Raw genomic sequence first — 57,065 nt, forward strand, 5'->3', positions numbered from 1 at the left:
GTCTAACCGCGATCCGTTATCCGGGTCCGGGACAGCGCATGGTAGGCAGTTTGACTGGGGCGGTCGCCTCCCAAAGAGTAACGGAGGCGCGCGAAGGTGGGCTCAGAGCGGTCGGAAATCGCTCGCTGAGTGCAATGGCATAAGCCCGCTTGACTGCGAGACTGACACGTCGAGCAGAGTCGAAAGACGGCCATAGTGATCCGGTGGTCCCGCGTGGGTGGGCCATCGCTCAACGGATAAAAGGTACGCCGGGGATAACAGGCTGATCTCCCCCAAGAGTCCATATCGACGGGGAGGTTTGGCACCTCGATGTCGGCTCATCACATCCTGGGGCTGGAGAAGGTCCCAAGGGTTCGGCTGTTCGCCGATTAAAGTGGTACGTGAGCTGGGTTCAGAACGTCGTGAGACAGTTCGGTCCCTATCTGCCGTGGGTGTAGGAGTATTGAGAGGATCTGTCCCTAGTACGAGAGGACCGGGATGGACGTACCTCTGGTGGAGCTGTTGTGGCGCCAGCCGCAGTGCAGCATAGCTATGTACGGACGGGATAACCGCTGAAGGCATCTAAGCGGGAAACCCACCTCGAAACGAGTGCTCCCTATCAGAGCCGTGGAAGACGACCACGTTGATAGGCCAGATGTGTAAGCGCGGTGACGCGTTGAGCTGACTGGTACTAATCGCTCGATTGGCTTGATTGCTCTCATGATCCATGTTCGCTGAAAGCGAATGGATCATGATCTTTAAGTTGGCCTCAGACGCCGGCGGGAACGTCCGTTCCCTTGGCTGTTCCATGCACGAGCATGGGCGGCCGGTCGGCCTTGCGGACCCTGACGGGTCCGGGGCGCCAACTTTGACGAGAAAGACTTTGACCTTGGAGCTGCGAAGTTCGAAGGTGGAGCCCTGAGGCTCCCTTGCCTGCTGTTTGTCCTTCGCCGGTCCGGTGATTTGAGCGAGGAGCTAAAGAACCCGATCCCATCTCGAACTCGGCCGTTAAACTCCTCAGCGCCGATGGTACTGTGTCTCAAGACCCGGGAGAGTAGGTCATTGCCGGGCCTGCCAAGGACAAACACAACGCCTCTTTACAGTCTCTGACAACACAAGCGCGGTCGTTCCAGCAGAACGCCGCGCTTTTGCGTATCTCCCCTTCGCCTTCAAAGCCCTGCTTTGAAGGCCATGAGTGGCGCGGGGTGGAGCAGCCCGGTAGCTCGTCAGGCTCATAACCTGAAGGTCACAGGTTCAAATCCTGTCCCCGCAACCAACACACAAGCCCTCGTGCGCAAAACGCCACGGGGGCTTTTTGCCGTTCAGAGCACAGAGACAGCATGCCACGACGCAAAACCACCAGCGCAGGGCCCAAGGCCGGCGGGACTGCTATCGTCTAAAGCGCCGCTTCAGCTCCGGCCAAATCGCTGAAAAAGTCCAGGGACGGCCAAACCAGATACCGCCGCAGAATATAAATAGCCCTGCGCGTAGTGACAGCCCAGGCGCTGTAGGCGTTGCTCCTGGTCGTGCGTTTCAACGCCTTCCGCCGTGATCTTCACATTCAGGCTTCTGCCGAGGCCTGTGATGGCCGCAACGATCGCTTCATCGTCCGTATCCTGATCGAGATCTTCGATGAACGTCCGGTCGATCTTCACGTGATCGACTGGAAAGTGCTTGAGATGCATGAGAGACGCATAGCCGGTGCCGAAGTCGTCCAAGGCTATGCTGACGCCGGCTTCGCGAAATTGCCTGAGGATGGCCGATATGCACTCGGAGCTTCTGCCCAGCAGGACGGTCTCGGTAATTTCGATCTCGAACGTCTCGGGCTGGACCCTCTCACTCTGGAGGGCCTCAAGGATTTCCCCTACCAGCCGCGGCTGGTTGAAGTCCGCCGAGGACAAGTTCACCGCGACGCGGCCGAAGGGCAGGTTGTCATCGCGCCAGTGACCCATGTCTGCTGCGACCTTTGCAACCAGCTGTCGCCGGATTGCCGGCGCGAGATCCGCATCGTCGAACGCGGCTCCGAAGAAGGCTGGGTTCAGAATGCCCTTCGTCGGGTGTTCCCAGCGTGCCAGCGCCTCAAAGCCCACGAGTTGTCCAGACGCAAGGCAGATCTTGGGTTGGTAGTAGGGAGTGATCTGGTTCCGCGCCAATCCCTCGCGCAGTTCGGCTCCAAGGGAGACACGCTTTTCAATCTCGCGCCGCATGGCAGGCGAGTATGTCAGAACCCGGTTCCGGCCCTGTGCCTTGGCGCGATAGAGGGCAATGTCAGCGCTTTTCATCAGTCCCGCGGGGTCGGAATCGTGCTCCGGAAACGCCGCGACGCCAATGCTGGCCCGGCTGGAGACGATGCGCCGCTTGTAGGTGAACGGCTCTCGCAAGGCCCCGATGATGCGGTCCGCGAATGTGGCGGCCTCGTCCAACGTGCTCGGCTCCGCCAGAAGCACAGCGAACTCGTCCCCACCGAGCCTCGCGACCGTATCGGACGGGCGCACAAGGCCGGCGAGGCGGCGGGCTGCCTCCTGCAGCAGGGCATCCCCGGCGTCATGGCCCAAGGTGTCGTTCACGTCCTTGAAGTCGTCCAGGTCGATCAGGAGAAGGTTGACGGTTGTTCCGTTGATCCTGGCATCGGACAGAGCCCGCTCGAGGCAGCGGTGAAACAGGCCTCTGTTGGGCAGCTCGGTGAGCGAGTCATGATTGGCGGCTCGCCAGATCTCTTCTTCCGCAGCCTTGCGCTCCGTGATGTCAAAGGTGACGCCTACGACGCGGTCGGGTGCGGCGAGTTCGGCTCGGGAGCCGAACCAGAGCACCTTGCCGCTCGGCAGAATGTACCGGAACTCGGACGTATAGGACCCCTGGCTCTTCACCGCCTGGGCAAAGTGCACCCGCAGAGCCCGATCCTCAGGATGCACCTTGTCGAGAAAATCCGCCAGCGGACCGGACCCGATCCCAAGAAGCGATACGGCATTCTGGGAGCGGGTGATGTAGTCTGTCCGGAGATCCTGCTCCCATGCGAACATGCGTCCTGCATGGAGGGCCAGCCGCAGCCGTTCCTCGCTCTCCCGCAGTTTCTCCTCGACCTGCTTGCGGTCATGAATGTCCGCGACGCTGCCCACCCATTCCCGGATGGTCCCATCCGGACTCCGCAGGGCCACCGCATTTGCGAGCATCCAGCGGTACCCGCCACTGGCAAGCTTGATCCGAAACTCGTTCTGGTACGGGATTCCCGAGGAGACTGCCCACAGCCAGGCAGCCTTGACCCTGGCCAGATCATCGCGGTGAACGAAGTCGAGCCATCCCTGACCCGAATAGACATCACCAACGAGGCCGCCAATCTCAAGAGTGCCCTCGAGATGCGTCAGCGTCCCATCGGGGGCGGCGAGCCACAGCACGACGGCGCTCGCCTCGAGGAGGGCCTTGTACTGCTCCTGCCTTTCGGCTGCGGCACGTTCGGTCGATTTCCAGTCGTGAATATCCGTATAGGTGCCGAACCAGCGCTCGACCCGACCCTGTGCGTCATAGGAGGGCAGCGCCCGCGCCAGGATCCACCGATACTCACCTGAATGGTGGCGCAGGCGACAGGTGGCCTCATAGGGCTCGCCAGTTCGGGCCGAGTGCTGCCACCGGGCCCAGGTCTGGTCGCGGTCATCCGGATGGAGCATCTCGATCCAGCCCAGGCCCGTGGAAGTGCCGTCAGGTGCGCCCGTAAACTGATACCAGTGCCTGTTGGAGTATTCATCGTACCCGTCGCTGCGAGCCGACCAGATCATGTGCGGCAGCGCGTCAGCTAGGGCTGCGAATGATCGCGGTTCCTGCGCAATGGTCCGCTGCTCTGCTTGTCTGAGCTTGAGCAGGTTCATCACGGAGGCGGCGAGAGCCAGGAGGATCTCTGATTGCGCCTGCGCCAGACCATGGGGTCTAGGTTCGGAATCGAGAACGCAGAGAGCTCCGAGAGGAAGGCCTTTGTCAGTCCTGATGACGGCCCCGGCATAGAAGCGGAACTCAGGCTCTTCCTGCACGAAAGGATTGCAGGCGAAGCGCGGATCCTTGAGGGCATCCGGCACGATGAAGAGTTCGTCCTGAAGGATGGCTTGGGTGCAGAAGGCCGCGTTCAGGGAGGTCTCTCGCAGGTCGATCCCAACGGCAGCCTTGAACCATAGCCGCTGCTCATCCGCGAAGGTGATCAGGGCGATCCGTGTTCCGCAGACGTGAGCCGCAATCCTTGCGAGATCGTCGAAAGCCTTCTCAGGCTCCGTTCCCACAATCCCAAAGCTCCGCAGAGCCGCCAGGCGATCAGCGTCTGACCAGCAAGGCAAGGGAGCTTCGACGACAGGTTTGGTCATTCCCATCCGGATCCTAACAACCGGTCTCTGCCGGAGAGGAAATGACGGGGTGCCAAGCAACGCGATGATTTAAATAAAGTATCATTTTAGATGATTTCAGGAGATCCGTCAGGACAGTACATGAGATTGTTTCCTAAATGCTGAATTTCAGATGTGACCTATTTTCTATTTGAAGCTGCGGCTCGACCTTGAGAGGAGGTTGGGATCCAATTCTCCGTAAGGTTGTTGTGACCTTAGGGTTGAAATTCATCACGATCTAAAAAGCCGGTCCTCCATGGAGATTGCATCCGCCTTCCGGATCATTCCATCCGACGATGACGAGACGCCGGGCGCCTATGTGGTCTTTCCCTACGACCGGGATCTGGTGCGGCGCTTTCGTGAGACCTTTCCGCGAGCCCGGTGGCGCGGAGCCGAGCAGCATTGGTTCGTGCCCGGCACCACGGCCGTCCAGCGGCTCGACAGCTGGACCGCGCAGGAACTGCAGAACCTGGATCGGCATGCGGATGAGAAGGGGCGGGATGCTTTTGTCTTTGAGCCCCTGGAGAGCCCTTATCTGACGATTGCGGACGACCTGAGAGTGCGAACGCCTTACTCCCGCACCATCGTGGAGGCGCTTCGCTCCATCCCCTGGGCCGCTTGGGACCCGGAGGAGCGGATCTGGCGGGTGCCGTTCCGATCCTATGAGGAGCTGAAGGCGCGCTGGCCCGACATCGAGGAGGCGGCGCGGCGCAATGAGCCCGCCGCCCGCCAGAAGCGGCGCGAGGAGCAGAAGGCGCAAGTGTCCGAGGAGCCGAGCCGGGTTCAGGCGGAGCGCCGCCGCAGACGCTATCCCGTGCCCGGAGACGACCTGCCGCCGTCGGGCTTCCCGGTATCGACCCATCGATGGGGCGTCGTGGTCTTCGAGGATATCGAGAGCGACCCTATTCAGGACCCCGGAATGGCTGACCTGTATCCTCATATGCGGAGTGATCCGTCCCGCTACGTCTGGGCCCGCTGGCGGATGCCGACCCTGCAGGAGGTCTACCGCACCAAGCCATCCCGCACGGACGAGGATCCCGAGCTTCGCACGAGCCGTGGCTGGTGGTGGTCAAGCCAGGACGAGTTGCGGGAGAGGGCGCGCAAGCTGCGCGAGGTGGAGCGAATGCAACGCGCGCGCCACGAGGCGAGGAAAGCCTCAGCCGATGTTTGAGGCCTCCACCAGGATATAAAAAATCCGGGCGTGGAGCCCGGATTTCGAAACCGTCACTGGTGCGTTTGTCAGAACGGAATGTCGTCGTCGAAGTCGCTGTGGCGGGAAGCGCCCGCCGGTTCGGGCCTGCGCTCCATCGGTGAGGATCGTCCGACGTCACCGCCGCGGGAGACCTGACCGGGCTCCTCGTCGCTGCCGAACTCGGACCCGCCGCCGCCGCGGCTGTCCAGGATCGTCAGCTCACCGCGGAAGCGCTGCAGCACCACCTCGGTGGAGTACTTCTCCACCCCCTGCTGGTCGGTCCACTTGCGGGTCTGCAGCTGACCCTCCAGGTACACCTTCGAGCCCTTCTTCAGGTACTGCTCGGCCACCCGCGCCAGGTTCTCGTTGAAGATCACCACCGAGTGCCACTCGGTCTTCTCCTTGCGCTCGCCAGAAGCCTTGTCCTTCCAGGTCTCGGAGGTCGCAATCCGCAGGTTCACCACCGGATCGCCGCTGCCCAGACGGCGGACCTCAGGGTCACGCCCCAGATTGCCCACCAGAATTACCTTGTTCACAGATCCAGCCATAACGGCCTCTCCATTTCATCTCTCCTGAACGGCTGGGGCATCACAGATGCCGCACGTTTTCAGGTCGGTTGCACATTCCTGCCCCAAGGTGGGCATCACCTATTGTTCTATATTTGTTCCACGTGAAACACAAGAGACGAGTCGGATTCCGTTCAGTTTTGGCATCAGGGCAGTATGAGCTAAATACGAGCGGCCAAGCTACATCTCGGGAACCTGCCATGACCGATGAGACCTTGAACGATGCGGCTGTCGCGGCTGCGTGGGATCGCAATGCTGCCCTTTGGACCGAGGAGGTACAGGCCGGGTTCGACTTCTACCGCGAGCTTTATACGTTGCCGGCCTTTCTGGACTTCATGCCGTCTGTCGCGGGGCAGCGGGTCATCGACCTAGGCTGCGGCGAAGGCTCCAATACACGCCGCTTCGCCCAGCGGGGCGGGATCATGACCGGGATCGATCTCTCTCCTGAGATGATCAAACGCGCCCGCCAGAAGGAGGCGGAAGAGCCTCTCGGCATTGTTTATGAAATTGGTTCCTTCAGCAAACTCTCGCCTTTCGCCGACGAACAATTCGACTGCGCCGTGTCCACCATGGCGCTCATGGACGGCCCGGACTTTCCGTCTGCCATGCGTGAGGCCTGCCGGGTTCTGAAGCCCGGCGGGAGCCTATGCTTCAGCGTTCTGCACCCATGCTTCATCACTCCCGCCCTCCAGTGGCTGACGAATGACCATGGTTCTCACGTTGGCCTGCGTGTCGGACGCTACTTCGACAAAACACCTTTCGTCGAACGCTGGCGGTTCGGCAGGCGCCCTCAGACGGCCAAGCTCGTTGCCTATGACGAACCCTTTGAAGTGCCGCGCTTCCCGCGCACACTCTCCGACTACGTCAATGCCATCACTGAAGCGGGATTTCGGATCGTGAAGATGGAGGAGCCGCGGCCAAGCGAGGAGTTGGCGCGCGAGCACGCATGGCTGAACCGCTGGTACCAGCATGCGCCTCTCGTGCTGTTCATCAGTGCTGTCAAAGCCTAACGGCGAGCGGCTCAGAGCGCCGGCAGATATGAAAATAGCGGTAATGGGGATCACCGCTATTCAAAGACAATGCAGGATTTATTCAGCCGCCTGGAGATAAACCACCTTCGACTGCTCGTCCTTCACCTCGCGCAGGGTGCGCGCCATGTAGGTGAGCTGCTCGATGGCCTTTTCCAAATCGTCCTTGGTGCCCACCTCGAGATCGTAAGCCCTGCGTCCCCGGTACAGCCGGTTGACCTGGCTTTCCATCTCCGCGGCGGCTTCGCGGATGCGGTGAACGAGATTATCTGCGATGACATTGGCGTTGCCGTCGACAACGCAGAAGCCGACATCGCTTGCGCGAACCTTAGCCATGGGTTGATACCTCTTCTTGTTGTTCGTCTCAGGCAACGGCCCGTTCCGCATGCTCGGTATGGACACCGAGCCGGCGGGCCAGGGAGTGTTTCGTCACGGGGCCGATCCAGGGCAGCGTTGCTAGAAAGCGCAGCTTGTCCGGACTTGCCGTGTATTCGCCAAACAGCCGCTCACGCTCGCGCCAGATCATGTCGATCGCTTCGGCCTTCGCCGGGTGGCGAAAGCCCACGCGAGACGTGGAGCCAAAGCTCAGCGCGCGCATGCAGCGCTCGAACGTGCGCCGACCGATAGCCGGCGTGACGCTGGCATGGCAGATCGTCTCGATCACATGCTGCGCGAATTCGTCCGCCGTTTCAGGCGCCGGCGTCTCCGCACCGGAGATGTCGCCCTGAAAAGCGCTTGCGCCGTTGCGCATGATCTCCTCAAGCCCAAAGTTCGGCATTGATCTCACCGTATGTTCCAAGCTGCCTGCAGCAGCCGAACGAGCTTCGTTCCGGTCTTTCGAATCCGGCGCGGCGCCTGCCAGGAGGGGCTGCTTTCACGGGCCGGGTTCAGGCGTTCGGAACGTTGACGCGGGTTCTTCAGAACGAGGCGCGCACCCAATTCGGTGCGAATGCGCCAGGCTTCAGCCGAGCTCTGAAAACCTTGACCATTCAGGGGTTTATGCGAGGAGCGCGGCTTCACTAAAATGGGGTTTGAGCCCTCGGAATGCAAGGTGCGCGGGACCGCCGGAACGGAGCCGGCATAGGCCCGCGCAACCTTCGGCCACGGCGAGACTTCGCAGCGCGCCACCTTCAGGCTCTGCGCCAGCTCCACGCCTGTGCCAATGCCGAAGACGGAGAGGGCGCAGGTGAAGGCTTCCGAGAACGGCTGCATGCCGCACCAGGTCTTTTCCGCCATGTGCAGCGGCCACGACCACAGCCCGTCCTCACGCCGCTGGCCGAGGCTCTCGCGATCGATGAAATAGCCCGTCGTCTTGTGCTCGAGGCCGCTCTCGCTCAGGAGCCATTCCTCGTTCTCGAAGATCGGCCGCTCTTCCGTCATGACGCTCATCACGAGATCCTTATGCGAAGGGCCGTGCAGCACTGCCCTAATGAGGTCACATCCGCGACGCATACAGATGATGTGAACAAACCAAGAACATAACCTCGGCGGGCGCTGTGTCAAGCAAAGTCCGCTGTTTGAGACTGTAATCTTGGAGTAACGGATACTATGTGGAGGGTCGGGTGCCAGGATTGAAGACATCGTCCCCGATCCAGACCAAAAAGAGGCAAAGTCGTTGCGACGAAATAGCGCTGACGATAACTGAAGCTCGACCATTCCTATGCAGCGGAGCCGCGATTCCATGACCAGCCTGTCACGCTTTGAGACCGACCAGCTTCGCCGCCTGGAGGAGATGCGCAAGACCTTCGACAAGCTGCGGGCGGAGCGGATCCGGGCAGAGGGCGAGGTCGAGCGTTTGACGCGTGAACTCGATGAGGCGCGCTCCCTCGCCAAGGCGGAACTCGGCACTGACGACGAGGTGCAGATCCAAAGCCTGATCGAGGAATCGCAGGCACGAAACGCCAAGCTTGCGGAGGAGTTCGGCGTAGCCTTGCGTGAGGTCGAGACCCGCCTCAGGCAGCTTGGAGACGAGCGTTGATTCTGCCGTCCGCCACGCATGATGTCACTCGCGCGGAAGCGCTGCTCGCGCGCCTTGAAGGCCGGCGCGATTCCATCCGCACGCGGGTCGATGAGCTCACGCGGGAGATCGAGTTCGCCAAGGGCCGCCTTGCGGTCAAGGACGAGGTTGAGGCCTTCATCGAGGCCGTTCACGGCTCGGCGAGCCGCCGGAGCCTGTCTGCCTTCGAGACGCTGCTGACGGCGCTCGTGCAGGAGGTGCTGCCGGGCGAGAAGCCCGTGGCGCTGGAGCTGTCGACGGAGCGGGGGCTCGCATCCCTCGACATCTGCGTGCGGCGTCCGGACGGCTCGCTGGAAGACGTGCTGGAGGACAATGGCGGTGCGCTCACCAACGTCATCGGCATGGCCCTGCGCCTGATCGCCGTGGTCAAGGCCGATGTGGCCCGCTTCCTCGCGCTCGACGAAGCGGATTGCTGGATCGCGCCGGAGCGCGTGTCGTCCTTCTACACGGTGCTGGAAGACGGCGCCGCGCGGCTCGGCGTCCAGTGCCTTGCGGTCTCGCACCATGACCTGTCGCAGTTCTCCGGCAAGTTTCACATCGCGCGCATCGCCGGCGAGCCCGCGACCGGCGTCGAGGTTCTTTCCTCCGACACCGGTCAGCTTTGGGATGATGCTCAGCCCGGCCTGCGCTTCATCCGTCTCGTCAATGTGCAGGCCTACACGGATGCGACGCTGCATCTCGGCCCCGGCGTCAACGCGCTCATCGGACCCAACAACCGCGGCAAGTCCACCTTCATCCGCGCCCTGCGAGCGGTGTTCTACGGCGAGGCGCGCGACAGCCTCGTGCGCGCTGGCGCAAAGTCCGCCATCGTGGAGATCGGCGTTGCCGGCAAGCGTCTTTTACGCTTCACGCGCCAGCCGCGCCGCTCGCCCGTCAACATCTGGTCGCTGCACGAACCCGATGGCTCCGTCGTCGAGGCACAGGGCATGCGCTACGAGACCGGCGGGCGCAATGTGCCGGACTGGGTGGCCGATCTCATCCGCATCCGCAAGGTCGAGGATCTCGACGTCCATATCGCGCACCAGAAGTTCCCCGTGTTCCTGCTCGGCGAGACGCCGTCGCGCCGCTCGGCCGTGCTCTCCATCGGGCAGGAGGCGGGCTATATCCGCGACATGCTCGTCATCCACCGGGAGCGCTGCCGCCGCGACAACGATCTCGTGCGCAATGGCGAGCGGGAACTGATCGCGCTGAGCGAGACGCTCGACGGGCTCACCGAACTCGAAGAATTGAAGGGAAGGCTTTCCGCTGCGCGCAAGCAAGCGGAGCGTATCGCCATGGAAGCGGCAGGGCTGGAGCGGCTGCAGAAGCATGCGACGCAGCTTGCCGCGACCCGTCGGAGGCTCAGATCAGCCGAGGCGCGCGCCCGCATCACCGAAATGCTTCCTCCCGCCGAGCGGCTCGCCGATCTCACCCGTGCTGTCGAGCGCGCCCGCGAACGCGAGCGCATCGGCCGTCAGGTGCTGCAGCTCGGTCGTGATCTGAAGCGCGCCCAAGCACGGCTGAATGCGCTGCATGGATTGCCCGAAGCCGTGCCGACCCTTGAAAACACCGCTTCGGCACAAAATATTCTGAAGCGGATGAACGATCTTCATGCGGCCTCCCGGATCGCCGAAAGCCGTATGCTTCAGGTCGATGAGGGGCTGAAATCCCTGCAGGCCGAGATGGCGCGCCTCGTCGAGGAGACCGGCGGACTGTGCCCCACCTGCGGGTCGCCCGTGAAGCCTGAGACCCTGCTGGACCACCACACCCATTCGCCGACGGAGCGGCTCACCGCATGATCCTGACCGGAGATCGTCTTCCCGCTGTTGCCTGCAACGGCATTCTCGTGATCGGGGATCCGCATGTGGGCTCGCGGCGGCCCGGGCGGCGCAAGGATGCGGTCTGGCCGCAGGCCGTGCTGGGCAAGCTGGAGCGTTGCGTGTCCATCGCCAACGAGCGACAGCTCGCCGTGGTCATCCTTGGCGATCTCTTTGACCGGCCGGTCGAGACCGATATGGCGCTCAAGAACCAGCTCGTCCGAATCCTGAAGAGCTTCCGCCACCGGCCCATCGTGAACGTGGGCAACCACGACATCCAGCACACGACCCTTACCGACAGCGACTCGCTGGCGCTGCTCGGTCTCTGCGATGTGGTCGACGTGGTGGCGACATCCGCTCCCGTGACCGAGTTCCAGATCGGGACCCGCCGGATTGGTGTGGGCATGACGCCCTACGGCCAGAGTATTCCGACCGATGCGCGCGGCTCCTTTTCAGGCACTGATGTCCAGGCCTGGTTCACGCATCACGACATCGCCTTCGACGGCGGCTATCCCGGCGCCGTTCTGCCCTTCGCGGTCGATGGCTGCGATGTGCTGATCAACGGGCACATTCACAAGACGCAGAAGTCAATTCTTGCGGGCCGCACACGCTGGCTCAACCCCGGCAACATCACGCGCCAATCCGTCGATCTCGTGGATCACGTGCCCCGCGCTTGGATCCTTGACGGCAGCGGCGAATTGGAAGCGCAGGCGCTGCCATTCGAGAGCAACGTCTTCGATCTCACGGGACGGGTGGTCGATGCGGCCGATGAGGCCCTGGTGGCGCGCGAGGTGGAGAGCGCCTTCGTGACCCTGCTTCAGGCGGAATCCTCAACCGAGCTGAAGCGCAGCGGCGACGGCTCGATCATTCGCGACGAGATCGAGGCGAAGTTTACGGCCGACAGCACCTCGGACGCCGTGCGTGCTATCGTGCGGTCGCTGTTGGGCGAGGCCGTGGAGCGGCACGCCGCACAAGGCTAGAAGGCAAACGGATCGGCGAAGGGCAGGCGGCGCCGGCGCACCTGGGTCTCGGGCAGGATCGGGCGGCTGATGTCGACCGCAACCAGACCCTCACAGGCCAGCGCCAGAACGGCCGCAACCCCATCCTGCGTGTTCATGACGGCGCTGGCGCAATCGACGAGCCGCATGGCGCCGAGTTCGTCGAGCTGGTGCAGAATGCGCACCCGGTCGCCCGCCGTCACAGGGGTGCGCTTGCAGGCCATGATCAGGCGCATGGTGGTAAAGCGTGGCTCGGCCCGGATGCTGGCAGCCGTCTCGATGAGGAAGGGGCGACCATCGGCGGCGGTGATGCCATGGATCGAAGCGGCGCGCAGGGGATGGGTCAGAAGGTCGTCGTCCGTCACCACGTCGACCAGATAAGCCGCGCCGTCGCGGACAATCTCGAAATCGGCCGCGTGCTCCACATTCTCGTCGCCAATGGCGAAGACTGCCGGATAGGCCGGTGCACACAGGGACTCCACGTCCGCATCAAGCTCGCAGAGAGACAGGAAGTCCGCGATCAGAGCATTTCGCGTGAGGGGCGTCGCCGGGCGCTTGACAGCCCGGCGGGCGCCGCCACGGCGGGCGGGGCGTCGATCCGAAAGGTCGAGGATCGCTTGCGCGGACATCCGGTCCTCCAGGGTGGCGGGTGTAACGGGCAGTCAGGCCGCCTCGGCAGACACGGCATAGGCGTACATCCTGACTCATGAGAACATATATAGAACATGGGGGTTATGGTCAAATCATGACGCTGGGTCTCAGCCCACGCTTGAAGCACGTAATTGGGGAGATGGCATCTGACCGTTGAGACAAAATGGCACACCAGCTAAGTATATGTCTATAAAAGGCTAAATCGACCTGCCTGGTGTCTCAGGATTGGACCTGAGAGCCCAAATTTGGTATAGAACAAAAAACGAACACGCCTGCCGCAAAAGACGATTCGACAAGAGCGTGAGCCGATGTGCGGGCCCTGATAGAAGTTAGGATCGAGGATGAATACGACCGATAAGAAAATCTCCGAGGTGCTGGCCAAGTTCGGTGAACCGATGGCCGGCAATGTCTGGCGGGTCCAGGGAACGGCCGTGGTCTACCACAAGACGCTTGAGCGCATCGCAGCCCAGGCCAATGTGGTCTTCGACGAGCCCAAGATCATCCGCGCCGAGCGCGATGAGGCGGTGATCCAGGTCACCGGCCGCATGGGCGAGCGCGTCGAGTGGTCGATCGGCGAGGCGCTGATCGGCGTGAACTACCGTGTCTCGGGCAAGCAGGCGGCCTATGTCTACGCCATGGCCGAGAAGCGCGCGAAGGACCGGGTGATCCTCAAGCTCATCGAGCTGCACGGCTACGTCTATTCCGAGGAAGAGGCGGACGAGTTCAAGCAGGGCCGTCCAGGCTTTGCCGATCCGCATGTGGAACTCGACAAGACCGAGACTCCGCCGCAGAAGGATAGGGTCGAGGCGGCTGCCCCCGACGGCAAGGTCGAGGACGATCTGAAGGCGAAGATCAAGAAGGCCAAGACCATCAATGCGGTCACGGACCTGATGCTCCATGCCGACACGCAGAAGGTTCTCGCCGAATTGCCGGAGGGCATTCGCGACGAGATCCGCGACTACGCCAAGGCACGGCTCGTCGAACTCGGTTGGCCGACCAAGAAGGCAGCCTAAATTCCGCTGCGATCATGGGCGAGATGGCATTGCCCCGTCTCGCCCTTTTCACTTCTCCAGTGGCGTCCCGGCGCTCGTGGTCCCGCTGATCGATGCCGAAACCCTCCGCCATGGCTGCCTCCGATCAGGAGGCCCTGTCCCTCTCCGAACATCTCGTCGGCTCCATCGAGCGGGTGACGTTCCACAACGATGAAACCGGCTTCTGCGTGCTGCGCGTCAAAGCGCGCGGGCACCGCAAGCCGGTTGTCGTCGTGGGACATGCACCGTCGGTCGCCATCGGCGAAGTTGTCGAGGCGAACGGCGGCTGGCTGCACGACCGCAATCACGGGGTTCAGTTCCGCGCGAGCGAGCTGATGACCTCGGCGCCGACCACGGCGGAGGACTTGCAGCGCTTTCTCGGATCCGGTCTTCTGAAAGGCGTCGGGCCCTCCCTGGCCCAGAGGCTCATCGCATCGTTCGGCGCGCGCATTCTCGATGTAATCGAGACGAAGCCGCATGAGCTGACGCGCGTGCATGGCATTGCGATGGCCAAGGCGCTCAGCATCGGCGAGGCCTGGGCCGAGCACCGGGCCTTGAAGGACATTGCCGCGTTCCTCAACGCTCATGGCATCGGCGGCTTTCTGCTCACGCGCATCTACCGCGCCTATGGCGTCGGGGCCATCGACATCGTCAAGGCCAATCCCTACCGGCTCGTCCTCGACATTCCAGGCTTCGAGTTCGCGCTCGCCGATCAGGTGGCGCTGCAGCTCGATGTGGAGCCCACCGCCGCCATCAGGTTGCAGGCCGGTTTGTCCCAGGTCCTCTCCGAGGCCGTGAGAGAGGGTCATTCCGGTTTGCCGGCGGATGAGCTGTTGCGGCAGGCAAGTCGACTGCTCGAAATAAAAGAAGCCGAACTGAAGTCGGTGCTCGATGCGCAATGTGTGGCAGGTCAGCTCGTTGCCGACGAGCTCGATGGCCGGCGCAGCATCTTCCTGAAAGGACTGTACGGCGCCGAGCTCTTCATCGCACAGCGCCTGAAGGAGATCGCCCAGGGATTGCATCCCTGGAACGGATTCGATCCTGCACAGGTGATCGCCGAAGCAGAAACCGCCATAGGCGTATCCTACTCGCCGAGCCAGCGCGAGGCGCTGGCCAAGGCGTTCCGTTCCAAGGTGCTCGTCGTCACCGGCGGGCCCGGCGTCGGCAAGACGACGCTGATCCGAAGCCTGACGCATCTGTGCGCGCAGCATGAATTGACGATTGCCCTGTGCGCGCCGACCGGGCGCGCAGCGAAGCGGCTGTCGGAAAGCACGGGCTTTCCGGCCAAGACCGTCCACCGCCTGCTGGAAGCATCGGAAGGCGGTTTCCGGCGCAATGCCAAGATGCCGCTCGACTGCAACCTCCTCGTGGTCGACGAGACCTCAATGCTCGACATCCGCCTGATGGCCGCGCTGCTGCGCGCATTGCCGGACGAGGCTTCGCTCGTTCTCGTCGGAGACGTGGACCAGCTGCCCTCCATCGGACCGGGGCAGATCCTGTCCGACATCATCGCATCCGGCGCCGTTCCTGTCGTTCATCTCAAGGAAGTGTTCCGGCAAGAGCGGGAGAGCCGCATCATCACCGTGGCTCATGCGATCAACCGCGGGCTCATGCCGGATCTAGGACATCAGCCGGATTCGGACTTCTACTTCGTCGAAGCCGATACGCCGTCCGAGGCCATAGCCAAGATGACCATCCTGATCCGCGACCGCATCCCGCGGCGGTTTGGGCTCGATCCGGTGCGGGACGTGCAGGTGCTGTGCGCCATGAATCGCGGTCGCCTCGGCACGCATATGCTGAATGGGGAACTGCAGCAGCTCTTCAATCCGCCTGGCCTCGAGAGCCTGCACCGGGCCGGCTGGAGCTACGGGCCTGGCGACAAGGTCATGCAGGTCCGCAACGACTACGAGCGAGATGTCTATAACGGCGAGGTCGGCATCGTGCGTGAGGTGCGCCGCGATCACGGCGAGCTCACCGTCGCTTTCGACGACAGGCTGGTGGTCTATTCGCTTCAGGAGCTCGACGAGCTGGCGCTCGCCTATGCCGTGACGATCCACAAGGCGCAGGGCTCCGAATATCCGGCCGTGGTCATCCCGGTCGCCCTGCAGCACGCCTCGATGCTGCGGCGCAAGCTTCTCTATACGGGGGTGACGCGGGCAAGCCGCCTGGTGATCCTCGTGGGCAGCCGCGCCGCCTTCGTTCAGGCTGTCGGCTCCGAGGAGGAGCCGCGCCTTTCGCGGCTCAGGAACTGGCTTGAGGCCTGATCTCTTCCGCCAAAGGCCAAAGCGCTCTATATCTGCTCCTACAGAGGCACCCTCTGGAGCAGAAAATGACCACAGAGACCCAACAAACCGACCGGCAGGAGCAGCGGGCCCGCGTTGGCCTCGTCGCGGCAGCGGTCCTGTGCCTGGTGGCCTCGGGAGGTCTTTTGTGGTGGCGCTATGGCGGCGCCGTTTTCAACGATCTGGTGATCGCCGGCCTGGCCTGGTGCTTCTGAAACAGCCCGGCCCGTGACGTGCGGGCGAGACCGTGGTTCGTCTTGTTCCAGCGGAACGGCGCGATGGTCAGTTCCCATAAGCCCCTCCAGGCAGCAACGCTGACGAGACCGTAATAGAGCGGCAGCAGCAGAATCCAGGGCATGAGCCGCCAGAGCTTGCGCCGGTGCAGGGCCACACAGGCCGGGAGGAACACCGAGGCCATGCCGGACAGGAAAAGCACCGGCGCATAGGCGTTGAACGCCGCTGTCCAGCGCATATCGGGAACGTGCTCGGGCTCACCAAGCCATGATGCCAGATAGAGCCCGGTGAAGAGCGGGTAGACGAGGGCGCTGAATACGGTTCCCCAGGTCAGGGCCAGTGCGCCCGAAAGACGCCAGAACCCGAGCTGGCGCAGCATGATCCAGGGCCTGCGCGTATGGCTCACGGCGGTCTGCACGTAGCCTTTCATCCATCGGGTCCGCTGCCGCATCCAGAGCCGCAAAGGGCCCGGGGCCTCCTCGAGGGTGGAGGAGGGGAGGTCCCTGACCTCATAACCGAGCCGCGCCAGGCGAATGCCGAGATCGGCATCCTCGGTGACATTCCAGGCGTCCCAGCCATTGACCATCCGCAGCACGGTGGTGCGGAAATGGTTGGAGGTGCCGCCCAGGGCAATGGGGCTGCCGATCTCGGCCAAGCCCGGATTCAACACGTCGAACAGGGCCGCGTATTCGAGGGTGAAGAGCCGCGTGAGCCAGGTGTCGTCCGTGTTGTCGATGGTCAGCCGCGCCTGCAGGCAGGCGACGCGCGGCGGCGCTTCGGCAAAGCGCGAGATCGCCAAGCGCAGCTGCCCCGGATCGGGCACGTCCTCGGCATCGTAGATCACCGTGTAGCGGCCCCGCGCCAGCGGCAGGGCAACGTTGAGCGCGCGAGGCTTCGTGCGCGGTTCTCCCGGCGGTGCGATGAGTATCTCGACATTGCCCGGAACATCGATGCAGCGGAGAGCCTCCATGGTCTCCTCGTCGTCAGCTTCGAGCACGAGCTTGATGTCGAGCTTGGCGGTCGGGTAATCGAGCCGCGCCATGGCCTCAAGGAACCGGGCGACGATGCGCTTTTCCCGGTAGAGGGCGGCGATCACCGTATAGACCGGCAGATCCGCATCCTCGGCACGAGGCGGCGGAGCCGTGGGCTCGACCGGATTGCTGAACCTCAACGTGGCGAGCCGGAGAACGATAATTCCAAGGAACAGGGGACCCATGGCTGCTCCAAGGATCCCGAGGGTCGGTCCGAGCGCATGGAAGTGCCCGAACGAGATCAGCGTCAGAACAACGAACAGGAGGGCGATCTGCCCATAGCTGACATCGACGGCAAGGTGAGGGGCCCTGTCGGCCAGCTCATGGGCGGCGCGTCGGGCGATCAGTGGGGCCCGGGCCCGAAAGACGGCCTCTCTCAGCCGCGTGGGCGTCGTGATGGCGAGCAGTCGACGCCGAGAGCGGGTCTTGAGAAGGTCAGCCAGGGCTAGACCGCGCGGTGCCGCCACGAAACTGGCTCCCGGCCCGCTCAGGGGAGCCAGGCCTGCCAGAATGCTGTCCGGGTAGCGGGTATCCGGCGACAGGCGTGGGGCTGGAATGAACGGCAGGCCGAGCTCGGCAGCAAGAGCCCGGTAGAAATCATCCTCGGAGACCAGTCCTTCCCTGATGAGGAATTCATCGGCCGCCACACCGGCGGCCTGGGCGAAGATGGCAGCCTGCCATAGGGTTTCGGGTGCGTGCCCGTGGCGGGAGAGAAACCCGGTCTCGATCGGCAGCGCGGTTGACTGTGCGGCCCTGTCCGCTAGACCCTGCCTCATGAGCGTCGGGTGCTTTCCGAGGGCATTCCTGAGCAGCGCAAAGGCAAGAGCAAGGGAATGTCGCCTCGATGGTCCTAAATATCGTTACATTGGTCGCCCGCCTCTCCCGCAAGATCAAGCCCCTGGGGCGAGCCGGGATGTTCCTGTCCCTGACTTTTGCGCTCACGGTCAGCGCGGTTCAGGCCCAAGGGGTGAACATCCCGAATTTCTGGGATCCAAGGACGCAGCTCGAGCGCCCGGAGCTGCCGGCCACGCGGACGATCCGCTTTCTGGTTGACGACGATTTCCCACCGCTCCACTTCCCGGGCCTCGACGGCAGCCCGACCGGGCTGTCGGTGGAGCTCGCCCGGGCTGCCTGCGAACGCTTGGGCCTGACCTGCACGGTTCAAGTGCGCCGCTTCGATACGCTTCTGAATGCCCTCAACGAGAAGCAGGGTGATGTGGTGGCGGCTGCCATTCCCATCACGGCGGATCTGCGGCAGCGCTTTTCCGTCACCGGCCCCTACTTCAAGATCCCGGCCCGCTTTGCCGTGCGCAGGGACAAGAACCAGCCGGCGCCGGACGCGAAGGCACTGCAGGGCAAGACCCTGGGCGTGGTCGGCGGTACGGCCCACGAGGCCTATGCCAAGGCTTTCATGGGAGGAGCCTCCCTCAAGCCCTATCCGGAGCTGGCGGCGGCGCAGACCGCGCTGAAGGCCGGTGAGATCGATTACCTGTTTGCCGACGGTCTCGGCCTCGCCCTCTGGATCGGCGGCGAGGAGGCGGCGGGATGCTGTGACTTCTCAGGCGGTCCGTACCTCGAGAGCCGCTTCTTCGGCGAAGGCATCGGCTTCATCGCCCGCACAGAGGACGACACCCTGCGACGGGCGCTCGACTTCGCCCTCCAGCAGCTCTGGCGGGAGGGGAAATACGCCGAGCTCTACCTGCGCTTCTTCCCGACGAGCCCGTACTGACGGCTTACCTGACAGGAACTGCCGGGTTTGCCGGACTGACCCTCGCAGGTCTGATCCGCACGATGCGCCCTTTGGAAGGGCGCATCGAAGGGTCCCGAAAGTGCATTCCACTTTTGGGTTCGATGCTCTAGTGTGCCGCGCTTCTGGAAGCATTTTCCCGCAAGCACTAGGCCCATGTCTCGAACTCTGTCCCTCGATCCTGCCCTGATTGAAGCCTCCCAGACTGCCAATGCCTGGCCATTCGAGGAGGCGCGCAAGCTTGTCGAGCGGCTCAAACGGACAGGCAAGAAGGAAGCACTGTTCGAGACGGGCTACGGCCCCTCGGGCCTGCCCCATATCGGCACCTTCGGCGAGGTGGCCCGCACCAGCATGGTGCGGCACGCCTTCCGGGTGCTGACGGGTGACAGCATCCCGACCCGCCTCGTCGCCTTCTCGGACGACATGGACGGCCTGCGCAAGGTGCCGGACAACATCCCCAACAAGGAACTGGTGGCAGCCTCCCTCGGCAAGCCCCTGACCCAGGTGCCGGACCCGTTCGGGACGCACGAGAGCTTCGCGCACCACAACAATGCGCGTCTGCGGGAGTTTCTCGATACCTTCGGCTTCGATTACGAGTTCATGTCGGCGACCGAGTGCTACAAAGCCGGGAGGTTCGACAAGACGCTGCTGACGGTGCTCGAGCGCTACGATGCCGTGATGGCGATCATGCTGCCCTCGCTACGCCAGGAGCGCCAGCAATCCTATTCGCCCTTCCTGCCGATCCACCCGAAGACCGGCGTCGTGATGCAGGTGCCGATCGACGAGCGCAAGCTGGACGCCGGCACCATCGTGTGGCGCGACCCCGAGACGGGCGAGCGCTTCGAGACCCCGGTCACCGGCGGCCACGCCAAGCTGCAGTGGAAGCCCGACTGGGCCATGCGCTGGGTGGCGCTCGGCGTCGATTACGAGATGGCCGGCAAGGACCTGATCGACAGCGTGAAGCTCTCCGGCGAGATCGCCAAGGCGCTCGGCGGCCTGCCGCCGGACGGGTTCAACTATGAGCTCTTCCTCGACGACAAGGGCCAGAAGATCTCCAAGTCCAAGGGCAACGGCCTCACCATCGACGAGTGGCTCACCTACGGCACGCCGGACAGCCTGCGGCTGTTCATGTTCAACAAGCCGCGCGAGGCGAAGAAGCTTCATTTCGACGTGATCCCGCGGCAGGTGGACGATTACCTGACCTTTCTTGAGAAGTACCCGGCGCAGGATGCGAAGGCGCGCCTGATGAACCCGGTCTGGCACTTGCATGCGGGCGAGCCGCCGGCGCCCGAGCTGGTGTCTTCGGAAGGCTCCAATCAGCCCGGCACGACGATCTCCTTCTCCATGCTGCTCAACCTCGTGGCGGTGGCGAATTCCGAGGATCCGTCTGTGCTCTGGGGCTTCATCCGCCGTTATGCGCCGGGCGTGTCGCCGGAAACGCACCCGCGCCTCGACAGCCTCGCCAAGCGCGCCGTGCGCTACTTCGAGGATTTCGTGAAGCCGCAGAAGACCTATCGTCTGGCGGACGAAGTCGAGGCCGCTTCCCTGCGGCGCCTGGATGAGGTGCTCGAATCCTTCGAGTCAGGAGAGCGTCCCGCAACGGCCGAAGCGATCCAGGACGAGATCTACAATGTGGGCCGGGCCGAGCCGCGCTACCAGGACTTCAAGGCCAAGGGTGCGACGCCTGAGCGCCCGGGCGTGTCCATCGAGTGGTTCAACACGATCTATCAGGTGCTGCTCGGAGAACCGCGCGGTCCGCGCTTCGGCTCGTTCGTAGCGCTCTACGGCGTGAAGGAGAGCCGGGCGCTGATCCGGAAGGCGCTCAACGGCGATCTCGTGCGTGAGCACGAAACATTCCTGAAGCAGCGCGCAGCCTAGAGCATTTTTCGGCGAAGTGGTTCCGGTTCGCCTTTAAAAAAATGCGTAAAAACAAAGAAGAGAGACGTTTTTACTGATGTGAAAACGTCTCTAGAGCCTTACTGCCGCGCCCACATGATCCGGGCCGACCAGGCGATCTCCTCGGTGGCGATCACCTGGTCCTCCTGGTCCTTCACGAGGGACGTCATCTCCAGGGTCTTGGCCGAGCGGCGCTTGAGCTCCTTGGCCAGGATTTGCCCGCCCGTGGTGCACACCACGATCCGGTCTCCCTTGCGGGTGCTGGCGGTAGGCGAGACGATGAGCACGTCCCCGTCCCGGTAGAGCGGCGCGAGGCTGTCGCCCGTAACCTCGAGGGCGAAGACCCTCTCCTGGCCGAAGTCGGGAAACTCGAGTTCGTCCCAGCTGGCGCCTTCCGTGGGAGTGCCGTCCTCGTTGAGGATCTTTGCCGAGCCTGCTTCCTCCATGCCGATCAGCGGGATCATGGAGCGGCGCAGGGAACCGGTGGGTTCGACGAGGCGCAGGAAGTCTTCGAGAGTTGCCCCGGTCGCCTTCAGGATTTTCGAGATCGACTCCGTCGAGGGCCAGCGCTCTCGGCCCTCCGGGCTTACGCGTTTCGACCTGTTGAAGCTTGTTGCATCGAGACCGGCCTTGCGGGCGAGGCCCGATGCGGTCATGCCATGACGTGATGCTAACGCATCGATAGCAGCCCAAACGCGCTCGTGGGACAACATCGTAAAAAACCTTCGCTAGAAGCGAATAACTGAAAGCGAACCTATGATTAGGAATTAAGATTGTTCTAAGGCATAGACAATGGGATCCCGCCTCTTGAGACAATATGTCTAATCAGGATTGCTCCTGAAGCGACGCACGATTAATCGAGCTATCATGCGCATAATCTACAAAATCTGCCCGGCACTGCTCTGGCGCGAGGCCGAGGAAGCCGGTTTCTTCGCGGGAGCACCCATCGACATCCAAGATGGGTACCTCCATTTCTCAACCGACGAGCAGGTTCGCGAGACGGCCGCCAGACACTTTGCAGGCCATGGCGACCTCCTGCTGATCGCAATCGACGCCGACTCGCTTGGGGAAGCCCTGCGATACGAACCGTCCCGTGGCGGTGATCTCTTCCCCCATCTTTACGCTCACCTGCCTTTGTCGGCCGTGCGATGGGTGAAGCCGCTGCCCCTCGGCCAGGATGGCCAACACGTTTTTCCGGATCTCGACGCATGATCGGCGCACTGTTCTCTCTCGCCAAGCCCGCGCTGCATGCGCTCGATGCGGAGACCGCGCATCAGCTGACGATCAGGGGATTGTCCCTGATGCCGGTGATGCCCGTGCGTGCCGACGATCCCCGCCTCTCCATCGAGGTGTTCGGCAGAACCTTCCCCAATCCCGTTGGGCTGGCGGCAGGTTTCGATAAGCAATGCGAAGTGCCGGATCAACTCCTCGGTCTTGGGTTCGGCTTCGTCGAACTCGGCGGCGTCGTGCCGAAGCCGCAAGAGGGCAATCCGCGCCCGCGCGTTTTCAGGCTCACCCAGGACGAGGCGGTGATCAACCGCTTCGGTCTCAACAGCGACGGCCTCGATGCGGCCTGCAGGCGTCTGGCGCAGCGCCGTGGGCGACCGGGCATCGTCGGCGTCAATATCGGGGCGAACAAGGACTCCGTCGACCGCGTTTCCGATTACGTGCTGTGCATCCAGCGACTGTGCGGGCTTGCCGATTTTCTGACAGTCAACGTGTCCTCGCCCAATACGCCGGGCCTGCGCGACCTGCAGGGCGAAGCGTTCCTGGACGATCTTCTCGCCCGCAGCATCGAGGCGCGGAACAAGAGCGAACAGGGCCGGCATAAGACGATCGTGCTCCTGAAGATCGCACCCGACATCTCGCTCGATACGCTCGACGCGATCGTGTCCACCGCGCTCAAACGCGGCATCGACGGGCTCACGGTTTCCAACACGACAGTCGCGCGTCCGGAGAGCCTGAAAGAGAAGACGCTGGCATCCGAAACCGGAGGGCTCTCGGGCAGGCCCTTGTTCGTCCCCTCCACGAGGCTTCTCGCAGAGACCTTCCTGCGGGTGGAGCGCAAGATCCCGCTCATCGGTGTCGGCGGTGTCGATTCCGCAGAAGCCGCTTGGGCGAAGATCCGGGCCGGCGCCAGCCTGGTGCAGCTCTACTCGGCCATGGTCTACAAGGGCCCCGGCCTCGTCGGCAACATCAAGAGCGGTCTGGTGCAGACGCTCGCGGCCGAGAAGATCTCTCTGGCGCAAGCGCTCGGCCGTGACGCATCGGCCATTGCCCGGGGAGAGTTCTGAGGTCGAAACTCATGCGAGGCTGGCGAAGGTCTTTCTCGCCAGCCTCGGATAGAGAATGAACTGGCCCAGGCCCCGCGCGCTCAAGAAAACGAGAAGCGCGATCCAGAGCGCCGTGTTGCCGAGGCTTCCGGCGGCGAGAAGAATGCCGGCATACACCACGAAGGCGATGACCATCAGGTCGCGCATGGCCCGGGTCCAGGTTGCGCCCGTGTAGATGCCGTCGAAGGCGAAGGCGGCGGCACCCATGAGAGGTGTCAGGGCCGCAAAGACGAGATAGTCGCGTGCATAAGCCCGCACGTCCGGGTTGGTCGATACGAAGTCGATGAACGGCCCGCCGGCGATCAGGAAAAGCGCCGATACCGCCAGTCCGAAGCCCAGGCTCCATCCCAGACTCAAGCGGATGGCGCGGCGGAAGCTGCGCTCGTCGCGGGCGCCGATGCTCTGACCGCACAGGGTCTCGGCCGCGGTGGCGAAGCCGTCGAGGAAATAGCCGCCGATCAGGAACATGTTGTAGAGCACCGCATTCGCCGCCAGCGTCACGTCTCCGGATCGTGCCCCCATGGCGCTGAAGATCGAGAAGGCGAGGATCAACGCCACGTTGCGGATCATGATGTCCCGGTTCATGACGAGCGTCTGCAGCATCGCGGCCCGGTTCAGCACCTCCGCCCATGTGACGGCGAACGGGTTCGAGCCGAGTCGGCGCAGCACTACCATGCCCAGGCCTACGCCCAGCACCTCGGCCAGGGCCGTGCCGATAGCCGCGCCCGCGATGCCGAGATCGAGACCCAGCACCAGCGCCATAGTGAGCAGGATGTTGATGACGTTGATCGCCACCTGCAGGAACAGGCCGAGATCCGTGCGGCCGCGTCCTAGGGTGGAGCCCAGGATGACGTAGTTCGCCAGGGTGAAGGGGGCGGACCAGATGCGGATGAAGAAGTAGGTCGAGAGCGCCTCGGTCACCGCCTCGCTGGCGCCCGCCATGGAAAAGGCCATGGCGGCAATGGGCCACTGCAGCAGGATCAGCAGGAGACCCGTGATCGCAGCCACCAGAAACGCCCGGGCCAGCGTCACATCGACCTCGTGCCGGTTGCCGGCGCCCGTCGCCTGGGCCGTGAGGCCGGCGGTGGCCATGCGGAGCGACCCGAAGCTCCAGAACACGAAGTCGAAGATGACGGCGCCGAGTGCCACCGCGCCGAGAAGATGCGCCTCACCGAGACGCCCGATCACCGTCGCGTCGACGAGCCCCAAGAGGGGCGTCGTCACATGCGACAGGGTCATCGGCAGCGCGAGTGCCAGGATGCGGTAGTGGGAGATGTCCAGCCGCTGCGCGGTCGATGAGCCGTCCATGATAGGTCTCAGCGCCGGCTGCCGAACAAGCGGGAGATGAGCCAGAGCGGCACCACGATGACGGCGCCATAGACGATCCAGAGGCCCACCTCCTGCACGGTCTCGAAGCTGAGATCGAGAACCGAGGCGACCCAGTTGAACAGGCCTTCGATCAACCCGAGGGGCGTGATGCCCAGGAAGGCCAGGAATGCGCCGACGAGGAGCGACAGGAAGATCAGCTTCACCAGCACGGAGCCGGGGGAGCCACCGAGAAAACGGTTCAGATTGGACATGCTTCTCATCTCGTCAGAAAGCGTAATGGACCTTGAGCTTTGCGTGTGCTTCATCGCAGGGGCCGGCGATGAACGCAACCCAACCCGAGTTCCGCATGATCGACCCCGCCCTCTTCGATCCCTCCGCCGTCGGCGAGGAGATCCGTGCCCAGAATGCCGAGATCGTGGCCAAGCTCTCGAAGCTCGGCCGCTACTGGGAGGCGCCTCCCGCCCTGATCCGGGAGAACCGGCGCAAGGGCATCGGGCCATTCCCGCTCATGCCCCTGAGCAGCAGGGCTCAAACGATCACCATCGACGGGCCGGGCGGCCCGATTCCATTGCGCATCATCGCCCCGGAGAACCCGCGGGGCGCCTATCTCCACCTTCACGGCGGAGGATGGACCATCGGCACCGCCGACGAGCAGGATCCCTGGCTCGACCGGCTGGCGGAGCGGTGCGGCCTTGCGGTGGTGTCGGTGGAGTACCGGCTTGCGCCTGAGCATCCGTTTCCAGCCGGCCCCGACGATTGCGAGGCGGCGGCCCTCTGGCTGATCCGCGAGGCGGAAAGCCGGTTCGGCACCTCGCGCCTGTTCGTCGGGGGCGAGTCGGCCGGTGCGCATCTGTCGGCCCTGACCCTGCTGCGCCTGCGTGACAAGCACGGCCTCAGCCCGTTCAGGGGCGCCAACCTCTTCGCCGGCTGCTACGACGTCAGCCTGACCCCGAGTGCCGCCAACTGGGGCGACGAGCCGCTCATCCTGAACACTCCTGGCGTCAAGCTTTTCGCCGACAATTTCTGCGGCCCGGATCTCGACCGGCGCGATCCGGCCATCTCGCCGCTCTATGCCGATCTGACAGGGCTGCCGCCCGCGCTCTTCTCTGTGGGCACCCGCGACCTGCTCCTCGACGACACGCTGTTCATGGCCTCCCGCTGGGTTGCGGCCGGCAGCAAGGCGGAGCTCGCGGTCTGGCCGGGCGGCGCCCACGTGTTCATCCGCTTCGACAGCGCGCTCGCCGAGAAGGCGCTGTCGCGGATCGATACGTTTATCGAGGGGCTTTAATCCGCTCCGGCCTGGGAGGGGCGCTGGGTCACGCCGATCTTGGAGGCGGCGATGACTGCCTGGGTGCGGCTGTCGACGCCGAGCTTGTCGAGGATGGCGGAAACGTGGGCCTTCACGGTGGCCTCGGAGACTCCGAGTTCATAGGCGATCTGCTTGTTGAGCAGGCCCTCGGACAGCATGGTGAGCACGCGAACCTGCTGCGGCGTGAGGGTGCCGAGACGGCGCACGAGGTCGGCGGTTTCCGCGTCCTCGGCGGCCGAGAGATCCACGTCCGGCGGGGTCCAGGTATCGCCCGCGAGCACCGCCTGGATGGCGCCGCCGATGCTGTCGATGTCGATGGATTTGGGGATGAAGCCGGAGGCCCCGAAATCCATGGCCCGGCGGATCACGGTGGGCTCTTCCGTGGCGGACACGATCACCACCGGAAGCTCGGGGTATTGCGCCCTCAGCGACATCAGGCCGGAAAAGCCCTGGACGCCCGGCATGGTCAGGTCGAGCAGGATCAGGTCGACGTCGCGTTCCTGGGACAAGGCGGCGTTCAGGTCATCCATGCCGCTTGCTTCCATCACCCGGGCCTGGGGCATGATGGAGGCAACGGATTGCCTCAGCGCGCCGCGAAACAGCGGATGGTCATCGGCAATGATGATCGTGGTGGACTGACTTTGCACGTGTGCCTACTCCCACGAGACGCTTGCCCTGTGCCTTAGCCGCATCCTTGAGGATATGGCAAGGCGGCAAACGCTGTTCCTGGCTATTCTAGGGGAAACTTCGGAGGCGTCACACGCAATCATGTGGATTACGCCCCGATGAGATGGACGATCAGGTCGCGGGTGTGCGGCCGGTCCCGGTGCTCGGCCAGATAGACGCCCTGCCAGGTGCCGAGCACCATCTGGCCCTCCACCACGGGAATGCTCAAGGACACCCCGGACAGCATGGACCTGATATGGGCCGGCATGTCGTCCGGACCTTCGATGGAATGGACATAGCCGGCCTCGCGGGGCGCCAGACGGTCGAGGGCCGTCAGCAGGTCCCGGCGCACATCCGGATCGGCGTTCTCCTGGATGAGCAGCGATGCCGAGGTGTGGCGGCAGAAGACCGTCAGAAGGCCGTTCAGGACTCCGGTGCCGAACACCCAGCGGGCCAGAGGCTCGGTGATTTCGGTGAAGCCCTGGCCTTCGGTCTCGACCACGAGCCGGCCGTTCACCTGCTGGGTCACGCTCGCCTCCGAGAGGGTTTCCACGTTCAGCATCGTCAGGCCTCCTGATCCTTCAACGGGTGAACCTCCTGTTCGCCCCGCTCCAGGATCTTCTCCAGGGTCTCGATCCGGTCGGCCTCGGCCGCTGGCTTGTCCCAGCGGATGCGGTTGATGCGGGGAAACCGCATGGCGACGCCCGACTTGTGCCGGGTCGAGCGCTGCAGCCCCTCGAAGGCCACCTCCAGCACGAGCCCCTTGTCCTTGCCGTATTCCACCTCCCGGACCGGGCCGAAGCGTTTGACCGTGTGGTTGCGGACAAAACGGTCGAGCTTCACCAGCTCCTCGTCGGTGAAGCCGTGATAGGCCTTGCCCACCGGCACCAGCTCCTCGCCGCCCGGACCGTCGCGCCAGACCCCGAAAGTGTAATCGGAGTAGAACGACGAGCGCTTCCCGTGGCCGCGCTGGCCGTACATCATCACGGCGTCGACGAGGTAAGGGTCGCGCTTCCACTTGTACCAGTAGCCCTTGGGACGGCCGGGGAGGTAGGGGCTGTTCGCCCGCTTCACCATGCAGCCCTCGATGGCATCCGCATCGGGACCTGCCCCGACGGAAGCGGGGTCGGCGCGGGCGGCCGCGAGGTCCTCCCAGGTTTCGAACGGCACCATGGGCGAGAGATCGATGCGCGGGTCGTCGAGCCGGGTGACCAGGGCTTCCAGGCGCCGGCGCCGCTCGGCGAAGGGCAGGGCGCGCAGGTCCTCCTCGCCCTCGAACAGGATGTCGTAGACACGCAGATGCGCGGGAAATTCCGCGATCAGCTTCGGGGTCACGGCCTTTCGGTTCAGGCGCTGCTGGAGCACGTTGAAGGTCTGGACCCGGCCCTCGCGCACGATCAGCAGTTCGCCGTCGATGGCGCCCTCGAAGTCGAGCGCCTCCACGAGATCGGGAAAGGCGCGGGACACGTCCTCGCCGGTGCGGGAATAGATGCGGCGCACCGGGCGCCCGTCGCTGCCATGGCCTGAGGCGGCCTGGAGGCGGATCCCGTCCCACTTCCACTCGGCGAGGAACTCGGACGCCTCGAGCTTCGCAAAGTCCTCATCCTCCAGCGGATGAGACAGCATGGACGGTCGGAACGGCGCGGGGTTGCCGGATTCGGGCTTGGGACCCCGGCCCTCGACCCAGGCAAACAGATCCTCGTAAGGGGCTTCCAGCCCGTGCCAGACCAGCTCGACCTCGTCGGGCTCGATCTGCCCGAGTTGGGCCACCGCGGTCTTGGCGAGCCGCGCCGAGACGCCGACCCGCAGCTCCCGGGTGATGAGCTTGATCAGCGCCCAGCGCCCGGTCTCGTCCAGCGCATCCATCCACCCGGCGACCCGGGCCGGCAGGTCGCTCTTGCTGGTGGTCGCCAGCGTTTCGATCACCTCGGTGAGGGTCGGGACGTGGGGCGGCGGGTTGTTGTGGCCGATGGCGGGGATGTCGGAGGCCGGCGCAACGCTCTCATGCCCCGGCGCAGGCCAGATCAGGGCCACGGTCTCGGCGAGGTCGCCCACATAGTGATAGGACATCCGGAACAGCTCCGGATCGGTCCGCTCCTCCACGAGGCCACGGATCAGGCCGGGCTTGGCCTCCTTGAACATCAGCGCCCCCGTCATGGCCGCGAGCGCATAGCCGCGATCGGGATCGGACGTATGGCGGAAGTAGTCCGTGAGCAGCCGCAGCTTCGCGTTGCGGCGCGGCTCGTAGCCCAGGCGGTCGAGGAGGGCGGCGAACCGGTTCATGGCATATCCTCCCCTTGAGGGGGAGGATCGGCTCGAAGAGCCGAGGTGGGGTGATTGGCGCCGTCGCTTTCCGAGGTTGGTGTTTCCACCCCACCCCGCTCGCCCTGCTCGCGACCCTCCCCATCGAGGGGAGGGTGGGCAGCCTCCTCCGCCTCGCCCTCGTCGCCGTAGCCCAGCATGTGCAGGGGCCGCGCCCTGATGCCGTGGGTGGTGCACCAATGGACCAGGGCATCCTCCTGCCCATGCGTCACCCAGACCTCGCCGGCGCCGGTCTCTTGAATTGTGCGGCAGAGGTCGTCCCAGTCGGAATGGTCGGAGATCACGAGCGGCAGCTCCACGCCCTTCTGCCGGGCTCGCCCCCGCACCCGCATCCACCCGGAGGCGAAGCACGTGACCGGATCGGGGAAGCGGCGGGACCACAGGTCCTGGATGGAGGAGGGCGGGCAGATCACGATGGCCCCAGTTAGCTTGGACCGCTCGGCGGCCACGACCTTCGGCGTCTCGCCTAAGGGAATGCCCTCGGATTTGTAGAGTTCGGTCAGGCGCTCCATGGCGCCGTGAAGATAGATCGGCTGGTCGTAGCCCTCCTCGCGCAGGAGCGCCATGACCCGCTGCGCCTTGCCCAACGCATAGGCCCCGACGATGTGGGCGCGCTCGGGGAACAGGGCCACGGAGTCGAGGAGCTTGCGCACCTCGCCTCGCGTATCGGGGTGGCGGAACACGGGCAGGCCGAAGGTCGCCTCGGTAATGAACACGTCGCAGGGCACGACCTCATAAGGAAGGCAGGTCGGGTCCTCGGCGCGCTTGTAGTCGCCCGAGACCACGACGCGGGTGCCGCCGGCCTCGATGGAAATCTGCGCCGAGCCCAGCACATGGCCGGCCGGCGTGAACCGCACGGTGACGTCGCCGACGCGGAGGCTCTCGCGCAAGGGGGCCTCCTGGGTCGAGCCGGCAAAGTCCTCGCCGTAGCGCACACCCATGATGCGCAGGGTCTCCCGGGTCGCCATGACCGACTGGTGGCCGGAACGCGCATGATCCGAGTGGCCATGGGTGATCAGCGCCCGTTTTACGGGCCGGACCGGATCGATGTGGAAGTCGCCGAGGGGGCAGTAGAGCCCTTGCGGGGTCTGGGTGAGGATGTCGGTGGAACGCAGCGCCATGGGTTAAGAATATAGGGTCCGGTTGGGGGATGTCAGACTGGATAACGCCGAACCAGCACCTTGGGGCCCGCAGCGGGTGCTGCGAGCCTGAAGGGATGTCGAGGGTGGCGCGTTGGGCAGCCCGGCTCGATGTATGGTGTGGAAGGTGAGAGCCAGACTGCTCGTCACGCACGGTTTGTTTCAGCGGACCTGGATCAAGCCAGGATCGGCCACCCGCGATCACAGGCGTGCGAGACCTGCGGCGGGACCGCTCCTCACCCCGCATCTGCGACGCCTCGCGAGCGCGCCCCTCGTCGGGCGAGGATGTCCATAGCTATAGCCCAGCTTAGGACCAAAATCAAGAACAAAATGAGAACACACCCTCACCCGCCTACCCTCTCCCCCCTGCGGGAGAGGGTGGCCTGCGCAGCAGGTCGGGAGAGGGGCCGTGCGCAGCCGGACTGCCCCTCTCCCGGCTCACTTCGTTCGCCACCCTCCCCCGCAGAGGGGGGAGGGTTCACGCGCCTCATCCTGCACGCGATTCCCAGCTTGCCTTCGACATTCGGGATGACACCCGCACCTCATGACCAGTAATGGCAGGAGACGGCGTCAGGCGGAACGCGTTATTGACAGCCTCTCCGCTCTCCCGCATCCACACGCCCATGCCGCCAGCCCCCAATGTCCGATCCACCGGCGATCTTCGCGCCGACCGCCGCTACGAATATGCCCGCGCCGCCTTCGACGAGCGCGATTTCGAGGCCGCGGCCGATCTGGCCCGGCAGGTGCTGGAGCTCGCGCCGGACTTCGCGGCCGCCCATGCCATGCTGGGGCGGTCCCTAGCCGAAATGGGTGTGCCGGAGGAGGCTTTGGACGCCCTGCGCCGGGCTCTTGCCCTGGAGCCTGCCGACGAGCTGGGCGTGCGCCTCGACCTCGCCCGGCTCGGCGCGCTCGCGCCCGACGAGGCGATCACGGAGGGCTATGTGCGGGCGCTCTTCGACGATTACGCGCCGAAATTCGACCGGCACCTGACCGGAAGCCTTGCTTATCGCGGCCCGGAGCTGATCGCCGATGCGCTTCGCCGCGCCTGCTCCGAGCGGGGCCGGGAGGCCCGCTTCGGCCCGACCCTCGATCTCGGCTGCGGCACGGGGCTGATGGCGCAGGCGCTCGATGGCGCATGCTTGTCCATCGAGGGTGTCGATCTCTCCCCCGGCATGCTGGAGAAGGCGCAGAAGACGACGCTCTACGATGCCCTGCACGAGGGCGAACTCGTGTCGTTTCTCTCCAATCGCGCCACGGCAGAGGCCGACCTCGTGCTGGCCGCCGACGTGTTCGTCTACATGGCGGCGCTCGATGCCACGTTCCGGGAGGCCCACCGGGTCCTGGGTCGCGAAGGGCTCTTCGCCTTCACCGTGCAGGCGCATGTGGGCGAAGGCTTCATCCTCGGCGAGGATGCCCGCTATGCCCACAGCGAGGCCTATTTGCGCGGGCTTGCGGACGCGGCGGGTTTCACGGTGGTGATCTTCGAGCGGGTGTCGACCCGCGAGGATCGCGGCGTGCCGGTTTCCGGGTTTTTATGCGTGATGCAGCGCTGATCCTGCCGATGACGACGTCATGGCCGGGCTTGTCCCGGCCATCTCAATCAGGTGAGCTTCAGACCAGCGACTACGCCGGCATCGACGGATGCGGCGCGCTCTCGTAGCAGCCCAGCACCGACTGGTCGAAATCGATGATCGAGCCGGTCATCATGCCGGACTCAGGTGACGAGAGGAACGCCACCGCGCGGGCGACCTCGCGCGGATCCAACAGGCGGCCGAAGGGCTGTTCCTTCTCGGCCTTCTCCAGCCAGCCGTCCTGGGCGCCGTGGTAGAGACGCACGATCCGGTCCTCGCCGGGCGTGTTCATCCAGCCGATGTTGAGGCCGTTCACGCGGATGCGCCACGGCATGAGGCTGAAGGCGGCGTTCCTGGTGAGCGTCGCGAGCGCACCTTTCGAGCCGCAATAGGCCGAGATGAAGGGCTGACCGCCATGGGCCGACATGGACAGGATGTTGACCATCGCGCCCTCGATCTTCTCGCGCCGCATGATCGTGGCGGCCTCCTGCATGAGGAAGAACGGCGCGCGCACGTTCACCGCGAACATGCGGTCGAAGAGCTCCGGCGTGGTGTCGAAGATGGTGCCCCGGTCGGTGATGCCGGCGGCGTTCACCAGCACGTCGATGCGCCCGAAGACGCTGTCCGCCCGCGCGGTCACCTGGCGCGCCTCCTCGACGCTCTCCAGATCGGCCCGCACGAATTCCGTGTGGCAGCCCTGGTTGGAGATCTCGCGGGCCACCGCATGCCCGCGCTCCTCGTTGCGGCCGCAGATCACGATGCCCTTGGCGCCCCGCTCGGCCAGCGTGCGGGCGATGGCCTCGCCCACTCCCTGAGTGCCTCCGGTGACGACGGCGACGGCGTTCTGGAACTGGGTCTCGTGCGGCATGGCGTTTCGTCTTCTCTGTGTCGTGGTTGGCGTGGGTTGAGCTGAGGCGATCCCGGGCCGGATGGCAAGCCGGGACATGAGGGCGTTCACATGTTCTGAGGCGATGCCGTGGTTGTCATCCTCAGGCCAAGCGCAGGCGAGGGAAGGGGATCCATGGCGCCGAGCGCGCGGGTGGATTCCCTTCCCCTCCGCTGACGCGTCCTCCCGGGAATGACAAAGCGGCACTGTCCGGCCATGGCGAAACCTTTGCGGCAGGCTTATCTTTATCCTCCTATGTCCCAGCGTCCCGCCTCCCTTCTCCCCAAAACCTTCCGTGACTGGTTCAAGAGCCGCGGCTGGAAGCCGAGGGCGCACCAGCTGGATCTGCTCGCCAAGGCTGGGCAGGGCCGCTCCGTGCTGCTCGTGGCGCCTACGGGGGCGGGCAAGACCCTGGCCGGGTTCCTGCCGAGTCTCGTGGAACTGGCCGAGCGGGGGCCGAGCCGAGGCACGGCCAAGGACAGGCGGGGCCTCCATACCCTCTACATCTCGCCCCTGAAGGCGCTGGCGACGGACGTTGCGCGGAACCTCGAGATTCCGGTGGCCGAGATGGGCTTGCCCATTCGCATCGAGACGCGCACGGGCGATACGCCCTCGCACAAGCGCGCCCGGCAGATCGAGCGGCCGCCGGACATCCTGCTCACCACGCCGGAGCAGCTGGCGCTGCTGCTGGCCCATGCGGAGGCGCAGGAGTTTTTCCAAAATCTGCGCCGCGTGGTGCTGGACGAGCTGCACTCGCTGGTCACCTCGAAGCGCGGCGACCTGCTGTCGCTCGGGCTTGCCCGACTGATGACCATCGCCCCGCAAGTGACGGCCGTGGGGCTGTCGGCGACGGTGCGCGAGCCGGATGATCTGCGGCGCTACCTGGCGCCGCAGCGCTCCGCGAATACCTCCCCCTTGAGGGGGGAGGTCGCACCGGAGGTGCGGGAGGGGGTGGGAAACTCCACATCTGCAATTGTCGCGCTGCCACCCCGCCCCGGAGCGCTGACGCGCTCCGACCCTCCCCCTCAAGGGAAGGGTGAAGAGGCTCTCGCCGATCTCGTCGTGGTGCAGGGCGGCGCGCAGCCCGACATCCGCATGCTCGATCTCGACGAGCGACTGCCTCTCGCCGGCCATACGGCGTCGCTCTCGATGCCGTCGATCTACGATCTCATCCGCACGCACAAGACCACGCTCGTCTTCGTCAACACGCGCCTGCAGGCGGAGTACACATTCCAGGAACTGTGGAAGCTCAACGACGACAACCTCGCCATCGCGCTCCATCACGGCTCCCTCGACGTCGCACAACGTCGTCGCGTCGAGGAGGCGATGGCGGCGGGAAAACTGAAGGCCGTGGTCTGCACGGCGACGCTCGATCTCGGCATCGACTGGGGCGATGTGGATCTCGTGGTGAATGTGGGCGCGCCGAAAGGGGCGTCCCGCATCATGCAGCGCATCGGCCGCTCCAACCACCGCATGGACGAGCCGTCGGAAGCCTATCTCGTGCCGGCCAATCGCTTCGAGATCCTCGAATGCCGCGCTGCGCTCGATGCCGTGCACGAGGCCGCGCAGGACACGCCGGATGCGCGCATCGGGGCGCTCGACGTGCTGTGCCAGCACATTCTCGGCATGGCCTGCGCCGGGCCTTTCGACCTTGCGGAGCTGTACGAGGAGGTGCGCTCCGCCGCGCCTTATGCGGGGCTGACCTGGGAGGATTTCGAAGCCTGCGTCGCCTTCGTGGCCACGGGCGGTTACGCCCTTCGTGCCTATGAGCGCTTCGCCAAGATCGTGCGGGGCAACGATGGCCTGTGGCGCGTGCGCGATGCGCGGGTGGCGCAGCAATACCGGTTGAATGTCGGCACCATTGTCGAATCCACCATGATCAAGGTGCGCCTCGGCAAGTCCATGCGCTCGCGACCCGGCACCGTGCTGCCGCGCGGGCGCATTCTCGGTGAGATCGAGGAGTCGTTTGCCGAGACGCTGACGCCCGGCGACACGTTCCTGTTTTCCGGCGAGGTGCTGCGCTTCGAGGGCATCTCCGAGGACGAGGTGCTGGCCACCCGCGCCGGCGCCGGCACCGATCCGATGATCCCGTCCTACGAGGGCGGCAAGTTTCCGCTGTCCACTTTCCTTGCGGCGCGTGTGCGGGAAATCCTGGCCGACCCGTTCGAGTGGGACCGCCTGCCGCCGCAGATGACCGAGTGGCTGCTGCAGCAGCGCCGCCGCTCCGTGGTGCCGGGGCCGCGCGATCTTCTGGTCGAGACGTTTCCGCGCGGCAACCGCTTCTACATGACCTGCTTTCCCTTCGAGGGCAGGCTCGCGCACCAGACGCTCGGCATGCTGCTCACCCGCCGCCTGGAGCGGGCCAAGCTCAAGCCTCTCGGTTTCGTGGCGAACGATTACGGCATCGCGGTCTATGCCTCGGGCGACATCGCCGGTCGGGCAGGGCGCGAGCCCGGCTTCATGGACGAACTGTTCTCCGAGGACATGCTAGGCGACGACCTAGAGGACTGGCTGGCGGAATCCTCCCTCATGAAGCGCACCTTTCGGCAATGCGCGGTGATCGCCGGCCTCATCGAGCGCCGGTTCCCGGGAGAGAAGAAGACGGGCCGGCAGGTGACGATCTCCACCGACCTCGTCTACGACGTGCTGCGCAAGCACGAGCCCGATCACGTTCTGTTGCGCGCCGCCAGGGCGGATGCGGCAACGGGACTCCTCGACGTGAGGCGCCTCGGCATGATGCTTGAGCGCATCCGGGGGCGAATCATCCACAAGCCGCTCGACCGGGTTTCTCCTTTGAGCGTGTCCGTCATGCTGGAGATCGGCCGCGAGCGCGTCTATAGCGACAATGCGGACGAGATTCTGGCCGAGGCGGAAGCGGCGCTTCTCGACGAGGCTTTGGCGTGACGGCATTGCGAAAGAACAAAGAGACAACACACGAGATCGAGCTGAAAGGTCAGCCGGCGCTGCTCGACCTGACGGGGGCAATGTACCTGCCGGCCCACGATGCGCTGCTCGTGGCCGATCTCCATTTCGAGAAGGGATCGTCCTTCGCCCGGCGCGGCATGATGCTGCCGCCCTACGACACGCGCGAGACGCTGCTCGCACTCTCCGACGCGGTGTTCCGCTTCAACCCGAAGACCGTGATCGCGCTCGGCGACAGCTTCCATGACATCGGTGGGCCGGATCGCCTCGGGACCGAGGAGCGCACGACGCTGACGCAAGTTCAGCAGGGCCGCGATTGGATCTGGGTGACGGGCAACCATGACCGCATCCTGCCGGACAGCATCGGCGGGCAGGTTGTGGAGGAGATGGCGCTCGGATCACTGACCCTGCGCCATGAGCCCATGGCCGGGGAGCAGGCGGAGATCGCGGGCCACCTCCATCCGGTCGGCAAGGTGGTGATGCGCGGGCGCTCCACGCGGCGGCGCTGCTTCCTCACCGACGGCAGCCGCTGCGTGATGCCGGCGCTCGGCGCCTATGCGGGCGGCCTCAACGCCTGCGATGCGGCGTTCAAGCCGCTCTTCGCCAACGGCTTCACGGCGCACCTCATCGGCACGGAGCGGATCTTCGCCATCGCGAAGTCGATGCTCTGCCGGGATTGAGCATCAACCCGTCGTCATGGCCGCACTTGTTGCGGCCATCCACGTCTTTGAACCACAGCGCTACGAAGACGTGGATACCCGGGACAAGCCCGGGCATGACGTCGAGCGTATCATCTCTGAGTCTTCACCACCGGAGCCTCCGAGAACCGGGCCTGCCGTGGCGCGAGTTCATGGCCCTGCGGCTGCGTGAGGAGCCCGTAGAGATCGGGCCTGCGGCCGCGGATCCAGCGGCGGCCGGTGGCGAGCGGCAGGAGGTCGAGGTCGAGATCCGCGACGACCAGGGCATCGTCCGCTTTCCAGGTTTCCGCGACGATGCGCCCATAGCAGTCGATGATCATGGCATTGCCCGTGCGCACCTCGCCGTCGTCCTCGCCGACGCCGTTGGCAAACAGCAGGAAATAGCCGTTGTCATGGGCGCGGGCAGGCAGCCAGCGCAGAAGCCATTCGCGGCCCTTGGGACCCCGGAACTCCGCTTCGATGGCGTCCGGATCTTTCTGCCGGTTCTCCCAGAGAACCGGGTCGATCAACCCCATGGCCTGGGGGCTGCGCGAATGGCAGCCGCCGGTCTGGTGCGGGGCCATGACGATGTCGGCGCCGAGCAGGGCCGTGGCGCGGGCATTCTCGACGAGGTTGTTGTCCCAGCAGATCAGAACGCCGACCTTCACGCCCCAAGGGGTGTCGAACACCGTGTAGCTGTCGCCGCTCGCGATGTCGTCGCTCTCGAAGGCGTGGAGCTTGCGGTGGCGGTGGACCTGTCCGTCGGGCAGACAGACCACATAGGTGTTGAAGAGCCGCCCGTCGTCGGCCCGTTCGATCAGGCCGGCGCCGATGGCCATGTCGTACCGGGCCGAGAGGCTCAAAACCGCCTGCGTGGAGGGGCCCGAGGGGACAGGCTCGGCAAGCTCCTCGAGCTGATCGCGCCCGAGATTGCGCACATGCCAGTAGCCGGTCAGACACATCTCGGGAAAGGCGAGGATCTTGACCTGACGCTCGGCGGCCTCCCGGGTGAAGCGCTCCACCACCGACATGTTGTAGGCCTTGTCGTTGGCCCTGTGGTGGAACTGAACCGTTCCGGCCTTCAGCATCATCGCGCATGGTCTCCTCAAGCGGGGAGCAGGATCACCCGATGATCCCTGCCTGTAAAGGCCGAGCCTGGCGGCTTATTCAGTCGCGCCGGAAGATGACGTTGGCGAGCCAGCCGAAGAAGATGGCGATCACGGCCGTCGCGAGGCCGTAGAACAGGGACCAATCGCGGGCCACGACACCGATCCGCTCTTCGAAGCCGGTCTTCACCAGCTCGAAATTGGTGGTGGTGCGAGCCAGGATCACGGTGTCGGCAAACAGCGTCACATCCACATCGTAATTGCCCGGTGGGGCGGTGGCCGGCAGGGGAATCCCGGCGCGGAAGATGTCCGGGGTCAGGAAGGTCACGCCACGCTCGTCCTCAATGTAAAGACCCTCCTGGGCCTTCAGACGGTAGAGAGCATCCCGGAACGGCCTGTCCGCTCCGTCGCGGCCGGTGGTAAAATCGTTGGAATTGACGAGGGCTGCGAGACCGATCCTCTGCCGCTGGCGCAGCTGGTCGCTGGTGATCTCCTCAATCGGCCGGGAGGTCATCACGCTGATATAGGCGGGGACCGACGGGAATTTCTGCTGTTCCTGGTTGATCCAGACGGGGCCGAGCCGCTCCTTCTCGCGCACGGTCAGGAACTGACGCGGACCGCGCACCGTCACCACCACGTCGTAGACCGTGGCGCGGGCAACCGTCTGGGCGTCGCGCTCGATGGCGCCGAACACCGCGATCTCCGTGCCGGTATAGTTGGAGTTGATCAGAACCCGATGGTTCGACAGGGACGTGATCAGGGTCTCGGCCCGGGCGGGTGCCAGGCTCACCAGCAGGAGCATCAGGAGGCCGAGCGCCCTCACGTGCGCACCTCCTGGACGGAGATGGAGAAGGGCTCCTCCGGCTGAAGCACGAGCTCGAGCCCGAAGCGCAGGCCCACGGCCAGCAGCAGGATCGCGAGAAGGAAGCGGAACAGCTCCGCCCGCAGATGGCGTCCCATCCGGGCGCCGAACTGAGCGCCGAAGACACCGCCGACGATGAGGAGGATCGCCAGCACCATGTCGACCGCCTGATTGGTGATCGCGTGGAGAATGAGCGCAACCAACGTGGTGCAGACGATCTGGAACTGGGAGGTTCCGACGACCACGGTGGTGGGCACGCGGAAAATGTAGAGAAGCGCCGGCACCACGATGAAGCCGCCGCCGATTCCCAGCAGGGCGCCGGCAAACCCGATGAAGAGCGAAAGTCCCAGGATCGGGATGACGCTCACATAGAGCTTGGAGCGGTAGAAGCGCATGCGCAGGGGCCAGCCGAGATAGGGCGCATGCTCGCCAGCCCGGCGCCGCAGGCGCACCGTGCCCCCCTTCCGCCGGTGCCAGAATTCCCGGATGCTCTCCTTCAGCATCAGGCTGCCGACGATGGTGAACAGCGTCACGTAGGAGATGACGATCACGAGATCGAGCTGACCGGCTCTTCGCGCGGCCGCAAAGAACCAGACGCCGAGGGCCGATCCGACGAAGCCGCCCGCCACCAGGATGGCTCCGAGCTTGTGGTCGAGGGCGTTGCGTCTGAGCGCCCCGAGCACGCTGGTGGTGGAGGAGGCGACGATCTGGGCCGATTGGGTTGCCACGGCCACCGCCGGGGGGATGCCGAGGAAGATCAGGAGCGGCGTCATGAGGAAGCCGCCGCCGATTCCGAACAGGCCTGAAATGAAGCCCACCGCCGCACCCATCCCGAGGATGAGAAGAACGCTCACAGGCATTTCAGCGATAGGCAAATAGATTTGCAACCCGGTTCCCCTGTGGCCGGTGCAGCCATGTGGTTGTTACAGCTCGTTGTTACAGCATCATGCAGGCGATGTAACGGTCATGTTCTGAACGGAAGATGACGGAGCCTGCCTGCCTTCAACTCCTGTCAAGCAGAGATCGATCCAGGGCCGCCGTCCATTCCGGGCCAGCGGCCGGCGGCTCGTTCGCGATCGGGTCCACGGCGCGCGGGCGCCAAAGATCGACGGCGGCTTTGGCATTCCTCAGATCCGCAGGGCTGAGGCGGGGGGCCAACTCGTCCCGCTTCCGGGCTGCTTCCGCATCCCCCTGAGCGGCCGCGAGGGAAAACCACTGGAAGGCCCTGGGCAGGTCGGGCTTCGAGCCGATGCCGCGGGCGAGGAGAAGGCCCGTGTTGAACTGGCTGTCGCGGAAGCCGGCCTCTGCGGCCTCCGTGTACCAGCGCAGGGCCGTGACATAGTCCGGCTTGCCGCTGGCCCCGGAGGTGAGCAGGGTTGCGAGGTTGTGCATGGCGCGGACATGCCCGCCCAGGGCCGCCCGCTCATACCAGAACACAGCCTGCTTGAGATCGCGCCCGACCCCGAGGCCCTTCTCGAACATCGCGGCAAGACGTTCCTGAGCCGGCGGGAGGCCAGCCTGGGAGGCGCGCTCGAAGAGGCGAACGGCTGTTGCCAAGGGCGCGGCGACGCCGCGCCCTTGCGCCAGCCGGGCGCCGATCTCGTAGAGGGCCGCTGCATCGCCCGACAGGGCCGCCTGCCGCAGACCGGCTGGAACATCGGCCGGGATGCCGCCGACCGTCGCCGGGTCGACGAGGAACCGGCCGGCTGCCAGCGGAGCCGCGATCGAGGTGTCTGCGGCAAGGCTCGATCGCTGGAACAGGCTCAACTCCTGCTTGGCCGCAGGAACAGGTGCTGCGCCGTGGGCTTCCGGCGCGGGAGCCTGAGTCGGCTGCGGCGCACTCGCCGATGCGGCGGTTGAAGCGGTGTGCCCTCCGGACAGGATCTGTGCGGTCCCGGCTGCCAGGACCAGGAACGCGAGCCCCAGAAGGAGTGGACGGCTGTGGTTGTCGAAGGTCCGGCGCAGGCGCGCGAACAGGGAGGGCAGCGGCGGCGTGGCCGTCTCCGCCTGTCCATCCTGCTGTTCGTTCGTGGGACCGGCCTCCTGGACGAGCGGCGAGGGGGAGGGCTCGGCGTTCTGTGCAGCCCTTCGTGCCGCCGCAATGAAGCTGGCGCGCACATGGCCCTGGTCGGAGTCCGAGGCTGCAGGCGGCGGAGCTTCCGCTGCGCCCGGGGTATGCACGGGCGCGTCGGGACGAGGGAGCGTGGTATCCTCGATCCGCGACAGGGTGACCGCATGAAGCTTGCGCACGGCCGCTTCGAGGCGGTCCGCGGGCGGCAGTTCCGAGGATGGGAGAGGCGGGCTGGCGGCCATCGGCCCAGCCTGGCCCGGCAGGCGGGACGCCAGCGCTTCCAGGGCCTCATGAACCGACTTCAGGGTTTCCTGGGTCTTCCTGTCCGAGCGGGTATGAAGGGCCTTCAGCTCGACGAAGCCATGCTTGAGGGCGTCCAGATCGCCCGAATCCGGCACGGCTGTCCGGATGTCGTTCAGTGCGGCCCTGGCCGCACGCTCGGCGATTCCAGCCGCCTCGTTCTGCAGGTTCGTCAGATGCCCGGCCGCCTCTTCCAGGGCTCTGTGCAGCGGCTCGCCGGGCATGGACCCGAGGCGTTCCGTCAGGGCCGCGACCTGCCGCTCCAGGTTGTCGAACACCGCCGGCTGTGTGGGCTGGCATTCGAGCTTCCCGTCGATGGACCGGAGCATCTGCGCCAGGCCGGTGGCATCGCTCCGCTGGCTGAGCTGGCGCAGTTCCTGCTCGATCCGGTCGAAGCGTTCCAGGAGCGGCTCATGGGGCATTCCGCTGATGGCGTCGCTGTCGGGGAAGCGGCTGCCGGACAGGCTGGCCATGCGTTCGGTCAGGAGGGCCAGCTGCTCGCTGATCGGCGCGAGATCGGCCGGCTTCGGGTCCGGGCGGCGGACCAGGAGATCGAGGCGGTGATCCAGGCTCTCCAGCAGGTCCGGAACCTTGCTCGTGTCCTGGGCCGTGGCGGTCACGTAGAGGGCCGAGCAGACATCGTCCAAGGACCGTTTCAGGGCGGTGAAATCGCTCTTGCTGACCTGATGAAGGCGAAGCTCGGCGATCTGCCTGCCGAGAGATTCAATTTCGCCCGAGAGCCGCGCCATCTGCTGCGGCTCGGCGCGGCTCGCCAGGTCATGCCGCAGGTCCACGATCTGGCCGCTGAGGAATTCGACGACCGAGCGGTCGATCCCCGTTTCGGCCATGCGGTCGATCTTCTCCTTGACCCGGTCGATCCCGAGGCCGAGGTGGTGATGCAGCTCGTGATTGACCCGCTCGGAGAGAGTCTGGACCTCTTCGTAGAGGACGGTCATCGAGCCGGCGAGGGTGTGCAGGTCCTTGGCTGTCGGTCCCTGCTCGAGGTCCTTGGCAAGGGAGCCGAGGGACGCCCCGAGGGCAGCGATCTCATGGCGGGTCGCCAGATGCTCCATGCCCGACCGGAGGGTGTCGATCTCCGTGCGGATCGTCTCGACAGCCGGCGCGAGGTCCGGGTTCGGTTGCTCCAGGCGGCTGGCGAGCCGGGCCATGTCGGCCCGCAGGCCGGACAGGGTCTCGGACACCGGGGCGAGCGCCCTGAGCGCTTCCTCCGTGGGGAACTCGATGCGCGGCGGATCGGCCCGCTCGGTGGCGACCCGGCGCTCGACCGTGTCGAGGCGCTCCTTCAAGGACGACAACGCCTGGGACAGGATGGCCGCGATGCGCTCCTGCTGACCGACGGAGGCGCGGGCGGCATTGTTGAGGCGGGTCTCGGCCTGCTCGATCCAGCTTGCCATCGATTCCAGGGCGATGGCCGTCCGCGAAGCCTGATCCTGGGCCTGCCGCTCGCTCTCGGCCGCGATGGCCGCCCTGAGGGCGTCGTAATTCTTCTTCGGCTGCGGGCGCGGTGCGGAGGACATCCGGGCGATCAGGGTGTCGAGATCGCTGCCGGCGGGCCGGCGGGGCTTGGGCCGAAAGGAGGGAGAGGGTTCGTCGTCCAGCCCGGCCAGAACGGCCGCCGCCCATTCCTCGAGACTCAAGCCCGCCCGGCGTGCCGCGGCCATGGCCAGCTCACGGGCGTCGAGGTCGTCAAGTCTTGAGAGGACGTGTCGTCTCATCATGGGCTCGCGGGGATACGCTGAAACTCCTCAAGACCAAGATGGGCCCCGTGCCGATCTCCGCCTGACGGGCAAAGGGCAGTGGAGAAGCGGCGAATCATGGCGCCTCCAATCCCTTCATCCGGCAGCACAGCTTTCGTCGCGCGTAGTAAAAAACCCGTTAAATGGAGAGGTTTTCGGGCAGATTGCCCGCCGGATGGGCAGACTATTACCTTGGGTCATGCCGCAAAGAGCGGGTTCTTTTGCCCTACCGGCAGCCGATGGTTGTAATACCCTTGCATCTTCCGAATTATATGTTCTATCATTTTGTTACCAAAGGGGATGTGCGTCGAGCACGGAGCCGAGAAGTAGTGAGATGACGGGGCAATCCATGGACCAATACGCAATCGGCGCCAAAGCTGGTGATGCAGCAGAGGGTGCAAAGCAGTACACGATCGGCGATCTCGCGCGCGAGTTCGGGGTGACCCTCCGGACCCTCCGGTTCTACGAGGATCGCGGCCTCCTGTCCCCCCGCCGGGACGGCACCGCCCGCATCTACGACGCCCGCGACCGTGAGCGCCTCTCGGTAATTCTGAAGGGCAAGCAGCTCGGCTTCACCCTGACCGAGATCCGCGCCATGCTGGCCGAGGAGCGCTCGGGCAATGGCCCGGCCATGAACCTCAAGCTGTCCCTCGAACAGGTCGAGGATCAGATCCAGCATCTGGAGCAGCAGAAGAAGGAAATCGAGGAAGCTCTGGCCGAACTCCAGGCCCGCCGCGCCGGTCTGGCGGCCGCTGCCTGAACCGCGCGCTCTGCGCAGCCGACTGAAACAAGCCCTCCGGCATCAGGCTATCGGCCTCGATACCGGAGGGCTTTTCGTTTGTGCGCGGACCGTCGCGCAAGGGGAGCCATGGTCAAGAGCAGCCGGCAAGCCCTCAGGCTGTTTCTATGGATCCCCCAAAAGATTCGATGCCCGCCTCTTCCAAACGCGGCTGGATAGTTTATATGTGAACTATCTGCTTGGCCGATATCTTCTCGTATGGGAAGATACGCGCCCGATCCGACCTGGGAGACATCCGAATGCCGGTCTACAAGGCCCCCGTCGAAGACGTCATGTTCCTTCTGAACGACGTGTTCCCCATCGAGCGCTACAACAACCTGCCCGGTTTCGCCGACGCGACGCCCGACACGGTGGAGGCGATCCTGGCCGAGGGCGCCAAGCTCTGCGAGGAGGTGTTCGCGCCTCTGAACCTGTCCGGCGACCAGGAGGGCTGCACCCGCAACCCGGACGGATCGGTGACCACGCCGAAGGGCTTTAGGGAAGCTTATGAAGCTTATGCGGCCGGCGGCTGGATGGGTCTGGCTGCGCCGGAGGAGTTCGGAGGGCAGGGGCTTCCTTCGGTCCTCAACACGATCATGCAGGAATTCGTCTCCTCGTCGAACCTGGCGCTGGGCATGTATCCGGGCCTGACCCAAGGCGCCATCGCGGCGCTCATCGAGCACGGCACCGAGGAGCAGAAGCAGATCTATCTGCCGAAGATGATCGAGGGCACATGGACCGGCACCATGAACCTCACCGAGCCCCATTGCGGCACGGATCTCGGGATGCTCAAGACCAAGGCCGTGCCGAACGGCGACGGCTCCTATGCCATCTCCGGCACCAAGATCTTCATCTCCGCCGGCGATCACGACATGGCGGAGAACATCGTCCATCTGGTGCTGGCCCGCATCGAGGGCGCCCCCCAGGGCACCAAGGGCATCTCGCTCTTCGTGGTGCCGAAGGTTCTCGTGAACGAGGACGGCTCGCTGGGTGAGCGCAACGGCGTCTCCTGCGGCTCCCTCGAGCACAAGATGGGCATCCACGGCAACGCCACCTGCGTGATGAACTACGACGGCGCAAAGGGCTGGCTCGTCGGTCAGGAGAACCGTGGTCTCAACGCCATGTTCGTGATGATGAACGAGGCGCGGCTTGCGGTGGGCGTGCAGGGACTGGCCCAGTCCGAGGTGGCTTATCAGAACGCCGTCGCCTATGCGAAGGACCGCCTGCAGGGCCGCTCGCTCACGGGCGCGAAATTCCCCGACAAGCCTGCCGATCCGATCATCGTGCACCCGGACGTGCGCCGCACGCTGATGTCGATCAAGGCCTTCAACGAGGCGGGCCGCGCGCTCATCGTCTGGACCGGGCTCAACAGCGACATCGCGCACCGCTCCTCCGACGACGCGCAGCGCCAGACCGCCGAGGACTACATGGGCCTCATGACCCCGGTGGTGAAAGGCGTGCTGACCGATCTCGGCTTCGACAACGCCGTCAAGGCGCAGCAGATGTTCGGCGGCCACGGCTATATCGAGGAATGGGGCATGTCGCAGTTCGTGCGCGATGCCCGCATCACGCAGATCTATGAGGGCGCCAACGGCATCCAGGCCATGGACCTCGTGGGCCGCAAGCTCGGCAAGGACGGCGGACGCGCCGTCATGACCTTCTTCAACGAGGTCGGCGCCTTCTGTCAGGAGAACGCGGGCGACGAAAGCTTGCAGTCCTATATCGCGCCGCTGCAGCAGGGTCTGGGCCATCTCCAGCAGGCCACCATGTGGTTCATGCAGAACGCCATGGCAAAGCCCGACAATGCCGGCGCCGGCGCCACCGACTACATGCATCTCTTCGGCACCGTGGTCATGGGCTATATGTGGGCCAAGATGGCGAAGGCCGCTCAAGGCAGGAAGGCTGAGGGCAATGGCGTCGCCGACAAGATGGACGCCAAGCTGCTCACCGGCCGCTTCTACATGGAGCGCATGATGCCCGAAACCGCCACGCGCCTTGCCCGCATCACCACGGGCGCGGACGCCACCATGGCGCTGCCGATGGAAGCTTTCTGACAACAAGCGTCATCCCGGCCGAAGAGCCGGGATCGCAAGACGAGTAAAGCGTTCTATTCTGATAACGATCCCCGGATCGCTTCGCGTCCGGGACGACAGAGACCCAGGAGGCCTCCATGGCTGAAGCCTATATCTACGACGCCGTCCGCACTCCGCGCGGACGCGGCAAGCCGGATGGTTCGCTGCATGAGGTGCCGGCCGTCGATCTCGCCGTGACGACGCTCGACGCGATCCGCCGCCGCAACAACCTCGACCCCAAGCTGGTGGAGGACGTGGTGCTGGGCTGCGTCGACCCGGTGGGCGAGGCCGGCGGCGACATCGCCCGCGCGGCGGCGCTCAAGGCCGGCTTCGGCAAGGAGGTTCCGGGCGTTCAGATCAACCGCTTCTGCGCCTCCGGTCTCGATGCGGTCGCTCTTGCGGCCGCGCAGGTCATGTCGGGCATGAAGGACATCACCATCGGCGGCGGCGTGGAATCCATGAGCCGCGTCGGCATGGGCGCCTCGGGCGGCGCATGGCCGGTGGATCCGGGCATCGCCATCGACAACTACTTCCTGCCGCAGGGTATCTCCGCGGACCTGATCGCCACGAAATATGGCTTCTCCCGCGATGACGTCGACGCCTATGCGGTCGAGTCGCAGAAGCGTGCCGGGAAGGCCTGGGACGAGGGGCGCTTTTCAAAATCCGTCGTGCCGGTGAAGGACATCAACGGCCTCACGATTCTCGCCAAGGACGAGCACATGCGGCCGCAGACCGACATGCAGTCGCTGGGCCAGCTCAAGGCTGCCTTCGTGCAGATGGGCGAGATGGGCGGCTTCGACGCTGTGGCGATCGCCGCTCACCCGGACGTGGAGTTCGTCAATCACGTGCACCACGCAGGCAACTCGTCGGGCATCGTCGACGGCGCGGCCGCCGTTCTTGTCGGCAACAAGGAGGGCGGCGCGAAGGCCGGCCTCAAAGCCCGCGCGCGCATCAAGGGCTTTGCCTCCATCGGGTCCGATCTCGCGCTCATGCTCACCGGCCCCATCGACGTCTCGGAGCTGGCTTTGCGCAAGGCCGGCATGACCAAGGACGATATTGATCTCTTCGAGATCAACGAAGCCTTCTCGTCTGTGGTGCTGCGCTACATCCAGGCGATGGATCTCGACCCGGCGAAGGTCAACGTGAATGGCGGCGCCATCGCCATGGGCCATCCGCTCGGCGCCACCGGCGCCATGATCCTGGGCACGGTGCTCGACGAGCTGGAGCGCACGAACAAGCAGACGGCGCTCGTGACGTTGTGCGTTGCCGCCGGCATGGGCACGGCCGCGATCATCGAGCGGGTTTGAGAACGAGCGGAACGGGAGACATTCCATGACGAACTTCACCAATTTCCGCTTCGAGACAGACGCCGACGGCATTGCGCTTGCCACCTGGGACATGCCGGGACGCTCCATGAACGTGATCACCCCCGAGGTGATGGGCGAGCTGGAGCGGATCATCGACACGGTCGTGGGCGACGAGGCCATCAAGGGTTGCGTCATCACCTCCGGCAAGGAGGCGTTCTCGGGCGGCGCGGACCTCACCATGCTCCAGGGGCTCGGCGCGGAATATGCGCGCTTGGCCAAGGAGAAGGGCGAAGAGGCTGCGATGCAGTTCTTCTTCGACGAGTCGCGCAAGCTCTCGCTGCTCTACCGCCGTCTTGAGACCTGCGGCAAGCCGTTCGCCGCGGCCGTGCACGGCGTGTGCCTCGGCGGCGCCTTCGAGCTTGCGCTCGCCTGCCATTATAGGGTGCTGTCGGACGTGGATTCCACCCGCGTCGGCCTGCCGGAGGTGAAGGTCGGGCTCTTCCCCGGTGCCGGTGGCACACAGCGCGTGGCGCGTCTCATGCAGACGGGCGATGCGCTCCAGATGCTGTTCAAGGGCGAGCAGATCCGCCCATTGATGGCCCGCAACATGGGGCTCGTGCATGCCGTCGCGCCGCGCGAGGAGATCGTGCAGGCAGCCAAGGACTGGATCAAGAACGGCGGCTCCGCCGTCGCGCCCTGGGACCAGAAGGGCTACAAGCTGCCCTCCAACAAGGTGTTCTCCGCTGCCGGCATGCAGATCTGGCCTCCGGCCAATGCCATCTACCGCCGTGAGACGCAGGACAACTATCCGGCGATCCGCGCCATTCTCGAGTCCGTCTATCAGGGCCTGCAGCTGCCGATGGACCTTGCCTTGAAGGTGGAATCGCGCTGGTTTGCCAAGATCCTACGCTCGAAGGAGGCGGCGGCGATGATCCGCACGCTCTTCATCTCCATGCAGGATCTCAACAAGGGCGCACGCCGTCCGAAGGACGTGCCGGCCACCAGCCTCAAGAAAGTCGGCGTCATCGGCGCGGGCTTCATGGGCGCGAGCGTGGCCTATGTCACGGCCAATGCGGGGCTTGAGGTGGTGCTTATCGACCGCGATGTGGAAGCGGCCGAGAAGGGCAAGGCGCACTCGCACAAGCTCATGTCCGATCAGGTCATGAAGGGCCGCGCCAAGACGGCTGACCGCGACGCGCTGCTCGCACGCATCACGCCCTCCGCCGACTACAATGACCTGAAGGATTGCGACCTCGTCATCGAGGCGGTGTTCGAGGATCCCAAGGTAAAGGCCGAGGTGATCCAGAAGGTGGAAGCGGCTATCCGTCCGGATTGCATCTTCGCCTCCAACACCTCGACGCTGCCGATTTCAGGACTTGCACAGCAGTCGAAGAATGCCGGCCAGTTCATCGGCATCCACTTCTTCTCGCCGGTCGAGAAGATGATGCTGGTCGAGGTCATCATGGGCAAGGAGACGGGCGACAAGGCGCTCGCCACCGCGCTCGATTATGTGCGCCTGATCAAGAAGACGCCGATCGTCGTCAACGACTCGCGGGGCTTCTTCGCCAACCGCTGCGTCCTCGCCTACATCCTCGAAGGCCATCTCATGCTCACCCAGGGCGTGCCGGCCACCATGATCGAGCAGGCCGGAAAGCAGGCGGGCATGCCGGTCGGGCCGCTCTCCCTCAACGACGAGGTCGGCGTCGATCTCGGCCTCAAGATCCTGCGCGCCACCAAGGCGCAGCTGGGCGATGCCGCCATCATCCCCGAGCAGGAAGAGCTGCTCACCACGCTCGTGGAGAAGGAGGGACGCCTCGGCCGCAAGAACCGGAAAGGGTTCTACGACTATCCGGAAGGCGCGCCCAAGCGTCTCTGGCTCGGGCTGACGGATCTGCAGGTGAACCCGGCAGCGGCTGAACTCATCGACATGGACGAGTTGAAGCAGCGCCTGCTCGTCACGCAGGCTCTGGAAGCCGCGCGCACGGTCGAGGAGGGCGTCGTCACCGATCCGCGCGAGGCGGATGTGGGCTCGATCCTCGGCTTCGGCTTTGCGCCCTATACGGGCGGCGCGCTGTCCTACATCGACTTCATGGGTGCAAAAGCCTTCGTGGCTTTGTGCCAGTCGCTGCAGGCCAAGCACGGCGACCGCTTCGCGCCACCGAAGCTCCTCCTCGACATGGCGTCGAGCGGCGAGACGTTCTATGGACGCGCAAGCGCGAAGAAGGCGGCGTGACCCACCTGACCCTCTCCCCTTCGCGGGAGAGGGTGACCCTTGTGTCAACAAGGGTCGGGAGAGGGGCCGTCAGAGGTCGAGCACAGCCCCTCTCCCGGCTCGCTCCGCTCGCCACCCTCTCCCGCAGAGGGGAGAGGGAAGAAGGGGGAACTCCATGAAACAGCACTTCGTCATGATGGCGGGCTACAATGCCTGGTGCAACGAGCGCCTCTATGAAATCGCCGCGCAATTGCCCGATGCGGATTACCGCGCGGATCGCGGAGCGTTCTTCAAGTCGGTTCATGGGACCCTGAACCACATTCTTGTTGCCGACCGCATATGGATGAAGCGCTTCACTGGACAGGGTGAGGCGCCGAACCGGCTCGACGCCATCCTGTTCGAGGATCTTGCCGAGCTTCGCGCGGCGCGGGCAGATGAGGACGAGCGGATCGTCGCCTATATCCATAATCTCTCCGACGCAGACATCATGGGACGCATCCGATACCGGACGATCGTCAACCCGTCGGAGTTCGAGCAGCCTCTGGCCACGGCTCTCGCGCATTTCTTCAACCATCAGACTCACCATCGCGGGCAGGCGCATTGCCTGCTGACGGGCTTCGGCTTCGAGGTGCCCTCCCTCGATCTTCTGTCGTATCAGCGGCAGACCGGGATCGGACTCACATGAACCTGTGGCTGCGCCTCCTTCACCTGATCGTCGCATCCTTCGTCCGGCCGAAGCTCGACCCGGCGCGGGATGTGTCGCGCCTCGCTTTCCGCGTGTGGCCGCACGATCTCGACACGTCGCTGCACATGAATAACGGGCGCTACTGGACGCTCATGGATCTCGGTCGTACGGATATGATGATCCGCTCGGGCCTGTGGCGGCCCATCCTCAGGAATGGATGGGTGCCCGTGGTGAATGCGGGCCAGATCCGTTTTCGCCGCGAGTTGCGGCCGTTTCGGCCCTTCACCCTGGAGACGCGCATCCTCACCTGGTCCGGTACCCACGTGGTGATGGAGCACAGGCTGGTCTCCCGGTCGAAGGACGGGAGCCTCATCCTCAATGCCATCGCTCTGGTGAAGGCAGGGCTCTACGACCGCAAGCTACGAAGCTTCGTGTCCATGCCCCGCCTGCTGGCGGAGATCGGGCTGCAGGCGGAGGCTCCGAAGGCTGCTCCCGAGGTCGAAGCCTTCCTCACGGCGGAAGAGACGTTGAAGAGCGCGGCCTGATGGTCCAAGCTGGAGCATCGCCGCTCTGGCCCTTCAACCCCGAATCGGACCCATGCCCCGCATCATCGACTATTACTTTTCCCTCGTGAGCCCTTGGGCGTATATCGGCCATGCCCCCTTCATGGAGATCGTCCAGAGGCACGGCGTCGAGGTCAATTACAAGCCGGTATTCCTGGGGCGGGTCTTTGCGGAAACCGGCGGTCTGCCGCTGGCCCAGCGCCACCCGGCCCGCCAGCGCTACCGGATCCTCGAACTCCAGCGCTGGCGCGAGAAGCGGGGCCTCGCTTTCAATATCACCCCGAAGCACTGGCCCTTCGATGTGAATCTCGCCGACCGGTTCGTGATCGCCATCAACGCCTCCGGCAAGAGCCCGGACGCCTTCCTGCGCCGGGCGTATGCTGCCGTGTGGGAGGAGGAGCGCAATCTGGCCGATCCGCTCGTGCTCGCGGAGCTGGCCGAGCAGGCGGGTTTCGACTCGTCCACGCTCATGGATGTGGCGACCGGCAGCACCACCGAGGCCATTTACGCCCTCAATCTGGAGAATGCGGTGGCGGGCGATGTGTTCGGCTCACCGGCCTATGTGCTCGACGGCGAGGTGTTCTGGGGCCAGGACCGGCTTGACCTGCTCGACGACGCGCTCGCCAGCGGCCGCGCTCCCTACACGCCAAATCCTTAAAGGCCTATCATGAAGACCATTGGGCTCATCGGCGGCATGAGTTGGGAAAGCTCGGCCGAGTACTACCGCATCATCAATCAGGAGACGAATCGGCGGCTCGGGGGCGTGCACTCGGCGCAATGCCTGATGTGGTCCTTTGATTTCGAAGAGATCAAGCGACTTCAGCACGATGGCGAGTGGGAGAGACTTGCTGAGTCGATGAAGGAAGCCGCAATTCGGCTGGAGCGCGGCGGGGCCGATTTCATCGTTGTCTGCACCAATACGATGCATCGCCTGGCCGATGCGATTTCCTCCACTGTCAGCATCCCGCTGCTCCATATTGCCGATCCCACGGCCGAGCAGATCAAGGCCTCGGGCTTCGAGCGGGTCGGCCTCCTCGGCACCGCCTTCACCATGGAGCAGGACTTCTACAAGGGCCGCCTGCAGCAGCGCCACGGCCTCGACGTTCTGGTGCCGGACGAGGACGACCGCCGGATCGTCCATGAGATCATCTACAAGGAGCTCGTTCTCGGACAGGTCAGGCCGGAGTCGCGCCAGGCCTATCGCGCGGTCATCGCGCGACTGATCGAACGCGGCGCCCAATGCGTCATCCTCGGCTGCACCGAGATCATGCTCCTGGTGAAGAACGAAGACAGCGCCGTGCCGTTGTTCGACACCACGACGATCCACGCCGTGGCGGCTGTCGATGAGGCGCTGAGACCCGTTTAACACGCCCGTCATGGCCGGGCTCGTCCCGGCCATCCCAATGCGGGAATTCGCGGCGCTTCACATGGTCGAGATCACCGGCACAAGGCCGGTGATGACACGGTGTTCTCTACTCGGCCGCCACCCTGGTGGCCCGCCATTGGGTCAGCAGCGCCCGGAAGGCCGCAGGCTTCAGCGGCTTGTTGAGGACGTGGATGTTCATCGCCGCGGCAGCCTCGCGGACGGCCGGCGTGCGGTCGGCCGTCACGAGTACGGCAGGTGTGTCGACCTGGGTCTTCCACCGCAGGGCCTTGATCAGTTCGAGACCGTCCGTGTCGTCGAGGTGGTAATCGGCGATGATCACTTCCGGCAGCCCCTTGCTCGTGCGCAGCGCCTGATGGGCCGTCTCGAGGTCCGACGCCGTCCAGACCTCGCAGCCCCATCCCGTGAGCAGAAGACGCATGCCCTCCAGGATGGCGGGCTCGTTGTCGATGACCAGCACGCGCAGGCCCGACAGCACGGTTGCCGGAGCCTTCGGCGGCTCGGGCGCTGCGGCCGTCGCCGGAAGAGCGGCGACCACAGGCACTTCGACCCGGAACACGGAGCCGCGCCCGACCTCGGAGTTCAGCGTGATCGGGTGCTTGAGCACGCGGCCGATGCGCTCGACGATGGAGAGGCCCAGCCCCAGGCCGCGCGCCACCTTCATGCCCTGATCCAGCCGCTGGAACTCGCGGAAGACGACGCGCTGCTTGGAGGACGGAATGCCGAGGCCGGTATCCCAAACTTCGAGGACGAGATGCCCGGCGCGCCTGCGTGCGCCGACGAGCACGCGCCCGGCAGGTGTGTACTTGATCGCATTGGAGATCAGGTTCTGCAGCAGGCGGCGCATGAGACGCCGGTCGGAACGCACCGTCAGGGATGAGGGCACGAAGGTGAGCTTCAGGTTCTTGGCCTTGGCAACAGGCTCGAACTCGCGCTGCAGCTGGCGGAACATTTCGTCGATGCGGAAGCTCGACCATTGCGGCTTCATGGCGCCGGTGTCGAGGCGCGAGATGTCCAGAATGGCGGTGAGGATCTCCTCGACGGCGTCGAGGGACGCATCGATGTTCTCGGCCAGCGTTCCATCGCCTGCTTCGCGGTCGCGCTCCACGAGCGACGTGGCATAGAGGCGCGCCGCATTGAGCGGCTGCAGGATGTCGTGCGAGGCGGCAGCGAGGAAGCGCGTCTTGGAAATGTTGGCCTCATCGGCCTCCGCCTTGGCGTTGCGAAGTGCCTCGTTGAGGCGCGTGAGTTCCTCGGTTCGCTCGCGCACCCGCTGCTCCAGGGTCTCGTTGGCGCGACGGCTCGCTTCTTCGGCGAGAACGGTATCGGTGACGTCCGTGTAGGTGGTCACGTGGCCGCCGTCGGGCAGGAGGTTCGAGCGGATTTCGATCACCTTGCCGGAGGGATAGAGCCTGAGTCGCACCGGCTCCACATCGTGCCGGAAGGAATGGAGGCGGGCTTCCACGAGATCCTCGATCTTGCCGGGCCCGTAGGAGCCGCGCGAGGCGTTGTAGCGCACGATCTGCTCCATGCCGATCCCAACCTGCACGAAGTTGGGCGGCATGTCGTACAGGTCGAGGAAAGCCTGGTTCCACGCCAGCAGCCGCAGGTCGCTGTCGATCACCGTGATGCCCTGCTTGGCATAGTTGAGCGCGTGCTGGAGAAGATCGCGGCTGTGCTGGATCGCCGCCGACGCATCGTCGAGCAGCTTGAGGGCCGCTTCCGTCGAGACGGTGCGGCGTCGCAGCAGCAGGGACAGGGCAAGGCGCGAGGAGGCGGTGCCGATGGCCGAGGCCAGAAGGTGCTCCGCATAACGCAGAAGATGGATGTCCGCCTCGGCGCGCGTGTCCAGGCTCTGGCCGCGGCTGTGGGCGAACCCTTCGAACGAGCGGGAGGTGCGCTCCTCGCCGAGATAGCGGGCGACGGTGGCGCGCAGCTCGCCGACGCTCACGCTGGCGCGGAACAGGCGGAAGCTCGGCGTGGCGGAAGCAGCAGCCTCGCCGAGGAAGACATTGGCCTGGATCTGCTCCATGGCGGTCACCGGCCGCCACAGGGAGAAGGCGATGTAGCACAGGATGTTGAGCGTCAGGCTCCAGACGACCCCATGGGTGAGCTGGGGCAGGTCGACTCCGAACAGGGCCGTAGGCTTCAGCGCCGTGACGCCGAAGGGGCCTGTGACGACTACATCCGACCAGAACACCCCATCCCAGACGAGGCTCGGCAGAAGGAGCGTGTAGGCCCAGGTGACGAACCCGACGACGAGGCCGACGCTGGCGCCGAGCGCCGTGCCGCGCGACCAGATCAGGCCGCCGAGAAAGGCCGGCGCGACCTGCGCGATGGCGGCAAAGGACAGAAGCCCGATAGCCGCGAGTGCCGCCTCGCCGGATGCGCGATAGTAGAAATAGCCCAGCAGGATGACGAGAATGATGGAGATGCGCCTCACGCCGATCACGAAGCTGCCGGGATCGATGCCCGCGAAGGCGCGTCGCCGCAGCACGATGGGCATGACCAGATGGTTCGAGATCATCACCGCCACGGCGACGGAATCGACGATCACCATGGCGGTGGCGGCCGAGAAACCGCCGAGGAATGCGATCACGGCCAGGGTGCCGGCTTTGTCCGACAGCGGCAGCGCCAGCAGGGTCATGTCCCGGTCGATGGTGCCTTCCGGGAATGCCGCGAGGCCCGCCAGGGCGATGGGCACGACGAAGAGGTTGATGAGAACGAGATAGAGCGGGAACAGCCAGGCCGCGCGCTTCAGGTCCGCGATGTCGTGGTTCTCGACCACGGTGACATGGAACTGGCGCGGCAGCAGAAGGGTGGCGCAGGTCGAGAGCAGGATGAGCGTGATGTAGCTGCCGAAGCCCGACGTCCGCTCCATCAGGGCGGACGTGGTGCCCTGCGCGTTGAGGTGCTGGACGATGTCGTCATAGCCGCCGAACATCACGAAGGTGATGTAGCCGCCGACGATCAGGAAGGCGATCAGCTTCACCAGGGACTCGATGGAGATGGCCAGCAGAAGTCCGTTCTGGTGTGCGGTCGCATCCGTGTGGCGCGTACCGAAGGCGACGGCGAAGCCTGCCAGCACGAGGGCAACCACAAGGGCGAGATCGCCGAGGACCGGCAGCTGGGTCAGGGACTCACCGTTCGCTGCCGTCAGGAACACGTCGAGCGACGATGAGACGGCTTTGAGCTGCAAGGCGATGTAGGGCACCGAGCCGACGAGGGCGATCAGGCTCACCAACGCCGCCACGCGCTCGCTCTTGCCGTAGCGGGCAGCCACGAAGTCGGCGATGGAGGAGATGTTCTGGGTCTTGGCCACCCGCACCACCCGGGCGACGAGCGGGAACCCTAAGCCAATCACCAGGATCGGGCCGATATAGATGGCGAGAAAGTCGAAGCCGGAATGGCTGGCAAGCCCGACCGATCCGAAGAACGTCCAGGACGTGCAATAGACCGCGAGCGCGAGGGCCGCGATCGTGGAGCGGGCGGGCCCCTGAACGAAGCGCCGTCCCCAGTTGTCGCCCCAGTAGGCCACCGTGAACAGGAAGCAGAGATAGACCAGTGCCGACAACACGACGGCCCAGGTAGCGACCATAGGCGTGAACCCTCGAAAACAGACGTCGATTAGCTTTAGCCGGTAAAGGGTGCGAAGGCCACCATCAGCCTATCGTAAGCCCCGGTCCCATTCGGGCTCCGGCGCAAAGCGCCGGGCCAGGAACTCGATGAAGACGCGCACCTTGGCCGGAGCCTGGCGGCCTGAGGGCAGGACCGCATGGATGCCGGGCGGGTGGATCGGGTAGCCGCCGAGCACCGGCACGAGGCTGCCGTTGCGCAGGCTGTCGCCGACGATGAAGGTGGGCTGATAGATCAGCCCCTGTCCGGCAATGGCCGCAGCGAGCAGGGCGTCGCCGTTGTTGGCGCGAAGGTTCCCCTGCACCGGCACCACGATCTCGCCGTCCCGGCCGAAGGTCCAGCGGTTCGCCTCGACGGCGCTCGGCAGCGTGTAGCCAAGGCAATTGTGCCGGGAGAGATCGTCCAGGCTCTGCGGGGCCCCGTGCTTCTTCAGATAGGAAGGGGCGGCACAGACCACGATCCGGCAGTCAGCCAGGCGCCGGGCGACAAGGCTCGAATCCTTCAGCCGTCCGATCCGGATCGCTAGGTCCCACCCTTCCTCGATCAGATCCACGAAGCGGTCGGCGAGGCCGAGATCGAAGGACACGTCCGGGTGGAGGCGGTTGAACTCGGGCAGGGCAGGGGCGATGTGGCGGAATCCGAAGGTGAGGGGTACGTTGAGCCGCAAGGTCCCTCTCGGCTCGATCCGGTCCAGGCTGGCGGAGGCCTCCGCCTCCTCGATCTCGGCCAGGATGCGCTCGCAGGCCGTGAGATAATCACGGCCGCCTTCGGTCAGCACCAGCTTCCGGGTGGAGCGATGCAGCAGCTTGACCCCGAGCCTGTCCTCAAGGGCAGCCACATGCTTCGTCACCATCGTCTGGGACAGGTCGAGCGCTCGCGCGGCCGCCGAGAAGCTGCCCAGCGCTGCGACCCGGACGAAAACCTGCATGCTGGTGACCCGGTCGAGCACGACGTGATCTCACTCTATCGGTGTGAGTTGATATTCCAGTGGAGAGATTATCATATCAGCAGTTTGAGATCATATCGAGATACCATTCAGGAGATCCTCGATGATTGACACCCGCACCGCTCCTTACGCCGCCCTGATCCTGCGCATCACCCTGGGCATTCTGTTCCTGGCTCATGCCGGTCTGAAGTTCTTCGTGTTCACGCCTGCCGGCGCTGCCCAGTTCTTCGGCAGCCTCGGCCTGCCCCCGGCTCTCGCTTATCTTACCATCGCGGCGGAAGCGGTCGGTGGCCTTGCCCTGATCCTTGGTCTCTTCACCCGCTGGGTGTCCTTGGCCCTGATCCCCATCCTCCTCGGCGCCATCGTTCTCGTTCATGGCAAAGCCGGCTTCTTCTTCAGCAACCCGAACGGCGGCTGGGAATTCCTCGCCTTCTGGATCGCGGCCCTCGCGGCTCAGGCTCTGCTCGGCAATGGCGCGTTTGCCCTTCAGGGCGGATCGGTCAAGGCTGCTCCCGCGTTGTCCACCCGTTCCGCCTGAAGGAGAAGGCGATGACGAACCCTCGGCCCATCGACCCCGGCGTCAGGATCGGCCATGTCCACCTGAAAGTGGCGGATCTCGAGCGCTCGCTCGCCTTCTATTGCGGCGTACTCGGTTTCGAGCTGATGCAGCGCTACGGCGCCCAGGCGGCCTTCGTGTCGGCCGGGGGCTATCACCATCACATCGGCCTCAACACATGGGAGAGCCAGGGCGGCTCCCCGCCGCCTCCCGGCACCACGGGGCTCTATCATGTGGCGATCCTTTATCCCACACGGGCGGCCTTGGCCGACGCGCTCTACCGGCTCGCTGAAGCCGGCATTCCGCTGCAGGGGGCGAGCGACCACGGGGTGAGCGAGGCGCTCTACCTGAGCGACCCCGACGGCAACGGCATCGAGCTCTACGTGGACCGGCCTCAGGACCAATGGCCGAGAACGCCCAATGGCGAACTCCAGATGGTGACGCGGCGACTCGACCTGCAGAACCTGCTCGCCAGCCGCGCCGCTTGACGAAACTTCATGGCCGGACAGCTTAAGCTTGGCAGCCAAGCAGGAGGTCCGGCCATGTGGAACGAGTTCAGGCAGTTTGCGCTTCGCGGCAACGTGGTCGATCTGGCCATCGGCATCATCATCGGAGCGGCGTTCAGCAAGATCGTGGACTCGCTGGTGGGCGACATCTTCATGCCCATCGTCGGGGCCATCACGGGCGGTCTCGATTTCTCGAACTATTTCACGCCGCTCTCAGGCAGCGTCACGGCCACGGCGCTCACCGAGGCCAAGAACCAGGGCGCGGTGCTGGCCTGGGGCAACTTCATCACGGTGGCCATCAACTTCGTCATCATCGCGTGGATCCTGTTCCTGCTGGTCAAGGGCATGAACCGCCTGCGCC

General features: G+C 64.9%; 48 protein-coding genes, 1 tRNA gene and 2 rRNA genes (1 of these 51 running past the window's edge). 30 read left to right on the plus strand and 21 right to left on the minus strand.

Going from position 1 to position 57,065, the window contains the following annotated elements; all coding sequences use genetic code 11:
• The 3 genes from MA07_RS22265 to MA07_RS22280 all read left to right on the plus strand — a co-directional run.
• Positions 1-695 (plus strand): 23S ribosomal RNA (locus MA07_RS22265); the annotation flags it as partial.
• 238 nt (positions 696-933) lie between these two features.
• Positions 934-1,050: ribosomal RNA gene (gene rrf / locus MA07_RS22275) — 5S ribosomal RNA — on the plus strand.
• Between the two features lie 128 nt (positions 1,051-1,178).
• Positions 1,179-1,255, plus strand: a tRNA-Met gene (locus MA07_RS22280).
• A gap of 133 nt (positions 1,256-1,388) precedes the next feature.
• On the opposite strand, the gene MA07_RS31255 is transcribed toward MA07_RS22280, so the two are convergent.
• Positions 1,389-4,322, minus strand: coding sequence for an EAL domain-containing protein (locus MA07_RS31255; RefSeq protein ID WP_052003433.1), 2,934 nt, complete (start codon positions 4,320-4,322; stop codon positions 1,389-1,391).
• A gap of 274 nt (positions 4,323-4,596) precedes the next feature.
• Between MA07_RS31255 and MA07_RS22290 the strand changes: the two genes are divergently transcribed.
• A complete protein-coding gene (locus MA07_RS22290; protein ID WP_036357111.1) occupies positions 4,597-5,511 on the plus strand; it encodes a hypothetical protein in 915 nt (304 codons plus the stop codon).
• A gap of 68 nt (positions 5,512-5,579) precedes the next feature.
• Here the strand turns inward: MA07_RS22290 and ssb are convergent, their stop codons facing one another.
• On the minus strand, positions 5,580-6,080 hold the full coding sequence (ssb, locus tag MA07_RS22295; protein ID WP_036357114.1) for a single-stranded DNA-binding protein: 501 nt from the start codon (positions 6,078-6,080) through the stop codon (positions 5,580-5,582).
• A 218-nt stretch (positions 6,081-6,298) separates the two neighbouring features.
• Here ssb and MA07_RS22300 point away from each other — a divergent pair, with 218 nt between their 5' ends.
• Positions 6,299-7,108 carry a class I SAM-dependent methyltransferase gene (locus MA07_RS22300; protein ID WP_036357117.1) on the plus strand — a complete coding sequence of 270 codons (810 nt, stop codon included), beginning with the start codon at positions 6,299-6,301 and terminating at the stop codon, positions 7,106-7,108.
• A gap of 78 nt (positions 7,109-7,186) precedes the next feature.
• Here MA07_RS22300 and MA07_RS22305 read toward each other — a convergent pair whose 3' ends face one another.
• From MA07_RS22305 to MA07_RS28080, 3 genes are read right to left on the minus strand one after another with little or no spacing between them, the layout of a single operon-like run.
• On the minus strand, positions 7,187-7,462 hold the full coding sequence (locus MA07_RS22305) for a hypothetical protein (RefSeq protein ID WP_036357120.1): 276 nt from the start codon (positions 7,460-7,462) through the stop codon (positions 7,187-7,189).
• 28 nt (positions 7,463-7,490) lie between these two features.
• On the minus strand, positions 7,491-7,904 hold the full coding sequence (locus MA07_RS22310; protein ID WP_036357122.1) for a hypothetical protein: 414 nt from the start codon (positions 7,902-7,904) through the stop codon (positions 7,491-7,493).
• Between the two features lie 5 nt (positions 7,905-7,909).
• On the minus strand, positions 7,910-8,515 hold the full coding sequence (locus MA07_RS28080; RefSeq protein ID WP_052003434.1) for a hypothetical protein: 606 nt from the start codon (positions 8,513-8,515) through the stop codon (positions 7,910-7,912).
• A 292-nt stretch (positions 8,516-8,807) separates the two neighbouring features.
• On the opposite strand from MA07_RS28080, the gene MA07_RS22320 reads away from it, so the two are divergent.
• From MA07_RS22320 to MA07_RS22330, 3 genes are read left to right on the plus strand one after another with little or no spacing between them, the layout of a single operon-like run.
• Positions 8,808-9,104 carry a hypothetical protein gene (locus MA07_RS22320; RefSeq protein ID WP_200879417.1) on the plus strand — a complete coding sequence of 99 codons (297 nt, stop codon included), beginning with the start codon at positions 8,808-8,810 and terminating at the stop codon, positions 9,102-9,104.
• Positions 9,101-10,921 carry an AAA family ATPase gene (locus MA07_RS22325; protein WP_036357126.1) on the plus strand — a complete coding sequence of 607 codons (1,821 nt, stop codon included), beginning with the start codon at positions 9,101-9,103 and terminating at the stop codon, positions 10,919-10,921. The genes MA07_RS22320 and MA07_RS22325 overlap by 4 nt, the downstream gene beginning before the upstream one ends.
• Entirely contained in the window at positions 10,918-11,919 is a 1,002-nt protein-coding gene (locus tag MA07_RS22330; protein ID WP_036357129.1) for a metallophosphoesterase, read from the plus strand. Before MA07_RS22325 ends, MA07_RS22330 begins: the two co-directional genes overlap by 4 nt.
• On the opposite strand, the gene MA07_RS22335 is transcribed toward MA07_RS22330, so the two are convergent.
• On the minus strand, positions 11,916-12,566 hold the full coding sequence (locus MA07_RS22335) for a hypothetical protein (protein WP_036357134.1): 651 nt from the start codon (positions 12,564-12,566) through the stop codon (positions 11,916-11,918). The genes MA07_RS22330 and MA07_RS22335 overlap by 4 nt on opposite strands.
• Before the next feature lie 363 nt (positions 12,567-12,929).
• Here MA07_RS22335 and MA07_RS22340 point away from each other — a divergent pair, with 363 nt between their 5' ends.
• The 3 genes from MA07_RS22340 to MA07_RS30265 all read left to right on the plus strand — a co-directional run bounded on the left by MA07_RS22340 (position 12,930) and on the right by MA07_RS30265 (position 16,116).
• Positions 12,930-13,601 carry a hypothetical protein gene (locus tag MA07_RS22340; protein WP_036357137.1) on the plus strand — a complete coding sequence of 224 codons (672 nt, stop codon included), beginning with the start codon at positions 12,930-12,932 and terminating at the stop codon, positions 13,599-13,601.
• 110 nt (positions 13,602-13,711) lie between these two features.
• Complete coding sequence (locus MA07_RS22345; protein WP_036357140.1) at positions 13,712-15,883, plus strand: ATP-dependent RecD-like DNA helicase; 2,172 nt, start codon at positions 13,712-13,714, stop codon at positions 15,881-15,883.
• 65 nt (positions 15,884-15,948) lie between these two features.
• Positions 15,949-16,116, plus strand: a complete 168-nt coding sequence (locus MA07_RS30265) for a hypothetical protein (protein WP_160195479.1) — start codon at positions 15,949-15,951, stop codon at positions 16,114-16,116.
• On the opposite strand, the gene MA07_RS22350 is transcribed toward MA07_RS30265, so the two are convergent.
• Positions 16,059-17,942, minus strand: coding sequence for a glycosyltransferase family 2 protein (locus MA07_RS22350; protein ID WP_081929126.1), 1,884 nt, complete (start codon positions 17,940-17,942; stop codon positions 16,059-16,061). The genes MA07_RS30265 and MA07_RS22350 overlap by 58 nt on opposite strands.
• 137 nt (positions 17,943-18,079) lie before the next feature.
• Between MA07_RS22350 and MA07_RS22355 the strand changes: the two genes are divergently transcribed.
• Together MA07_RS22355 and MA07_RS22360 are read left to right on the plus strand one after the other, a co-directional pair.
• Positions 18,080-18,895, plus strand: coding sequence for a transporter substrate-binding domain-containing protein (locus MA07_RS22355; RefSeq protein WP_036357143.1), 816 nt, complete (start codon positions 18,080-18,082; stop codon positions 18,893-18,895).
• 174 nt (positions 18,896-19,069) lie between these two features.
• Positions 19,070-20,791 carry a lysine--tRNA ligase gene (locus MA07_RS22360; protein WP_036357146.1) on the plus strand — a complete coding sequence of 574 codons (1,722 nt, stop codon included), beginning with the start codon at positions 19,070-19,072 and terminating at the stop codon, positions 20,789-20,791.
• A gap of 98 nt (positions 20,792-20,889) precedes the next feature.
• Here the strand turns inward: MA07_RS22360 and MA07_RS22365 are convergent, their stop codons facing one another.
• Positions 20,890-21,522, minus strand: a complete 633-nt coding sequence (locus MA07_RS22365) for a helix-turn-helix transcriptional regulator (protein ID WP_036357148.1) — start codon at positions 21,520-21,522, stop codon at positions 20,890-20,892.
• Between the two features lie 154 nt (positions 21,523-21,676).
• Between MA07_RS22365 and MA07_RS22370 the strand changes: the two genes are divergently transcribed.
• Positions 21,677-22,021 (plus strand): DUF952 domain-containing protein, encoded by a 345-nt coding sequence (locus tag MA07_RS22370; protein WP_036357151.1) that lies wholly within the window; start codon positions 21,677-21,679, stop codon positions 22,019-22,021.
• A complete protein-coding gene (locus MA07_RS22375; RefSeq protein WP_036357152.1) occupies positions 22,018-23,103 on the plus strand; it encodes a quinone-dependent dihydroorotate dehydrogenase in 1,086 nt (361 codons plus the stop codon). Before MA07_RS22370 ends, MA07_RS22375 begins: the two co-directional genes overlap by 4 nt.
• A 9-nt stretch (positions 23,104-23,112) precedes the next feature.
• On the opposite strand, the gene MA07_RS22380 is transcribed toward MA07_RS22375, so the two are convergent.
• Complete coding sequence (locus MA07_RS22380; protein ID WP_052003435.1) at positions 23,113-24,450, minus strand: MATE family efflux transporter; 1,338 nt, start codon at positions 24,448-24,450, stop codon at positions 23,113-23,115.
• 8 nt (positions 24,451-24,458) lie between these two features.
• Positions 24,459-24,722 (minus strand): DUF6460 domain-containing protein, encoded by a 264-nt coding sequence (locus MA07_RS22385; RefSeq protein WP_036357154.1) that lies wholly within the window; start codon positions 24,720-24,722, stop codon positions 24,459-24,461.
• A gap of 95 nt (positions 24,723-24,817) precedes the next feature.
• Between MA07_RS22385 and MA07_RS22390 the strand changes: the two genes are divergently transcribed.
• Positions 24,818-25,759: an alpha/beta hydrolase gene (locus MA07_RS22390; RefSeq protein ID WP_036357842.1), complete on the plus strand. Its 942-nt coding sequence runs from the start codon at positions 24,818-24,820 to the stop codon at positions 25,757-25,759.
• Here MA07_RS22390 and MA07_RS22395 read toward each other — a convergent pair.
• The 4 genes from MA07_RS22395 to MA07_RS22410 form a co-directional block, all read right to left on the minus strand.
• The gene (locus MA07_RS22395; protein WP_036357161.1) at positions 25,756-26,427 is read right to left on the minus strand and encodes a response regulator transcription factor; all 672 of its coding nucleotides are present in this window, start codon (positions 26,425-26,427) and stop codon (positions 25,756-25,758) included. The genes MA07_RS22390 and MA07_RS22395 overlap by 4 nt on opposite strands.
• A gap of 128 nt (positions 26,428-26,555) precedes the next feature.
• Positions 26,556-27,008 (minus strand): secondary thiamine-phosphate synthase enzyme YjbQ, encoded by a 453-nt coding sequence (locus MA07_RS22400; protein WP_036357165.1) that lies wholly within the window; start codon positions 27,006-27,008, stop codon positions 26,556-26,558.
• A gap of 2 nt (positions 27,009-27,010) precedes the next feature.
• Entirely contained in the window at positions 27,011-28,729 is a 1,719-nt protein-coding gene (locus MA07_RS22405; protein ID WP_036357168.1) for a cisplatin damage response ATP-dependent DNA ligase, read from the minus strand.
• Positions 28,726-29,889: a ligase-associated DNA damage response exonuclease gene (locus tag MA07_RS22410; protein ID WP_081929128.1), complete on the minus strand. Its 1,164-nt coding sequence runs from the start codon at positions 29,887-29,889 to the stop codon at positions 28,726-28,728. The genes MA07_RS22405 and MA07_RS22410 overlap by 4 nt, the downstream gene beginning before the upstream one ends.
• Positions 29,890-30,494: 605 nt before the next feature.
• Here MA07_RS22410 and MA07_RS22415 point away from each other — a divergent pair.
• Positions 30,495-31,460, plus strand: coding sequence for a methyltransferase domain-containing protein (locus MA07_RS22415; protein WP_244445333.1), 966 nt, complete (start codon positions 30,495-30,497; stop codon positions 31,458-31,460).
• Between the two features lie 70 nt (positions 31,461-31,530).
• Here MA07_RS22415 and MA07_RS22420 read toward each other — a convergent pair whose 3' ends face one another.
• The gene (locus MA07_RS22420) at positions 31,531-32,346 is read right to left on the minus strand and encodes an SDR family oxidoreductase (protein WP_036357171.1); all 816 of its coding nucleotides are present in this window, start codon (positions 32,344-32,346) and stop codon (positions 31,531-31,533) included.
• Between the two features lie 273 nt (positions 32,347-32,619).
• Here MA07_RS22420 and MA07_RS22425 point away from each other — a divergent pair, with 273 nt between their 5' ends.
• Positions 32,620-35,268, plus strand: coding sequence for a ligase-associated DNA damage response DEXH box helicase (locus MA07_RS22425; RefSeq protein ID WP_036357174.1), 2,649 nt, complete (start codon positions 32,620-32,622; stop codon positions 35,266-35,268).
• Entirely contained in the window at positions 35,265-35,966 is a 702-nt protein-coding gene (gene pdeM / locus MA07_RS22430) for a ligase-associated DNA damage response endonuclease PdeM (RefSeq protein WP_052003436.1), read from the plus strand. The genes MA07_RS22425 and pdeM overlap by 4 nt, the downstream gene beginning before the upstream one ends.
• A gap of 110 nt (positions 35,967-36,076) precedes the next feature.
• Here pdeM and MA07_RS22435 read toward each other — a convergent pair whose 3' ends face one another.
• The 4 genes from MA07_RS22435 to MA07_RS22450 form a co-directional block, all read right to left on the minus strand.
• A complete protein-coding gene (locus tag MA07_RS22435) occupies positions 36,077-37,054 on the minus strand; it encodes a nitrilase family protein (protein ID WP_036357177.1) in 978 nt (325 codons plus the stop codon).
• Positions 37,055-37,130: 76 nt separating this feature from the next.
• Positions 37,131-37,892, minus strand: a complete 762-nt coding sequence (locus MA07_RS22440; protein ID WP_244445334.1) for a TIGR02186 family protein — start codon at positions 37,890-37,892, stop codon at positions 37,131-37,133.
• Positions 37,889-38,818: a sulfite exporter TauE/SafE family protein gene (locus MA07_RS22445; RefSeq protein ID WP_036357180.1), complete on the minus strand. Its 930-nt coding sequence runs from the start codon at positions 38,816-38,818 to the stop codon at positions 37,889-37,891. The genes MA07_RS22440 and MA07_RS22445 overlap by 4 nt, the downstream gene beginning before the upstream one ends.
• 115 nt (positions 38,819-38,933) lie before the next feature.
• Positions 38,934-42,038 carry a tetratricopeptide repeat protein gene (locus MA07_RS22450; protein ID WP_152568981.1) on the minus strand — a complete coding sequence of 1,035 codons (3,105 nt, stop codon included), beginning with the start codon at positions 42,036-42,038 and terminating at the stop codon, positions 38,934-38,936.
• Positions 42,039-42,408: 370 nt separating this feature from the next.
• Here MA07_RS22450 and MA07_RS22455 point away from each other — a divergent pair, with 370 nt between their 5' ends.
• The 8 genes from MA07_RS22455 to MA07_RS22490 all read left to right on the plus strand — a co-directional run bounded on the left by MA07_RS22455 (position 42,409) and on the right by MA07_RS22490 (position 51,042).
• Entirely contained in the window at positions 42,409-42,819 is a 411-nt protein-coding gene (locus MA07_RS22455) for a MerR family DNA-binding transcriptional regulator (protein ID WP_036357185.1), read from the plus strand.
• Positions 42,820-43,097: 278 nt separating this feature from the next.
• A complete protein-coding gene (locus tag MA07_RS22460; RefSeq protein ID WP_036357188.1) occupies positions 43,098-44,891 on the plus strand; it encodes an acyl-CoA dehydrogenase C-terminal domain-containing protein in 1,794 nt (597 codons plus the stop codon).
• Between the two features lie 116 nt (positions 44,892-45,007).
• Complete coding sequence (locus MA07_RS22465; protein ID WP_036357190.1) at positions 45,008-46,216, plus strand: acetyl-CoA C-acetyltransferase; 1,209 nt, start codon at positions 45,008-45,010, stop codon at positions 46,214-46,216.
• A gap of 25 nt (positions 46,217-46,241) precedes the next feature.
• Entirely contained in the window at positions 46,242-48,449 is a 2,208-nt protein-coding gene (locus tag MA07_RS22470; RefSeq protein ID WP_036357191.1) for an FAD-dependent oxidoreductase, read from the plus strand.
• A gap of 154 nt (positions 48,450-48,603) precedes the next feature.
• Complete coding sequence (locus tag MA07_RS22475; RefSeq protein ID WP_036357193.1) at positions 48,604-49,113, plus strand: DinB family protein; 510 nt, start codon at positions 48,604-48,606, stop codon at positions 49,111-49,113.
• Positions 49,110-49,658 carry a thioesterase family protein gene (locus MA07_RS22480; RefSeq protein ID WP_036357195.1) on the plus strand — a complete coding sequence of 183 codons (549 nt, stop codon included), beginning with the start codon at positions 49,110-49,112 and terminating at the stop codon, positions 49,656-49,658. The genes MA07_RS22475 and MA07_RS22480 overlap by 4 nt, the downstream gene beginning before the upstream one ends.
• A 52-nt stretch (positions 49,659-49,710) precedes the next feature.
• Entirely contained in the window at positions 49,711-50,334 is a 624-nt protein-coding gene (locus MA07_RS22485) for a 2-hydroxychromene-2-carboxylate isomerase (protein WP_036357197.1), read from the plus strand.
• A gap of 9 nt (positions 50,335-50,343) precedes the next feature.
• A complete protein-coding gene (locus MA07_RS22490; protein WP_036357200.1) occupies positions 50,344-51,042 on the plus strand; it encodes an aspartate/glutamate racemase family protein in 699 nt (232 codons plus the stop codon).
• A 106-nt stretch (positions 51,043-51,148) separates the two neighbouring features.
• On the opposite strand, the gene MA07_RS22495 is transcribed toward MA07_RS22490, so the two are convergent.
• A complete protein-coding gene (locus MA07_RS22495) occupies positions 51,149-54,658 on the minus strand; it encodes a PAS domain-containing hybrid sensor histidine kinase/response regulator (protein ID WP_036357209.1) in 3,510 nt (1,169 codons plus the stop codon).
• 69 nt (positions 54,659-54,727) lie between these two features.
• Positions 54,728-55,645 (minus strand): LysR family transcriptional regulator, encoded by a 918-nt coding sequence (locus tag MA07_RS22500; RefSeq protein ID WP_036357212.1) that lies wholly within the window; start codon positions 55,643-55,645, stop codon positions 54,728-54,730.
• A 100-nt stretch (positions 55,646-55,745) separates the two neighbouring features.
• Here MA07_RS22500 and MA07_RS22505 point away from each other — a divergent pair, with 100 nt between their 5' ends.
• The 3 genes in view from MA07_RS22505 to mscL are tightly spaced (at most 54 nt apart) and all read left to right on the plus strand, a layout consistent with a single transcriptional unit that may run on beyond the window.
• The gene (locus MA07_RS22505) at positions 55,746-56,180 is read left to right on the plus strand and encodes a DoxX family protein (RefSeq protein ID WP_036357215.1); all 435 of its coding nucleotides are present in this window, start codon (positions 55,746-55,748) and stop codon (positions 56,178-56,180) included.
• 11 nt (positions 56,181-56,191) lie between these two features.
• Positions 56,192-56,686 carry a VOC family protein gene (locus MA07_RS22510; protein WP_036357219.1) on the plus strand — a complete coding sequence of 165 codons (495 nt, stop codon included), beginning with the start codon at positions 56,192-56,194 and terminating at the stop codon, positions 56,684-56,686.
• 54 nt (positions 56,687-56,740) lie between these two features.
• Positions 56,741-57,065: the 5' portion of a large conductance mechanosensitive channel protein MscL gene (mscL, locus tag MA07_RS22515; RefSeq protein WP_036357223.1), read on the plus strand. The gene runs 110 nt beyond the window's last position; only the first 325 of its 435 coding nucleotides appear in the window; its start codon is at positions 56,741-56,743; its stop codon lies off the right edge, out of view.

The organism is Microvirga sp. BSC39 (genome assembly GCF_000739015.1).
In the GTDB taxonomy this organism is placed as follows: domain Bacteria; phylum Pseudomonadota; class Alphaproteobacteria; order Rhizobiales; family Beijerinckiaceae; genus Microvirga.

Bases quoted from the DNA above. Each gene is read 5' to 3' on its own strand.
- MA07_RS31255 (WP_052003433.1), bottom strand. From the start codon at position 4,322: ATGACCAAACCTGTCGTCGAAGCTCCCTTGCCTTGCTGGTCAGACGCT.
- MA07_RS22290 (WP_036357111.1), top strand. From the start codon at position 4,597: ATGGAGATTGCATCCGCCTTCCGGATCATTCCATCCGACGATGACGAG.
- ssb (WP_036357114.1), bottom strand. From the start codon at position 6,080: ATGGCTGGATCTGTGAACAAGGTAATTCTGGTGGGCAATCTGGGGCGT.
- MA07_RS22300 (WP_036357117.1), top strand. From the start codon at position 6,299: ATGACCGATGAGACCTTGAACGATGCGGCTGTCGCGGCTGCGTGGGAT.
- MA07_RS22305 (WP_036357120.1), bottom strand. From the start codon at position 7,462: ATGGCTAAGGTTCGCGCAAGCGATGTCGGCTTCTGCGTTGTCGACGGC.
- MA07_RS22310 (WP_036357122.1), bottom strand. From the start codon at position 7,904: ATGCCGAACTTTGGGCTTGAGGAGATCATGCGCAACGGCGCAAGCGCT.
- MA07_RS28080 (WP_052003434.1), bottom strand. From the start codon at position 8,515: ATGAGCGTCATGACGGAAGAGCGGCCGATCTTCGAGAACGAGGAATGG.
- MA07_RS22320 (WP_200879417.1), top strand. From the start codon at position 8,808: ATGACCAGCCTGTCACGCTTTGAGACCGACCAGCTTCGCCGCCTGGAG.
- MA07_RS22330 (WP_036357129.1), top strand. From the start codon at position 10,918: ATGATCCTGACCGGAGATCGTCTTCCCGCTGTTGCCTGCAACGGCATT.
- MA07_RS22335 (WP_036357134.1), bottom strand. From the start codon at position 12,566: ATGTCCGCGCAAGCGATCCTCGACCTTTCGGATCGACGCCCCGCCCGC.
- MA07_RS22340 (WP_036357137.1), top strand. From the start codon at position 12,930: ATGAATACGACCGATAAGAAAATCTCCGAGGTGCTGGCCAAGTTCGGT.
- MA07_RS22345 (WP_036357140.1), top strand. From the start codon at position 13,712: ATGGCTGCCTCCGATCAGGAGGCCCTGTCCCTCTCCGAACATCTCGTC.
- MA07_RS30265 (WP_160195479.1), top strand. From the start codon at position 15,949: ATGACCACAGAGACCCAACAAACCGACCGGCAGGAGCAGCGGGCCCGC.
- MA07_RS22350 (WP_081929126.1), bottom strand. From the start codon at position 17,942: ATGAGGCAGGGTCTAGCGGACAGGGCCGCACAGTCAACCGCGCTGCCG.
- MA07_RS22355 (WP_036357143.1), top strand. From the start codon at position 18,080: ATGTTCCTGTCCCTGACTTTTGCGCTCACGGTCAGCGCGGTTCAGGCC.
- MA07_RS22360 (WP_036357146.1), top strand. From the start codon at position 19,070: ATGTCTCGAACTCTGTCCCTCGATCCTGCCCTGATTGAAGCCTCCCAG.
- MA07_RS22365 (WP_036357148.1), bottom strand. From the start codon at position 21,522: ATGTTGTCCCACGAGCGCGTTTGGGCTGCTATCGATGCGTTAGCATCA.
- MA07_RS22370 (WP_036357151.1), top strand. From the start codon at position 21,677: ATGCGCATAATCTACAAAATCTGCCCGGCACTGCTCTGGCGCGAGGCC.
- MA07_RS22375 (WP_036357152.1), top strand. From the start codon at position 22,018: ATGATCGGCGCACTGTTCTCTCTCGCCAAGCCCGCGCTGCATGCGCTC.
- MA07_RS22380 (WP_052003435.1), bottom strand. From the start codon at position 24,450: ATGGACGGCTCATCGACCGCGCAGCGGCTGGACATCTCCCACTACCGC.
- MA07_RS22385 (WP_036357154.1), bottom strand. From the start codon at position 24,722: ATGTCCAATCTGAACCGTTTTCTCGGTGGCTCCCCCGGCTCCGTGCTG.
- MA07_RS22390 (WP_036357842.1), top strand. From the start codon at position 24,818: ATGATCGACCCCGCCCTCTTCGATCCCTCCGCCGTCGGCGAGGAGATC.
- MA07_RS22400 (WP_036357165.1), bottom strand. From the start codon at position 27,008: ATGCTGAACGTGGAAACCCTCTCGGAGGCGAGCGTGACCCAGCAGGTG.
- MA07_RS22405 (WP_036357168.1), bottom strand. From the start codon at position 28,729: ATGAACCGGTTCGCCGCCCTCCTCGACCGCCTGGGCTACGAGCCGCGC.
- MA07_RS22410 (WP_081929128.1), bottom strand. From the start codon at position 29,889: ATGGCGCTGCGTTCCACCGACATCCTCACCCAGACCCCGCAAGGGCTC.
- MA07_RS22420 (WP_036357171.1), bottom strand. From the start codon at position 32,346: ATGCCGCACGAGACCCAGTTCCAGAACGCCGTCGCCGTCGTCACCGGA.
- MA07_RS22425 (WP_036357174.1), top strand. From the start codon at position 32,620: ATGTCCCAGCGTCCCGCCTCCCTTCTCCCCAAAACCTTCCGTGACTGG.
- MA07_RS22435 (WP_036357177.1), bottom strand. From the start codon at position 37,054: ATGATGCTGAAGGCCGGAACGGTTCAGTTCCACCACAGGGCCAACGAC.
- MA07_RS22450 (WP_152568981.1), bottom strand. From the start codon at position 42,038: ATGAGACGACACGTCCTCTCAAGACTTGACGACCTCGACGCCCGTGAG.
- MA07_RS22455 (WP_036357185.1), top strand. From the start codon at position 42,409: ATGGACCAATACGCAATCGGCGCCAAAGCTGGTGATGCAGCAGAGGGT.
- MA07_RS22460 (WP_036357188.1), top strand. From the start codon at position 43,098: ATGCCGGTCTACAAGGCCCCCGTCGAAGACGTCATGTTCCTTCTGAAC.
- MA07_RS22465 (WP_036357190.1), top strand. From the start codon at position 45,008: ATGGCTGAAGCCTATATCTACGACGCCGTCCGCACTCCGCGCGGACGC.
- MA07_RS22470 (WP_036357191.1), top strand. From the start codon at position 46,242: ATGACGAACTTCACCAATTTCCGCTTCGAGACAGACGCCGACGGCATT.
- MA07_RS22475 (WP_036357193.1), top strand. From the start codon at position 48,604: ATGAAACAGCACTTCGTCATGATGGCGGGCTACAATGCCTGGTGCAAC.
- MA07_RS22480 (WP_036357195.1), top strand. From the start codon at position 49,110: ATGAACCTGTGGCTGCGCCTCCTTCACCTGATCGTCGCATCCTTCGTC.
- MA07_RS22485 (WP_036357197.1), top strand. From the start codon at position 49,711: ATGCCCCGCATCATCGACTATTACTTTTCCCTCGTGAGCCCTTGGGCG.
- MA07_RS22490 (WP_036357200.1), top strand. From the start codon at position 50,344: ATGAAGACCATTGGGCTCATCGGCGGCATGAGTTGGGAAAGCTCGGCC.
- MA07_RS22495 (WP_036357209.1), bottom strand. From the start codon at position 54,658: ATGGTCGCTACCTGGGCCGTCGTGTTGTCGGCACTGGTCTATCTCTGC.
- MA07_RS22505 (WP_036357215.1), top strand. From the start codon at position 55,746: ATGATTGACACCCGCACCGCTCCTTACGCCGCCCTGATCCTGCGCATC.
- MA07_RS22510 (WP_036357219.1), top strand. From the start codon at position 56,192: ATGACGAACCCTCGGCCCATCGACCCCGGCGTCAGGATCGGCCATGTC.